This window comes from Streptomyces sp. NA02950 (assembly GCF_013364155.1).
Lineage (GTDB): Bacteria > Actinomycetota > Actinomycetes > Streptomycetales > Streptomycetaceae > Streptomyces.
This window is the reverse complement of record NZ_CP054916.1, coordinates 9,506,719-9,563,532: the sequence shown is the minus strand read 5'-3', so window position 1 is coordinate 9,563,532 and position 56,814 is coordinate 9,506,719. Positions and strand designations below refer to the sequence as shown.

The window sequence follows — 56,814 nt, the reverse complement described above, 5'->3', positions numbered from 1 at the left end:
GCCGCGAGTGACCGTCGGATCGTAGTGAGGTTGTCGTGATTCGGTAGAGCCACGGGTGGCGTGGTGATTGCGTGGAGGGCGCTAAGAGGCTTGGCGAGCTGGGCTGCAGCAACCGGATGATCAGGCTGGGGTAGGTAAGACCAGAAGGTAATGGCGTGCCGGTCAATGACGACGGGCTGGTCGGGGAGAAGCAGCGGGACGGTGGGGAATCCAGTATCCATAAGCCAGCGGACGAATTTGACCGTGCGCGCTACGTCATCGACGCGCGATCCCCTTCGCGCGATCTTGGCGACGACATGTTCCTTTTCGAGAAGGATGACCGCATTGGTGTGCCCTCGAAGGAGGCGTGCGTCGGAGCAGTCAAGGCCGATGGTCGCGCAGCCTCGTTTCAGGACCTGATGCATCTCGGACTCATCGAACCCGCCAGGGGCAGGTGCCGCTTCTGTCATGGGGTCCAGGCTGACCGATGAGAGGCGGTGCTGTCACCTCTGTCCAGGAGGGCGGCCAAGGATCTCGTGGAGCTGTCGTGCAGCTCGACCTCTCTGCGTATCGGAGGGAAGGGCCCCGATGACCTCGCGAGCTCGCTGTTCCACGATCGGAGTGCGGTGCTCCGGGGAGATTCTCAGGAACGTGACGCTAGCCAGTTGGCACGCCTCGACCGGATTGCCCTCGTGAGCCAGGCAGATGGCTGCCTCGAAACCGAGGAGTGCAGGGTCGATTCCAGTCTTGGTCGGGTAGAGCCGAAGGGCGGCCTCCTGAACGCGACGTGCCTGGCCTGTGCGACCCAGAGCTGTCAGGGTCCCACTCTCGTAAAGCCTAAACCTTCTCTCGGGAAAGGCGAATGCGTCGTTCTCTGTTGAGCCTCCGGCCTTGCTTTGCTCGAACGCCGCAGTGGCGTGCCGGAGCGCAGCATCCGCACCCTCGACATCACCCAGCTTCGCCAAGGCGCGTGCCTCAGCCGCTGACGCGAATGCCGCAGTGGCGCTGGGCCGACCGCGGCATATGATCCGAGCCTCCCGGGACAGACTGACCGCTGCCTCCAGCGGACCATAGTAGAAGGGCAGCATCGCGGCCTGTGCCCTCACCCTTGCCCGCACCTCGGTATTGCCGCTGTCATCCGCCGCGTTGCGCGCCGTGGCGTACCAGGACTGCGATCGGGGCAGTTGTCCCAGCTTCATCAGGGCATCAGCAATCAAGGTGGCGAGCATGGCAGTCAACTCCGACAGCCGGACCTGGACGGCAGCTGGCTGCCGGCTCACTGCCAGGTCCTCTACCTCCGACAAGTGGCCGAGGAGCACTGCGATCATCGGCGCAGGTGGCGTGTAGACATATTGCTCGCGTGCCCAGAGCACCTGCTCATCCAACAGATCCAGCTGGGTCGCACTGACAGTACCAACCGCCAGCGTGCGGTCCACCGACCGTCGTGCCGCGTCCACTTGCTGTTCGAAAGACCCGGCCACGAACGGCCCCGGCGAGACCGGGGGTGCAACTAGCGGATCAACAGGAACAGCAGTACTCGACGAATCCTGGACGGCTGCGGCTGCGGGCCCAAACCCCAAATCCTGGGATCCACACCCGTAGTACTCGCAGAGCAGTCCGACGGTGGCAGGGCGCGGTTGGTGCCGACCAGTCTCCCAGTGCCCAAGCTGATCACCATCCACCCTTGGAGCGTCTGCACGCCCCTTGCTCAGGGTATTCAGACCGTCAGCGACTTCCTTCAGGGTCAGCCCCCGGGCCAGGCGCTGGGCACGCAGCGAGGTTACCGAGCAGTGAACCCGGATGGCTTGCGCCACCTGGCGGGGGGACTCGCCACGCCGATAGGCCATCTCCCTTAGCTGCTTGGCGCATGACGGACGGTGCGGCTTCACGTCCACGATTTCCCCCTCAGCTGGCTCTTTACTCAGAAAGGGTAGTGACGTCCTATCGGCTATGCGTTCAAAACAGCGATCTCTTTACAGTGAAGCGCCCGAATCAGTAACTTGACGCCTTCCAAAGTCACTGATCAGTGATGCATCAAGGTTGTCCGCTCGTGGCGCCAGGGGGGAATCTTGCTGAACTCGAACGGCCAACAAGCTTCTCAATGGCTAGAGGCCTGACATCGCGTCACCGAGTCTACGAGTGCCGTGGTTCCGAAGAATGGCATCCGGCGCAGAACAGGAGGTGAATATCGTGACAGCCGCCCTGCAGCGTACAGACACGATGGAACGTCACCGTTCCCAAGCAGCGGGAGAGCTCGAGAGTCTCCCGCAGTCCGTCGTACCAGTCCTCTGCACGGGTGAGATCTCGAGCCGCCAGCGCCGGAATCTAAACGTCGAGCCTGCCCGGCTCGTCCCAGCGGCAACCGTCCATGCGTTGATCACCGCTCTGCACAAGTCGTTCGTCTCCGACGAGGGAATCGACGACGACCTGGACACGGCCATCGGCTTGCAGTCCGCCCTGCTCACCATGGAGGACGTTCAAGGACTGGCACCGCGCATCCACCGCCACCTGCACCAGTTGCTGAACATGCTGGTCCAGCGTGCCGCCAGAGTCCAAAGTCCGGATCTCACGGTGTTCGCGAACCGAGCTCGCCAGCTTGACCTTCACACCCTGCCCGCTAATTTCGCATCAGCCCGAGGATACGTGCGCCGACTGGCACTGCTCACCGAAGACGTCCTCGAGGTGCTGAGAGCCGAGGCAGCAGACACAGCTGGCTCCACCTCGGTCGAGGAATGGTGGTCAGTATGACCATGCCCCGCGGCTACTGGTGCCAGGTCATCTACACGGAACCAGGCCAGCGCGACGCCGTGGCACTGAGCACAACGACGGGCTTCCCCGGCCGCACGATCACCTGGCTCAGGACGAACGTACGGAACATCGCCGTCAATCTGGATCGCGACTCCTTCGGCATCGTCTGGGCATGGCTCGGCGACCACCAAGGCGCGGGCGCCGCCGTCCACAATCTGCACAAGGACATCCCCTACACCGCACGTCTTGGTAGTAACGAGCGCCCTGTGTGGCTCATCGTCCACCCGGTCTCGTGCCTGGACCTCGTCGATACCTGCACTGGCTCCTCCCCACGCGTCTTGTCCGCTCTCAGCCCGGTCCGCGTGCTTCACGGTCAGACGGCGAGCCCTCTGCACTGCCCTGCCCAACGGAGGTCCGCATGAACAGCCTGCCCCCGTCTAATGACCGAGCGGCTCTCGTGATGGCTGCGCACGAGCTACGCTCCGCTCTGCAACAGGCGGGGATCAACGGTCCATGTCCCGCGATCGGACTGCACGGCCCTCTCATCGGGCTCAGTACCGTCACCTCTGCTGAGGCCGTTGAGCTGGCCCGATTGATCCGCAAAGGCATGCGAGAGACCTTCAAGGTTGCCCGGCGACTGCGAAGGGGGTTCCTCGCGCACGACCTGGACGTGCCTGACCTGAAGGTGGACAGCGGTCGCATCATGCTCGGAGAGGTCTCCGTTCCCACCGCCGCGCGACTCGCCATCCTGCTCGGCGCCCCACGGGACGAAGTCGAAGCCGGAGCCGACGCGAGGGAATGCGCGGCCAGGTGGGCCCACCAGGTGCGAGTTCGTGACCTGCTCTCCGACGCGTACAAGGCCGTCACCGGTTGCCTTCTTGTCGATCTGTACGCCCACCCGGACTGCATCCGATGCAATCAAGAGCCTGCCATCCAGCTCGGCACCATCGATATCGATCCCGCCCAGCGTCTGCTGGCAACCCTTCGAGGCACCGTTCCCTGAAGCCGGTCGCCGGTGCGGACCGGAATCGACGCACCGGCGGCCTCTCTACGTGGGTCCTCTCTGTCCCGGTGCGGACGCCATACACCCGCCCCTATGGCAGCCCCGGGACACCCCCGGAAAGGACGGCGCCACTGCCCATCCACCATCGCTGGGAGCTGGTGCCCCGGCCGCCCTCGCCCGCAGTCACCGAGTGGCGGCCGGCCACGGCCATCCCCTAACCCATCCCCTGGACCACATCGAGGAGACATCTGTGTCCGCCGTGCCCACCGCGTAGGCAGGGCGAACCCGAGCCCGGCCGGGGTTCATCCGCGCCCTCAGCGGCTGGCAATGGAGCAGATGCTGTGCCATGTGTGCGAGCTGGAGGCCGAAACCAATGAGCTGGGTGTGCTGTGGATGGAGCCCCATTGACCCTGCAACCCCCATCCGCCCGTCAACGGCCCGCCCACCGGTCTGCGTGTCCTGCGCCATGGATCACGGGACCGGTGCCCGGATCAGGTGAACCGGCGTGCACACCTTCCGTGTTACGCCCCCGATGCCCGAGTACGTCATGGGCACACACCACTACCCGAGCCTCAACGGAGTCCTGGCCGCCCACGGCTCACTGGAGACGAGCTACCAAGACAGCGAAGTGACGTAGATCCTGGCGCACCTGCCCATCTCCCTCGACGACTCCTTCATTGGCAGTACAGCGTCTCCGCGGAGCCCCTCGTCAGCCGATCTCCAACCACCGCACGACGTTCCCCACCCCGCAGGAAGGACCAGCCCCATGTGCCCGCACACCCCAAGGTGCCCTGCGGCCGACGCCACCGACGCGGACGCCGCCCACCCCATCGCCATCCGTTTAGAACAGGGCTGGACACTGCTGTGCAACGGTGTCCTGCTCTTCGACGACACCGGCGAGATCAGGCCTGATCTGGAGGTCGTCCCACCCCGCCGCGTGGCGACCACCGCACATGGGGAGAAGGCGGCAGCATGAGCGGCGAGGTGCAGAGGCAAACAGCAGAATCCAGCTCCACACCCTCGGACTCCGCAGGCACCCGTCGTGCGTTGCGCGCTGACCTGCTGCGCCTGGGGCGGATCGGCGGCGCAAGGTCCGCGAGCTCATCTGCCGCCGTCATCGAAGGCCACGCCCTCATCGACCGACACACCGACCCGTGGGTGCCGCTGGCCGAGTGCCGCCGAGAAGCCGCAGCCGGTTCACCAGCGGACCAGGCCCGATGGTCCCGGCTGATCGAGGCGGTCACCCACCCTCCGAACCCGACCGATGCGTCGTACGAAAAGCTGATCGTACGCGTGGGCAATGCACGAGACCTCCTACGCACACTGGCGGACACCCTGCCTCCGTTCGTGCCGGTCGCAGATGTCGCCCAGCGGATCGAGCAACGGATCAAGGCAGGTACCTACCCTCCCGGTGCGGTCCTGGCACCTGGCCGGATCGCCGCGGACCTGGCCCTCCCTCTCCAAAGCGTCCATCTGGCCCTGGCTGACCTTGCGGACACAAGCGTGATCGAGCAGCAGGCCAACGGTCGCGCCCGAGTCCCCGGTGCACACCCTCTCAACGACCGGCCCCGCCAACTCGCCCAACACCTACGCGAACTGGCAGCGGGCGGCGCCTTCAGTACCGGCACAGCACTGCCGGACCGACGGGAACTGTGCCGCATCCTGGTCACGGGAAAGAAGCCGCTGGCCATCGCACTGCGCCTCCTGCTCGAAGAGGGCTTGCTGGAGCGCGGTACTCACCGGCGGCTGACCGTGCGTCGAGATGCAGTGAAGCAAACCAACCCAGCCCCGCGCCGCCTTCCCGAACCAGCCCCGAACCTGAAGGGCCTTCACACAGACGAGATCCGAGAGGCAGTACGCCAGGCACGCACCTGGTGGAACGCACGACTCTCACCAACGCCTGGCGCACTGGATCAGGTCATCGACCAGCTCAACGCGGCAGCTCATCAACTAGCCGACCGGGCCCAACGTGGGCCCCTCCCGCCATCCACCACGCGCCAGGAGTTGTCCACTCTTATCGCGCGCACGACCATCACAGCCACCGCCGTACACCATCCCCACTACCAGCTCCGGATATGGCACACAGCCTGCCTCGCCACGGCCGTGGGCGACCTGCTGGCGCTCCTCGACGTCATTGACCGCTTCCGCCCGGTCGGCTCCACCACGACCCCCTTACGGCGTGACGTCGAGAGCGCGCTGCTGCATGTGCGGTTACCCGCCGTCGAATCAACCTGACGAAGAGGGAAGCGGCCCGTGTACACGGTCTCGGGCATGGACGTGATCAGGTACCGCTCATTGAGTCGGACCACCACGTCATCCGGCTCACGTCGACAGTGACTGGCTTTCGGACAATCTCAACCACCTGTCCGTCGAGACCTGACGGGGGCGGCCGGTCCGGCGCGTGGAAGCGGAAGGGGCAGGCACCTTGCCTAGACGTTGCGACGCAGCAGCTGACCTGCCCCAATGCCGCTACGACTTCGGTCAGTTGAGCTAACGGAGGAGTACGCGGCAGCGACCGGAACGCGATCGCCAAGGTCGGCTGCTGAACGTCAGACCTTGTGAACTGATACCTCGAACCACCGGAAGGAGGACCGTCCCATGGCTGAGTGGCTGCCCGAACACGATGAGGCGACACGTCTGCGTAATACCGGATGGTGGGGCGTTCCCAGCCATGTCATCCGAGCCCACTCGCTGGCCGTCCCGGACGACCAGCTCCCCGGGGGCGAGGCATCTCCGAGCGGCATGTCCTAATTCTCATCTCCTGGCCTTGAACGCACCACCCATCGGGGGCCAGGTCGGCAAGAGCACATCCATTCCCTACTGGAGGAACAGAGATGGCAACGACGACGAGCAGTACATCGCCGCGCGACCTCGCTTTGACCCAGACAGCGGACGAGCCGGACGGCTTCGTCCTCGACATCACCCTGCTGGAGATCGCGGACCCCGCCGGTCTGGTCAACATGACCGACGACAACTGCGGTTCCACTTGCCAGAAGACGACCTGCATCAGCGCCGTCTGACCCTCGGTCGGCCGGGCGCTTCCTGGCGGGGTATCACCGCCAGGTGGCGTCCGGCTGTCAGCACCGAACTACGACTCCGGGAAGGCCACGTGAGGTCAACAGATATCGCCGCGAGGGGCTATCGCGCGATGGACTGGGCGTTGATCCGGTCGGTCCCCCACGGCTCGCTGTCCCTGCCAGCGTGGCCGAACCTGAGCGGCACCGCTGACGGCCAGGTCTATCAGCAGGTGGAATGGCTGCGACGGGTCTGGGCGACCGCCGCCGTCTCCGAGGCGATCAGCTACGCCAGCCCAGGACTCGCCCGGCAAGTCCAGCACCTGCGGGCCTCAGATGCCCCGGAGCCGCGGCAGACCCGCCGTGCGGCACTTTCTGTGGCCCGCTACCTGCTGCGGATGACCGGGCGTCCCACCCCGTCCGGCCTGTTCGCCGGAGTAGCACACGCTTCGTTCGGAGACCGACCCGACCTGCGGTGGGGCACAAACCATCGGGCGGTGGCCCGAGCCGACGCCGAGTGGAACCGGTCCCCCACCATGCTCTGGAACGGCGGAGTAACCTTCCCCAAGTCATGCAAACAAGCCCAACAACCCACCAACCGCCGCGACGCACCCTCATCCAACTCCAGGCACTCAGCGATCCGCCGCCGGGACCGATGCCCCAGCATCACATCCCACAACCGACCAGCCATAGCCGCCGTATCGAGCAGATGACACACCAACGGATAAGGCCACGGCAGACCCCGTGCCTTCCCCCACAACCGCGCATCAAGGAAACTCCCGGCAGCGGCGCACGCGGCTCGTCGGGCAGCCCCGGGCCCCGCGCCAGGACCGGTGGCGTAACGGCCTCACGCCCGTCGCGGCTCATGGCCGCGTGTTGTAGTGCTGGACCATCTGTAGACGGACCGCGCGGTTGCCGACCATAGCGGTGAGCGGGGAGTGGCCGGTGCCGCCTGGGCTGAAGTCCTGGCGGCATGGGACCGCTCCGCGATGAGCTGTCAGGTGGGTGTCCAGCCTCGCACTTCGAGGTGGGTGATCTGCGCACCGGGTGCGAGGCGGCCGGTCTCCACCATCCAGGCGCGTACCGCGGCGGCGACGTCGCCGCCGTGCGCGTCGACCCGGGCCTTCCACTCCCGTGCGTCGAACCCGGCTTCGCCCAGGCCGGGGCCGGCGCTGTTGCCGTACGCGCGCTCTTCGGTGCTGTCCTTGCGCTGGACGACGTTGCGGCGCACGCCCGGTGAGTCGGCCCAGCGGCCGGAGTCGATGAGGAAGTACTTCTTCTTCGCCCGGACGGTGAACGCGATCCGGCCCTGGGCCGCGGCGGTGTTCTCCACCACCGGCCGTAGCCGGGACGCGCCGGAGGCGATGTGCTGCTTGGCGGCGCGGGCCATCGTGGAGTGGCCCGGAGTGGCGACGACGTCTTTGGTGCGCACCCGGGCCGTCTTCCCAGCCTTGGTCCGGCGGCGGTGAACGTACGGCTGCGCCACCGCCTTGAGTTCCGCGACCGTGGTGGCGGTCCCGACCTGCAGTTCCTGGACTGCGTACCGCAGAGCCTCCTCGTAGGAGGCTCCTTTGCCCTTGGTGAAGAACTGGGAGACCAGGGATGGGTTGCGGCCGATGATTTCGCCGACGTCGCGCTTGGTGAAACCGGCGCTCAGCAACTCCCGGGTGAGCCGAGCCGCCTCATTCAGCTGTGGCTGACCAGCACGGCCACGGCGGCCGGTCGCTTGGCGTCTGCGTGGTGTCACGCCGCCTCCTCGAGGTCGTTGCGGCAGGCGTGATCGGAGTAGGTGACGGTGTCGTCGCGGAGCAGGCCATCGCCCGTCGCACCGCATGCATGGCGGTGCCATTCTGCGTGCCAGGTCACCTCGGTGTTGCAGCCCCAATCCTGCTGAGAGAGCACGGTGGCTTCGTCCGCCGACATCTGCTCACCGGTGGTGTCACCCGCCAGGTGTTCCCGCTGGCCGCCCCACTGCACTCTGTTGCTCATAGCCCGGCCTCTTGCTCCTCGGCGAGGTGGGCGCGGCCGAGGGTTTGCAGCGACAGCAGTTCCTCCTCCGTACGCGGGCCGGTGAACGGCCCGGGCAGGTGGCCCTTCTTGAGGTAATCGCCCGGCTGTCCGTGATACGGCCAGGCCGCGTCGTGGGTGGTGTAGATGGCGTCGGTGCGGAACGCCACGATGGAGTCGGGTGGCAGGTGCAGTGCGCCGACGTAGGCGTTGTCCTCGCGCATCTTCGTCGACAGCAGCGCAGCCCGGGCACCGGACCATACTCCGGCGGCCCACTCCGGGTGCGTGTACGGGTCGCGGGAGAACCCGGCGCTGCGCTGCCAGGTGATCGTCTCACCGTCGGAGCCGATGATCTGCGCACCGGCCGGGATCTCGTGCTCATGACCGACCGGCACCGAGCGGGTAATGATCCTGGGGCGCTGGGCAAAGCCACCAATGCCATACAGCAGGATGCTGCGTACCGCCCGCGAGGCGAGGTGGGCGGCGGTGCGCTGTCGCTCATCCCCGTGGTTGGCTGCGAGGGCCTGGAGGGATGCCCAGGCGTCTTTCAGCTTGGTCGACCAGTCGCGCAGCGGGGTGCTGGATTCCCAGAGCAGGCCGTCGAGGATCTCGATCCGCCAGGGGGTGATCGGGTTGCGCAGGGCGAGGTTGACTTCCGCGCCCCCGGCCCAGGTGGTGAAGGTCTGGCCGGGCTCGGCTGGGTAGTACCAGGCCCGGTCTCCCGCGGCTGGCGCCGGGAGGATCCCGACGTGGTCCCAGCGGTCGGGCACGGTGACCCGGATCTGCCAGTGTGAGGGGGCGAAGAGTGCGTTGGTCTGCTCTTTTTCGGTCATCGCGGCGAAGGCGGCCGCGGTGATGCGGCGGGGTGCGCCGACGCCGGAGGCCCAGGTGTGCTTGGCGTAGGCGAAGGTGCGGTCGTACTCCACCAGCTGCGGGAGTTTGTCCGGCACGCGTGGCGGGGTGATGAGCTCGGTGCGACCCTGTCCGGCGGTGGCGTGCAGCAGTCCGCGGATCTCCTCCGACATCACCGGGTAGCCCTCGGCCCACCGCGACCCAGCCTTCGCCGGGATGGTGCGCGACCACAGGTCGCGGCCGGTCTGCGAGGGCGAGCCCATCAACGTCACATCCGGCCAGTGCCGGTGCAGTGCCCTCCACAGCATCACGAAGGCGTCCCGCACAGTTGCGGGGTCAGCGCCGTCGGAGTCGAACCACTCCCCCACCGAGCGGATTTCGGTGTGTTGGTCGCCGCGCTGCCAGCGGCCCACCGGGTTACGCGGGTGGACCAGGTGTCCTGCCAGGCGGTCCTTGCCGCGTGAGGACTCCACCTGCCAGCCGGGTACTGGGGCGTTGAGCCAGGCGGCGACGGCATCACGCAGGAAGGGGTACCGGTCGGTGTCGCGGTGCCACGGGTCGCCGGCGGTGATGTAGATCCGCTCCACGCTGTCGGGAACGGTGGCGTACACAGCGGTGAGGATCTCGGACACGCTGGCGGTGCCCAAATCCAGGCGCACGGTCTGGTCGCGGTGAACGAGAACACCGGTGTTCGTGTCGAGGAATGCCATCTGGCGCGGTTGCTGAGTGAAGGTGGGCCGCTTTGAGGCGAGGTTCGGCGCCGGTGCACACCAGGCGTCACCGCGTTCCCCGGGCGGGATCGACGGCAGCTCCCGTACCTGCGGCTCAGGCGCAGAAGCGGCGACTGCCGGCCCGGGCTGGTCCAGCGCGCCTTCCACAGCCTCCGGCACGCCGTCGTCCGCTGCTCGCAGGTCCGTGTCGAGGGCGGCACCGTTGTCGGCGGCTGCAGGCCCCTGTTGACGGCGCAGGTCCGGGGCAGGAGCGCCGGCAGGGCCCGGCGCCGGGGCAGCGGGGGCGGCTGGCGTCGGCTGCGCGGAAGGCGGCTGCTGGGGGCCGAGATGCGGGACCAGGGCGACGACGTCGACGACGCTCAGTCCAGCCGCCGGGGCGATCCGTTCGGCCTTAGCCTTCTCAAACGTCCCCAAGGCCACGATCCGCTTGTCCCGGTCCGACTCCAGACGCTGCAGCTCCTTGCGCACTGCCTTGATGTCGTCGCGAACTCGACGCAGCTCGCCAAGAGCTGCGGTGAATTCTTTGCTGTCCATCACGGTCTCTTCCCGGCGTTGCGGTGAGTACGGGGCGGTCGTGGATTTATACGGGCGTGGATTGTGTGGTGACGTAGGCGATGGTGCCGCCCGAGTGGGAGGCCAGGTGTGTGCCCAGCAGAGAGTCGGCCACTTCCCGGTCAGCCGCATCGGGTGCCGTCAGTTCCTTCACCGGTCGCACCAGGTCGGTGACGTAGCCAGCCAGGACGGCGTGCGGGAATCCGTGCCGGCCACGGTTGTCCTTCTCCCAGCGTGTCAGCTGGGTCAGCACCGCGACGACGTAGCCGGAGAGTGTCACAGGGAGGACTTCTCCAGCGGCAACACTCGCCGCATCACAGCGCCACCAGCCCTGCAGCGCCTTCAGGAGGTCACTAGGAGGCAGCGTCGCAGAGAATCCGAGCCATTGGCGGTCCTCTTCCTGTACCGGCTTGGCCACGTCGGCGCGCAGCACCGCGATTTCCCGGACTTGGAGTCGTTCCAGCGGGGCAACGGCACGATCCCGGAGAGCTTGCACTACCTCCAGAGGAACCATCACACGCACCCCACGGCGTGACAAGCCAGGCAGCACTCCGGCCTGAATGAGGCGTCGGAAGGTCGTAACCGCGCAGCCCAACTCATCGGCAGCCTGCCCCGTTGTCAGCAACACTTCACTCCTCCCTAACGTCGATCCCAACTTCGATATCTAATGAGGCATCGAAACTATCGAGGCGCGCCACTGGTGTCAACGTAAGAGGGCGGACCACTCCACCCGGTGGATTCGGACGGCCGGTTCCAACCGAAGACACGGCAAGCCAGCGTCGTTCCGCACCCAGGGCCTCGTTCAGTGGGGTCGCTCACTGAAGGTGTCGAAACGAAAGCGCGAACGTCCCGCCCAGCTCTCGACGTCCAGCGGACATGCCAAGAAGCGGAGAATGGCAGGATTCATCCGCCCAACGCATTCCGGACGGGCCCCCGGGTCCTAGGCACCGGCCGTACCACCCCTCCTCCAGAGAGCGACAAGGGGCGATCGGACCCGGTCAGTCGAGCCAGTCGGTGGGAATCAAAGCGGCGGGGGCAAGCTCTTGTGCGGGCCGGGTACGTCCAGCCCAAGTGTCCGCGCGTGGCGCGCTCGACCTAGCTATTGCCTGCACGCCTCCCCCATTCAAGGCTGAGCAGAGCCCTGCAGCTGATGCGCTTGCGGGAGTACCCACCTGGGGAACGGCCGCCTAAAAAATCTTGGCCTCTTCAGACACCGTTTCCTTTGGTGTGATCGTTCGTTGAGCCGTGCATGACGGATCTGGTTGAGCGGTTGGTACCGGACGAGTTATGGATGCTGTTCCGGCGGGTGGTGCCGCCGACGGAGGTGAAGCGCCCGCAGGGCGGGGGCCGGCGACGGGCTGGTGACCGCGAGACCCTGGCAGCGATCATCTTCGTGGCCACCTCGGGCTGCACGTGGCGGCAGTTGCCGCCGGTGTTCGGCCCGGCCTGGCCCACGGTTCACCGGCGCTTCGCCCAGTGGAGCCGGGCCAGGGTGTGGGCCAGGCTCCATCGAGTCGTCCTCGATGAACTCGGCGCCCGCGGTGAGCTGGACTGGTCGCGGTGTGCCATCGACTCGGTCAGCGTGCGGGCGGCAAAAGGGGGCCACTGACGGGACCGAATCCGACCGACCGCGGCAAGAGCGGATCGAAAATCCACCTCATCACGGATCGGAACGGACTGCCCCTGTCGCTGGGTATCTCCGGCGCCAACATGCACGACAGCCTCGGTCTGAAGCCGCTCGTGCGTGGAATCCCACCCTTCCGCTCCCGGCGTGGCCCGCGTCGTCGGCGCCCGGCCAAGCTCCATGCCGACAAGGGCTACGACTACGAGCACCTACGCAGATGGCTTCGCCAGCGGCGCATCCGTCATCGCATCGCCCGCAAGGGCATCGAGTCCTCGCAGCGTCTTGGCCGACACCGCTGGGTTGTTGAAAGGACAGTGTCCTGGCTCGCTGGATGCCGTCGCCTGCACCGCCGCTACGAGCGCAAGGCCGAGCACTTCCTGGCCTTCGTCGGCATAGCCGCAGCTCTGATCGGCTACCGCCGCCTCACCAACTGAAACGGCGTCTCAGTACCCGTCATGGGCTGCTCGTGCGATGAACCTGGTGACAGGCAAGGGAGCCCGAGGAACGGGGCGGTGGAGGTAGTGCAGGAGATGCTGGTGCCCGAGGGGGTGATCGCCCTCCTGGCCACGCTGGTGGCTGTCGGGGCGCGCGAGTGGCGGCGCGTGCAGCTGGCACGTGAAAAGCGCCGCATGCGCGAGCAGGAACTGCTGGCCAAGATGGTGGCCGAGGTCGCCGACGGCGGCCGGGAGGTCCAGGTGCATCACGGTGGTGTGGTGGGCACGTGGTCGCTCACGGGCACTGTGTCCGCGTCCGCTGGGCGTGGGCCGACGGATAGGGGGCGTACGGGCGCTGTGAGGCGGCGCCGGTGACCGTGCAGGACGACTCAGGGGCGGGGATCGGTCGCGACGCGGCCGAGCGCGGCGGGCAGCTCGCCGGTGCGCCGGTTGTCGACGAGGCAATGTTCGCCGCCTTCTACGAAGCCCAGGTCGAGGGGGTCTTCAGCTTTCTGGCCCGCAAGGCCGGGCGGGATGACGGCGGGGAGATCCTCAGTCAGGTGTTCGAGGAGTTCTTCACGTGGTGGCCGAAGAATCCCGAGCATTCCAAGCCGGTGGGGACGCTCTATCAGATCGCGCGCTGTCGTCTGAACGATCATTTTCGTCGCAGCGGGCGGGTCCTGACCGTTGAGGCTGATGACCTTGCCAAGGCTGCGGCCCGCGAGACCCACCGCGACGAGCTCGCGGCCGTCGTCCAGCGTGTCGATCTCGGCACGGCCTTGGCCGAGCTGACCGAACGTGAGGTGCAGGCCCTGTCGCTGCGGTACCTGGCCGATCTGCCGGTGAAGGACTGTGCTGACGTCCTGGGGGTCGGTATCGACAACATGAAGAAGATCCTCAAGACGGCGTTGCGGAAGCTGCGGCAGTCATCCCGTATGGACGGCTACGAGACCGCCGGGACAGCGAAGGAGGCGCACCGGTGAACCCCGAACTGCACCAGGACATCACACTGAGCCCGGACGAGAAGTCGGCCGGTTTCGCCGCGGTCATGCAGCGGCTGAAGAGCCGCAGCTCGGATGAGAGGGCCCGGCTGCGGGCGCACGCCGATGCCGCGGTGCTGGGACATGAGGCTTACGCGTTGGGACACGAGTACCTCAGGCGTGGCGACTACGTCGCTGCGAAGCGGTGGCTGCGCGTGGCCGCAGACCACAGCGTCCCCGGCACGGAGCAGGCCCTTGAAGAGATCGAGATGAGGCAGCCGCGCGAGGGCCTGGCCGACATGGCCGCCGTCGGCATCTGTGCAGATGACGCGTCATGCACGACAAACCCGTCGCGTCCTGTCGCTTTTGTGGATGCCGAGGCCATCAAGGGTGTGCAGACGTGGATGTCAGTCAAGGATCATCCGGCCGCTCGTCAAGTGACAGTGGCTGCACAGGCAGAGGCCAAGCAGATCACCGAGCAGGCTCACGGCGCAGCCGATGCTCTCCTGAGCGAGGCGCAGCAGCAGGCCCAGGCGGTCATCGACGAGGCACGCCAGCAAGCTCAGACGCTGATCGAGGAGGCTCAGGCGCGGGCCGCCCAGATCGGTGCTGAGGTACGTCAGCAGGGCGGCGCCTCGGAGTGGAAGCCGGTGCGTGTGTTGGAAGCTGGCCTGGACGAGGCGTGCGCGGGGAGCTGGCAGGCACTGATGTATGCCGCCCAAGAGGCCTGCAGCAGGGCTTCGGACGACTTGTGGGAGTGTTCTGCCGCCGAGAGCACCGAGTGCGCGGGCGCTGATCCAGAGCCGGGTCGGCGTCTGGTGTGGGCGCCCAGCACGCGAAGGGAAATCGCAGCCGCCTTGTGGGTTGCCTCCATCGGCGAGGCCGGAACAGTGAGGCGCCGGGATGACCGGCGTTCGTGGCAGGGTGACATTCCCGAAGCGCTCTACGTGGCCGTTCGACTGGGGCGTGATCTGCATACTTTGGAAAGGAACGAGTGGTGGGCGAGACTCAAGAGGATCACAAGGTGGTGTTATGAGAGCCGTGGGAATGAGGCTTCCTCGGCAATTGCTGCCTCTGAGATGAACTGGGGCGACCGTGTCCTGACGGTCCTTTGGGTGGACGCTGACTGTGACGGGGATGAAGAGGAAAACAGCGCATCAGGCACGCTGGACGCTGAGGGGGCGGCGCATGCGACAGGCCGGTGAATGCTTACGTCCGTTGCCACGGGGTGGGCAAGGTCTTCGAAGTGGTAGGCCCGGGTGGGCGACAGGACCTGAGGCGAAGCGCCCTGTTTCATGTGAGGGAAGCATCACGGTGTAGCACGCCGGGGGTAGAGGCCGTGGTCAGGGCAGGACCGCAAGGCGCGGGGCCCTGGTAGACCATCGTGATCGACAGCAGCCCTCGCCGTGCCCAATCCATGGGAGGGGTGGGGACTTTCGCTGAGATCAACCGGGATGGTTTCTTGGGGTCTCTCACACCTAAGGAGAAGCGGGGAAGCGCCAGCAGGCATCTTTGTCACTACATCGTGTTACCGACATCCGCCAGAATCGGGCATGAGAAGGGCCCGCTCGCTGAGGACTTGGTAGGTGCACGGCGAGCGGGCCGTGGGGTCTGGATGACCGGGAGGTTCCTTTGACCCTTCGCTTATATTGTCGTGCTCGCACTGGGGGCCGGCGCAAGCTACTTCGCGTTCAAAAACGAAAAGGGCGGTACGGCGCTGCTCGTCGGGGTCGCCGTTGTTGTTCTGCTGATACAGGTGCTGGAGCTGGATGCCGAGTCCGAGCAGAAACAGGGCGATCCCTCGCCCTCGTCTACCAGTTCATCTACAGCAGGAAGCCCACCCGCCCGTGGCTCGCACGGTGACGTCCCTCCGTCGTATGGCGAGTCAGAGAGCGATCACGAGGCGGACGGCGGTCTTGTCGATGACCTGCCCTGGGGGGAGTTTGGCATCGGGGGTGCCCGTGGGATGGGCGGTGATGGCGGGCTGGGGGGTGCGGTCGTGTTCCCAGGCGCGGATCTGTTCGCACAGCCGGTCGGCAAGCTGTTGCCCGGTGGGGCCGTGGCCGGTGGCGCCGAGTTCTGAGCGGCGCTCGGTGCCCTCGGCGGCTTCGAGGCGGCGCACGGTGAAGTAGGCCAGCGAGTCGCCTTCGACCAGGGCGGGGCTGCGGGTGGGGATGGCGGGCGTGCACAGGCCGGTTTGTACGGCGGTGGGGTCGGCGGCGATGCGGCATGTGCCGGGTTCGGTGGCGGTCATGCGGAGCCAGACGCCGTGGAAGGAGTCGTACGGACCGACCGTCGCCCCGGACCAGACTTCCGTCTTGGGCTGGTCGAGGACGCCTGTGAGAGCGGCCGGGGTGATGGCCTGGTCGGCGTCCCAGTGCATGGTGACGTGGCCGCCGGGGTCGATGGTGCCCTGGTGTTCGCCGTCCTGGCCGACCATGGGCACGAAGCCGCACAGCTCGACATCCTGGGAGCGCAGGTGGTCGGCTTCGCGGACGAAGGCGACGGAGCGGGTCTGGCCGCGCCAGCGCAGCGGGACCACGAGCCGTCCGCCGACCGACAGCTGATCCCACCAGGCTGGGGGGAGGTCCCAGGCGCCGACGGTGAGGATCAGCCGGTCGTAGGGGGCGTCGTCCGGGTCTCCGAGGGCTCCGTCGCGGGTGGCGACGTGGACGTGGCCGTAGCCGGTGGTCTGAAGGGCCTTGGCGGCCTGGTCGGTGACTTCCGGGTCGATGTCGACGGTGGTGACCCGGCCGTCGTCGCCGGTCAGGTGTGCCAGGAGGGCGGCGTTGTAGCCGGTGCCCGCGCCGATCTCCAGGATGCGCTGGCCGGGTCGGATGTCGAGCTGCTGGAGCATCATGGCGACGACGGAGGGCACCGACGCACACGACAGGGCGGCGCCGTCCTGGGCGCGCTTGGTGATGACGGCCAGGTCCGGGTCGTAGGCCTCCTCGAGGCTGGCGTTGGGCACGAACGCGTGGCGGGGCACCTCGCGCATCGCCTGCTCGACGCGTCCGGGGGCGAGGGTGCCCTCGGCGGCGAGCTGGTCGACCATGGCTGAGCGTAGGGCCTCGGGTGAGGTGGGGGTGGTGGTGTTCATCGGCGTGGGGAGGTGTCCTTCCGTGAGGTGCCCGCCGGACCAAGCGGAGAGCAGATGCTAGTGAGTGGAGCGGGGTCGTGCGGTGCGGCTGGCCGTCATCCGGCCAGCAGCAGACAGGTGTCCCAGGCGACCGCGGTGGTGGCGCGGGTCAGCTGGATGCCGGCTGTGCCCTCCAGCAGCCCGTGGTCGTCGGGTATCCGGTCCTCCAGGTGGTGGTCGAGGTACTGCCGCAGGTCCGGCAGACGGTCTGCAATCGAGCTGATGTGCGCGTCGGCTGCTGCCCGGCGTGCGGTCTGGAGGAGCCCGGCCCAGCCGTGGCACAGGGAGGCGTCGGTGAGCTGGCCGAGCTGGTGGGGGTCGGCGAGGCATGCGGCCAGGGCGTGCTCGGCGTGTCGCTGCCGGGCGGTGTCGCCGAGGGCGACGGCGGCCAGTTGCTGCGCTCTCGTCAGGCCGGGGTTGCCGTAGCACCATGAGGGCCGCCCCGGCCCTCTCTGGCGGGTGGCTCCGGCTCGGTGTTCGGTGCGGGAGACCGTCTCCGGCCACCACGGGATGCCCTCGGTGCCCCGGCGCCAGGAGTCCAGCCAGGTGCACATCAGTTTGATCGCGTGCATCTGGCCGGGGATGGTGATGCCGTGCCGCATCGCGGTGGCTGCCAGGGCGAGCGGACCGCTCACACCATGTGCCATCCCGAGGTTGCCGTGCCCTCCATCAGCAGAGGGGCGGCCGTCGGTGCCGTCGGAGGTCCACCAGCCCGGCAGCATCTCGCCGTTGCTGGTGAGCGGCTCGGCCAGCCGCACCAGGTAGGCCAGCACCTGTTTGAGCAGGTCGCTGTCGCTGTGCCGGTGCATCAGGTAGGCGCCGATGCCGGTCAGTCCGCTGATCAGGTCGTACTCGCTCATCCGGGGTAGCTCGCCGCGGTCGATGCGCTCGTGTGCGGCCGCGAGGCGGGTATGGGTGAGGCGGATGACATGGCGGTCAAGGGTGTCCAACGCGCCTTGGTAGGCGGGCTGGTTGGCGGTGTGGAGGGTGAAGGCGACGGCGGGGGCGCCGTGGAAGAGGCCGCAGGTGTCAGGGTGGGCCAGGACAGGTTCGCGGGTCATGGCCGCGGCCCAGGAGTGGGCGGTCGCCGGGTCGCCGGTGCTGGTGCGGGCGGCGATCATGTGGGCGAGGGCGATTCCGGCGGCCCCGGTGGATAAGGACTGTGCCCATCCCGGGGGCGGATCGTTCGGCGGTGTCAGCGGGATCACCGGGCACCGCCGTCCTTGCGGTGCTTCCAGGCGAGGGCGGCTTGCCGGGCCAAGCGGCGGCAGACGGCCTCGCCGTCGCGGTCGATCCCGCGAGCGCGGTTGTGGTGCATGTGCAGCAGCGACTCCAGGACCGCGTCGGTGTCCATGTCCTCGGGCAGCACCGCCGCGTACGCCGTCAAGGAGGCGGTGCGGGCGCGCCACGCTGCTGCGACCGGGCTGGGCAGAGCTTCGGGGGTGGTGTGCTGGGCGAGGCGGATCGCCTCGTCGGCCGTCGCACGGTCGGCCGGCTTCCCTTTCGGCGCGTGTCGGTTCGCCAGCCACTGCATCGCCTTGTCCGGGCCGAGGAAGCCTCGGACGGTGTCGGTCATGCCCCAGGTGGTGAAGGCGATGGGGTCCATGGTGGTGGCGGGCAGGTGGCGTAGCTGGGCGGCCACGGCGGCCGAGTCGGCTGCGAAGACCGCCTCAGCGGCCTCCAGCGCAGCTCCGGTGCCATAGCGGCCGGTCTCAGGCCGATATGGCTCCAACGTCAGCGGCCCTGCCCAGTGGTCGGCTCGTAGCTGGTCAGACCACTGTGCGAGTGCCTGTGCGTACGCCGCGGTGTCGCTGCCGTCTCGGGTGCGGATACGCAGGCGCAGGTGGTCGGGTTCGTGGGCGGAGCGGTAGCGCACGAACCAGTACGCGGTCTCCTCCCCCAGTACATCGAGGAGGTCCGGGAGGCGGTGGGCGATGATCTCGCCCATTTGTTCGGGGTGGGTGGGGATCTTTGCGTTCAGCCAGCGCGAGCCCGCCGACATCGGAGTCTTCCCCTGTCGTTGGTTGGTCACCAGCGGCAGCGGGCCGGTGAGCGGGTCCGGTGCGGGCGGTCGGGCCGCGACCAGGGGCAGGGCGATCTCGTGGGTGTGTCCGTCGATCCATCCCAACGTGTCGGCGTTGTCGGCGGATTCGGTCAGGATGGCGGTGCCGTGCCTCTTCAGGTGGGTGTGTATGAGGGCGGTGTGCAGTGGAACGTCGAGGTCGAGGCGGAGATGACGGTCGTCGTCGCGCAGCTCCACGTGTGCCGGGCAGTGCCATTGCGCTCGCCAGGCGGTCAGGGTCTGGTGCCAGTCTTCTGGCCCGCTGGTGGCGAGGTCGTCGGTGGTGAGCCGCCACTGGGCCGGGGAGAGGATGCTGCGGTGGTAGTGCACGCGTGGCAGGAACGGTAACCGGGCGTGGGGGCCCCAGTCGAACTCCGTCCAAGAGGCCAGGCCGGCGCGCGGGACCTGGGTGAGGAAGCGGGCCAGCGGGACCAGCTGCTTTTCGATCGCCAGTGCGTGGAAGGTCTGCGGCTCGATCACACGGCGGCGGGAGACGCTGACCAGGTGGAGCCGTTCCCGGGTGGCGGTCAGCGCCAGGTCTTCCAGTTCGATCACTTCGGCGTCGTCGGTGGGGTCCCGGTGTTCGCCGAGCGGGATGACGTGCGGGAGGAAGGCGGGAGTGCGGCAGATGTTCTGCGCGTGCGGGTAGACGGGCGGGGTGGACAGCTGCGCGGGCAGAGCCCCGTCGGTGATGGTCGGCACCGTGGCATAGACCTGGGCGAGCTCGGAAGAGGCGTCGGCGAAGCGGGCGGTGAACGTCCCGGCCGACCGGCCGGGGGCGACGGTGAGGGTGAAATCGCCCCGGTCGACGGCGTTGGCAGTGGTGGCGTGGATGCGGGCGGAGATCTCGACGTGCGGCGGGATGTACTGCTCATCGAGCAGGCCCCCGGCCAGGGTGTCGACTTCCTCGTCGGTGAGTGTGATCTGGCGGCTGCCGTCGGCCATCGCACGCCAGGCCAGTGCGGCCAGCCGCTCGTCCCGCGCGGTGAACACGGGCCGGGGCCGGGGGTGGGTGCTGCCGGGGTACCCAGCCGGGAAGCCCAGGCCTGCGTCCGGGTGGACGGCTTCGGTGACCGGGACCTGGGTGCCGGTGCCGTACCGTTCGCAAAAGGCGGTGTACCAGTCGCCCCAGGCGGCCGTGCCGGTCGGCTCGCGGGTCAGTCGCAGCAACGCCGATGCGGCTCGCTCCGCCTCATGGGCGACGCGGCGGGGAATGTGCACCTCGCACCCGAGGCGGAGGCCGACCCCCACCGGGGTGCGTCCGGCCTTTGAGACCCGGCGCATCCGGCCGGTCAGGTCCGCGCGGATGCGGTGCTGTTCTCCGGCTGGTGCGTGGTCGTGGCGGTGGACCGCGGCGCGGACGGCCTCCAGCTCGTCGAGCAGCCCGACGGCCTCCGGCAGAGCGTCGGCCCCTGCCTCGTACAGGCGGCCGATCAGGTGGGCCAGCGGGTCGGCGACGGTGAGAGGGGCTCGCAGGCTGGTGATCAAAAAACCCTGGCGGACCAGTTCGGTGAGCATCGTGTGCACCGTGCCGGGCGAGACGGTGGAGAAGAGGCTGCCGAGTTTGTCTGCCAGTGTGCGCAGCGGGAGCGGGGATGCTGCCGCTTCCTGCACTGCGGCGACGGCGCTGGTGTGGCGGATCGCTACTCGGTTGGGCCCGTGCGGCGCCTGCAGATGGTGGCCGCGGCGGATGGCCAGATTGGTGAAAACGACCGGGAGGCGATCGAGGAGTGCGGGGATCGTCTCCAGCTGTGTGGTGATGTCGGCCAGCCACTGGGCGTCTACGTGGGCCGTGCTGCAGTGTCGGTCGGTGAAGGCTACCTGTGTCGTGTCGGCCACGGTCACCGGGGCGATCCCGGCGAACAGGCCGAACGGGGTCGGGCGACCGGTGGCCCGGAGTAGGTAGCGGGCGGTGGACTGTGCCAGGCGGCGCAGCTGTTTCGCCGTCAGTTCGCCACTCGTTCTCATCGTGGCGTCGAGGCGGTCGGCGAGGGCGGGGCTGGCCACGCGGATGGCCTCGGCGGTATCCGGATCTGTCCAGGTCCGCACCAACCAAGCCCGCACAGCGCGACTGTCGGATGGGTCGGGCCAGATGGCAGGGGCTTGTGTGAGCGGGGCGGATGCGGCTCGGAGCAGAGCGGTGGGGGTGTGCTGGTAAAGCGGCGTGCGGGTGGACCTGCGCACGGGGTCATCCTTTCCGACAGTCTGTGGGGCGTTAAGGGGCCGGAGGAGGCCATCGCTCCTTGGGCCCGTTGAGCCGCTGTTGTCTGTCAGGTGCTGGTGCAGGCTGACGCGCAGGTCTTCTTGCAGCCGTCGTTGGTGTCGCACGCCGTGGGCATTAAGTCGGGGCGGACGTCGGAGATGACGTGGATGTCGAGGACGAAGGCATCGTCGACGCTCTCGCCTCCGTGCTCCGTGACGGCGGTGTGCTCGGTGGCGGGCTTCCTTACGGGTGTTGCGGTGGTCATCAGACCTCCTTGAGAGCTTTCTCGTGTACCCCGGCCGGTTGGACGGGGTGGTCCGGCGTGGCACCAGTGGGAGGGCCGGGGGCGGCGTGGAGGCGCAGCGAGGGTGGCGGAGTCAGCTGCCCTGTATGCGGAGGGTTCTTTCAGGGGATGGCGTCGAGTGGCAGGCGTATCTCGACGGACTTGCCGCCGCCGTCTGCGTCGACGGATATATCGGTCGACCCGCCCGCCTCGGCGGTCAGGGTCTCAACCAGCCACAGGCCGCGCCCGCTGACCTGGTAGGCGTCCACGGTCGCGGACGGCTTCGGCAGGGCGGGGTGCCGGTCGTGGACGGTCAGTGTCAGCTCGTCATCTTCGAGAGTCAGCGTGACATCCGCCGTGGTGGTCGAACTGGTCGTGTGTTGGGCGACGTTGGTGACCAGCTCGCTTGCCGCGAGGACGGCAGTTGCAACAATCTCCGCCTCGTGCGGCAGGCCCCACATCTGAAGGTGGGCTGCGGCCTCCCCTGCGGGCTACGGGCACGGCTTCTTTTTCTGCTTGCACGATGAAGGACAGGCGTCGTCCGGTCACCAGTGCTGCTATCGGATGGGCTGCGCCGGCGTTCGCGTTGTGCTCCTGCACCGGGCTGGGCACTGCGTGCATCACCGGGGGCTCCCTTCGGGCGGGCGATACCTGCTCGCACCACGACGCAAACGATCAGCGACAGCAGCGCTACGGATCGTGAAGTCCCCTCAGAATGGCGTCACGAACTTCTCTCACGCAAGTGCGTCAGGGAAATGGCATATGCAGTGGTGACGTTCAATGCTGGAGGGACGGTGCGTGGAAGGGTGATGCGGCACAATTGCGTGCAGCAACACGCGGGCAGTGCTGTCAGGAGGGGTGTCATGCCACCAGCCAGCGGACCGACGGTGCGCAAGCGCCAGCTCGGTGCCGAGCTGCGCCGTCTGCGCGAGGCGGCAGGCAAGAAGATCGAGGACGCGGCGGCCTACTTGGAGTGCTCGATGTCCAAGGTCTCCCGGGTGGAAACCGGACAGGCTCCGATCAAGGCCCGGGACGTTCGCGACCTTCTGGACTGGTACGAGGTCACCGACTCCGCACAGGTGGAGACCGTGATGCAGATCCACAAGGACGCGCAGAAGCAGGGTTGGTGGGCCCACTATGAGGAGATCCTGCCGTCGGGCATGGCCACCTACGCAGGTCTGGAATCCGACGCCCGGACGGTCCGCGCCTACGAGCCGATCTTCGTGCACGGGCTGCTGCAGAGCGAGGACTACGCCCGTGCGGTCATCGCTGCGGTTCGCCCCAATGAGCCCGACGAGGTCGAACGGCTGGTCCGCTTCCGCATGGAGCGTCAAAAGCTGCTGACTCGCAGCTCCCACCCGTTGGAGCTGTGGGCAGTCATCGAGGAGTCCGCGCTGCGGCGCCCGGTAGGCGGCAAGGAAGTGATGGCCGCACAGATCAACCAGCTCATCCGAGCATCCGCCCTGCCGAACGTCACCGTGCAGGTCATGCCGAACGCCAAGGGCGCCCACATGGCCATGGCCGGAACGTTCGCCCTGCTGGACTTCGAACCGACCACCCCAAGCGTCGTCTACGTCGACTCCATCGCCGGGAATGTGTACCTGGAGAAGGAGCGCGACGTACGCAAGTTCACCCAGACCTTCGACATGGTCCGCGCAGCCGGCCCCGACCCCCAAGAGACCCCGAGCATCCTGGAAAACCTCGCGAAGGAGATGCAGCAGCCATGACCAACCAGCACAGGCGACCGGCCCCAGAGGTCGATCTGACCGGCGCTGCCTGGCGTAAGAGCAGCTACAGCTCCGGCACCGGGGCCTGCGTCGAGATCGCCGTCACCGGCGGCATCGTGGCCCTGCGCGACTCCAACGACATCAGCAGGCCCGCGATGCTCTTCTCCGCCGACGCATGGGCCGCCTTCGTCCGTGGTGCCGTCGAGGGCGAGTTCATCCAGTCCTGAAGCGAGCACACAAAGAGCCGGCCGGGACGCGAGTCAGACACCCGGGGCGGCCTCAGCACAGAGCCGTTCCCCACGTCCCCGCCGAGCAGTCCCTGTCAGGGTGCGGCGGGGCGTCTCCTGTCACGGCACCTCACCATCATGTCACGCGCGACCGCGGCGGCCACGACGGCGGAACTGATGCAAACTCGTCCAGCGAGATCCCACCTGGGTCTGTGCCGCGCCGCATCCGTGCCGCTGCGGTACTCCTGGAGCGCCTTTGGGTCGTAGCGGCCGTCGGCAGCTTGAAGCGCTGACGTGAGCTCAGGTTCGGAGTGCCGTGGTCCGACATGCCATGCATGTTTGAGTTCGCCGGGCTCGCTTGAGCGGTGCCTGGCATGCTGGTGGAGCGACGCGCGCGGCACTTCCCCTGCTTACGCCGGTTTGGGATGAATTTTCGGCCCCCTTCAGTGCGAGAGCCTGACCCGAAGGCTTCGGAATTTTTGCACCTGCACGTGCAGTACGTAACCCACACGGGTGAATTGGCATCTCTACGCCATCGCATACCTGATCGGCGGTAGCGTCACCAACAGAAGGCCTATTCCTGTGTGAAACTTTACCCTTTGCGGATCACCTTGATCGCAAGTGATCGCCGCTATGGAGCACCTTGCCATTCTTTGACAGCAGGCGATCAGGTTCCCTCTGCAGTAGTTAAAGGCCTGAAGCATATCGCCGATTGCACGGATTCCAAGGGGTTGTGCGACCGGCTGTACGTTGATGCCTTGAGCGGGGAGTACCCCCCGCATGAAGTCGCCCCAGGGTGGATTGCGCCCACCCCGGGGCTTGTCCGATCGAACATAGGATTCAGCTGGTGCTCGACCGAATCACGCGAGGGGCGTTCACGCCAACCTCGGCGAAAAGCGAACTTAGCAGGCCGTCGATTCTGCCCCGTCAAAACCGCATGCTGATTGCCAGCGATGTCACGGTGCGGCTGCGCAGCGTCATCTGGGTGGTCATCGTGATCTGGGTTGCCCTGGCGGGATCCAGCCACCTTCCTCCGTGGGTCATCCCGTTGGGGGTGCTGACGGCCGCTGCTGGCCGTTCAAGTGTCCGCCACCTGCGGATTCGCTTCCTCTAGAGATGCCGAGCGCCTGTTCCGGAGGGTGTGTCCCTCCGGAACAGGCGTCCGGTGCCACCGACGGCTCAGTGCCGGGTTCGTCGGGGATTTTCTGCTCCGGGGCGAACGAAGAGTGTCCCGGAGGGAGGGGAGAAACGGCATATGAGTGCGCCTTCCTATACGCAGTGCGCGCACTGCGGAGGCCCGTTCCGGCAACGGTCAGGACCGGGCCGCAAGCGGGACTACTGCAACAAGTCCTGCCGACGGCAGGCTCAGCGTTTGCGTGACAGCGAGCCGGCAGCGCGCGGGGAGACAACTCCGTCTGACTGGGGGCGACAGGTCGCGGACGACACGCTCGTCCTGGCGGCCCGGTTGGCCGAGGCGGAGAGAAAGAAGGAAGCCCTGCCTGACCTCCTGTCACATGCCGACCGGCTGGCGAGAAATGTGGGCTGCTACATGGCGGCGGCAGTGCAGGACGCACGGTCCCGCGGGACAGGCTGGGGCGTGGTGGCGCAGGCCGCGGGGGTGAGCGTGGAGACAGCGCGGGCCAGGTGGAGCGACCTCAAGGTCAAGCGGCTGCTGGCCCGGCGTGATCAGCAGTGGTCCGCACCGCCGGAGCCAGCAGCAGGGAAGTGGGCATCTGCCATGGGCGACGATGAGACTCCGCCGGGACGTGACGGCGGAGGAGCTGAACAGGCGCGTCAGAAACTGGCAGCCGCTCTCTCCCACCTGCAGCGCCAGAGCTCGATGACCCTTCAGGATGCCGCTCAGGAGGCGGTGTTGTCTCCCTCCTCGGTGTCGCGCGTGCTGGCCGGAGCCCGTTTGCCTGCCTGGCCGACCGTGCACATGCTGGCGACAATCTTTGGAGGGCAGGCCGGGGAACTGCGGTTCCTCTGGGAGCGGGCTCAAGGGATGTCTTTCCCGGTGCGGCGGTCAGTGACCGGTGCCGCATCGCAGCTACAGGCCGCACTGCGGGGGCTGTATCTGGCGGCGGGCAGCCCCGAGTTGCGGCGCCTGTGCAAAGGCGGCGGACCTGCCCTGACTCCCGAGGTGGTCCAGGAGGTGTTCGGCGGTGGTCTCATCCCGGACTGGCCTACGGTCGAGGACCTGGTGGTGCGCCTGGGCGGAGAGGCGTCGGCCATCCGTCCCTTGTGGGAGGACATGCATTACGCATTTCTCGCCTCTCGTGATGTCTTCCCTGCGGGCGGGCTGCCACGCTCCGGGCTGCCCGGCACAGAGGGCAGCGCTGGCCCCGGGACCGCAGGCCCGTGAATCGCCCGGTGGGTCAGGAGTGTCAGAAGTCGATGTCTCAGGAGGGAGGCTGTCGTGGCCTGTGGTGGACCGTCCGCGACTGCGCTACTGGGCTACCGCGCCTTCAGGCAGATGCACCGTGACAGCTACCTCCGCTACGCCCGGGTCCGGGTCGGGGACAGAGGAACTGCTGTGGTGGGAGCAGCGTTTGACTCCCTGGGGTGCCGGTGGCCCGAAGCGTTGAGCAGCGCGTGCCCGGCAGCGTTTTCGTGGCGGCTGCTGGGCCGGTGCGTATCGGAAGCCGACCGGGCGGAGGGTGCGGCGGACGAGAGCCTGGGGGGTCTGTACGGTGTGCTGCCGGCAGAGCAGGCTGATGCGGTGTTGCTGCACTACCGGCTGGGGATGACGCTGACCGCGGGTGCGGATCTCATGGGGATCAGCTCGTCGGTCATGGCGGCCCATCTGCTCATGGCGGAGCGGAGTCTGCCGCGGTGGCTTTCCACTGCCCTGCGTCCGCCCGAGGCAGGGACGCTGTGGGGGCGGAGATGAGGAATGCTGCGCGCGTGATTTCTCCACCGGTCGTCTAGTTCGCGTCAGCCGTCCGGGGGTCCTTCCCAGGATGCCTGGGCATTGCCCCGTTGCCCTCTCTAGCATGGGCCTCCCTGCTGCTGAGGAGCCTCCCGGGTGAGGGAGGCAAGGGGGGTCGGATGGATCGCGGGGAGAATCCCATTGCTCATGCTATCGACGTTAATACACCGAGTGTCGCCCGCATGTACGACTGGTACCTGGGGGGCACGGACAACTTCGCCTCGGATCGCAAGGCCTGTCAGGAGCTGTTAGAGATTGCGCCGAGCACTGCTGCTCTGGCGCGGAACAACAGGCTTTTCCTCCAGCGCGTGGTACGCGTCCTGGCCCGGGACTACGGGGTACGCCAGTTTCTGGATCATGGTTCCGGGCTCCCCACACAGAACAACGTTCATCAGGTTGCCCAGGCTGTCGACCGGAGTTCGCGCGTCGTCTACATCGACAACGATCCGATCGTGCTGGCCCACGGGCGCACGCTGCTCGACGAGAACGACGAGACCGCCTTCATCCAGGCGGAGATGACAGACACCGAGGGCATCTTCAATCATCCGGATGTCGACGGCTTCATCGACTTCGCCCAGCCGGTGGCTGCGCTGTTCGTCTCGGTCCTGCACTGCCTCCCCGACTCAGAGCAGCCCGGGCGAGTGGTGCGCGAGGTGGCCGACCGCCTGGCTCCCGGCAGCTTCATGGTGATCTGCCAGCTTGTCAGTGATGATGCGGCCACGCGGCAAGCGGCAACCGACTTCATGCTGCGAGTGACTGGCAACAAGTGGGGCAGAGTCAGGGAGAAGAGCGAGGTGCGGGACTACTTCGAAGGCATGGAGCTTCTCCAGCCGTACCTTGTCGAGGTCTCCACGTGGCGTCCGGATTCAGAGGTCGCTCCCCGGCAGCGCACGTTCGAGTGGGAAGAGTACGGCGGGGTGGCCCGACTCTCCTGACCTGCGCACAGGTCGTGTCAGCAGTGCCGGAAGGGGTGAGCTGAGTAGCCTTTTCGGGCTTCACGGAGAAGCCGCATGGTGACCTTCCGGGACTCAGCCACCCCCCACAGCTCGGACAGGAGGTGGCGATACCGCTCGACGTCACTGTGGTTGGTGACGTACGTCGCGCCGATGGCGTTCTCCAGGTAGATCAGTTCCGTGGGGCCGCCGTGGGCAAATTTCAGATACGTTATCGGAGTCGTAGGGGCGATTTGCGCGCTTTTGGTGAACCGCACGATGCGGATGGCGATGCGGCTACGCTCTGCCGCGTGCAGCAGGTACTGGAGCTGTTCGGCCATCACCTCAGGACCGCCGACCGGCCGGCGGAGGATGCCCTCGTCCAGCAGGGCCACCAGCTGGGGACTGCCGGCGGCGTGGAGCAGCTTCTGCCGGGCAATTCGGAGTGCAACACGCCGCTTGATCTCGGTTTCACTGTCGTGCGGCCGTCCGCTCTTGACGACGGCCCTTGCGTAGCCCGGGGTCTGCAACAGCCCTGGCACGACATTGACTTCGTAGGCGCGGATCTCGGTGGCCGAGTCCTCAAGTCCGATCAGACGCTTGAGCCAGCCTGGAGTCACATCGCTGTACTCGTCGTACCACGCCGCGGCAGTCGCATGCCGGAGCAGATCACGGATGGCCTGGACCTGCTGGTCGTCCTTGACGCCGTAGTGGTTGAGGAGGTCGAGCACATCCCGCTCCCGAGGGGGATTCTCACCGCGCTCCATGCGGCTGATCTTGGAAACGGATGCCCGGATGACCGGCGCAGCGTCCTTGATGGCCATGCCCCGCTCTTTGCGGAGCCTTCGCAGATAGGCGCCCAGGACCTTGCCGGCAGCGACCGGCTTCTCGCCGCGGCGGGGCAGGGGGACCGCCGTGGCGGTCAACGCCCCTCTGTCGGGGTGGTCGGCGGACATGCAGGCTCCTGATGGGCTGGCGGCGTCCACCACTATCCCAGGATGGAGCCTGCCTGTCCGCCTCAACCGCTTTTGCCCGGGCCCGGATTCAGGCCGTCATATGATCGAAGTCTCCGCTCTTTGCGCCAGCCACGAACGCAGCGAGTTCAGCGCGTGTATAGACAAGGGCGGGCCCGTCGGGATGACGGGAGTTCCGCATCGCTACTCCCCCGCCCGGAAGTTCCGCCACTTCCACGCAGGCCCCTTCCGCGTTGCTCTTCCGGCTCTTGATCCACTTCACGCAAGTGATCGAGCTGGCAGGGACGCCGTTGACGAAGTGTTCCACCGTGACCTCTTTCGCCATGCCGTTCGAATATCACCCTCCGGGGCCGGTGCCAGAGCTGACGAAATGCCGTCATCCGCAAGCGCTCCCCGCATGCGTGAGATTTCACCTGCAATTGCACGGAGGGTGGGGTAGTCGGAATACTAGCCTCACCAGCCCGCTTCTGAAGTCCCCCGAAAGAGTGTTCACGTCACCGCCAGGGAAGCTGGCCGAGCATCGCTTGAGAGGACACGGTGGCCCCCCGCAGCGACTCCCCTCGCTCTCCGCAGACTCGACCCGCTCCCTTCGACTGGGGACTGGCCATGGGACTCGGAGTCCCTCACTTCTCCGCCTGCCGCTTCACCGGAGATCCCCAGTGCCTGTACCGGGTCCGCCGCTTCACCCACCGCACACTCAAACTCTGGGGGCGTCGCTCGTGCGCTGAGGACACCACCACCGTCGCCAGCGAGCTCGTCACCAACGCACTGCGCCACGCCCTCAAAAACCGGCCCGACGGCAACGGATGGCTCGGCCTGATGAACCACCCCGACGCCATCATCTGCGCCGTACACGACCCCAGCCTCGACCGGCCCGTCTCACACCCAGCAACACTCCACGACACCAAAGGCCGCGGACTGATCATCATCGACATCCTCAGCCACGACTGGGGATACGCACTCCACGGCGACTCCGGCAAAACAGTCTGGGCACTCCTCCCGACCTGAACCACCACCAGGAGGACAGCCCGGCAGAGGAGCCAATCACCGCCCGACCGACAGGTACCGTCAGCTGCCAGGCACGCTGACGGGGAAGAGCCTCGGCGCCGCTGAGCTTCCTGCGGCGAATAGTGCCGCATCAGGCAATGTTCACCCTCCGCCTTGCAAGCCAATGCAATTGGGGGCTTGACGTACGGCGACATGCCCCACGACGAGACGGCGGCCTGCCATGCGCTCTTGACAGTCGCTTCACAGTCGGGCGGGATGGTAAGTGGGCACGTGGCGCGGCTGTCGAGTCGGGGGGCACGTGGTGGAAGATGGCGGTGCTCCGGACCACGTTGACATACTGGAGCGTTGGGCCCGGGGCTTAGAAGCTGTTTCAGAACCGGAGATCTGTCACGTTCCGTGACTGGCGCCTGATATAGGACCTGGTCTGGCGCCTGCGGCTCACCGAAGAGGACAAGGCCCCCCGCCTGATCACGCGACGGGGAGCACCGACGTCAAGTGTTTGTGAGCAGCGCCGAAACGGCCATCAGCGTGACTACACCCGCTTCGACCCCGAACTCTGCGGCAGCGAGCCCTCCGCCCTGTCGTGGGGAGAGCCGGTACTGTCCATTTGTCTCCAGGCCGGGAAGATCACCGGGCACAGCGTGGCGAGCAGGTACACACCCCCGATCGTCAGCAGCGTGGAGGGCAGGCCGACCGAGTCCACGAGGAAGCCCGCAGCCAGTCCGCCCAGCGGAGTGACCAGCTGGACCGAGGCTGTCGTCGCACTCAGCACCCGGCTGCGCAGTGCCTCCGGCACCGTCTCATACGTCACGGTGGCCATGATGGGGTTGAGCACACCGCAAGCGAGGCCCTCAACCGCCATGATCACGGCCAGTGGCCCGAAGGTGTCGGTGAAGGCGGCCACCACGAAGCGCGGCAGGCCTACGATGAGAAACGCAACCGTGAACACCGGCCACCGCCGAAACCGGCTGCCCACCGCACCGTAGACCAGCGCCCCCGTGAGTGCGCAGATACCAAACGCCGCGTTCAGCAGACCGAGATCGATGGAACCATCAAGCTTCTCACGGGCATGCACCGGGAGGAGCACGGCGCTCCATCCCTGATCGAGCCCCCGGGTGACCAGCGTCATCAGGCACAGGCCCAACAGCAACGGCGTGGCCGCCACGAAGCGATACCCTTCCGCGAGTTCACGACGGTAGGCACGCAACGACGCGGGCTCGACCCGCCGTCGGGCCTGCGCCTCAGGCAGACCGCGCACCCCGAACGCGAACAGCGGCGCGGCCACAGCGAAGGTCGCGGCATCCACCAACAGGACATTCTCGGCACCGAGTACGGCGATCAGCACACCTCCGAGAGCGGATCCAGTCAGCGCCGCACAGCGTGCCGCACCGTCGTACAACCCGGCGGCCCTGGTCAGCGGCATTGCGGCGCGTTCGGCGAGCGTGGGCAACAGCACTCCGCGGGCAGTCTCACCCGGCGAACGGAACAGCCCGGTCATCGCCATCAGCACGCACAGCATCCAGAAATGCAGGATGCCGGCGAACTGCAGCAGCGGGATCGCCGCAACGGCAACCCCGCAGGCGAGATCCGAGGCGACACTCACCCGCCGTCGCCCGATCCGGTCGATGACCGGACCACCGACGAGCGCAGCAAGCACTACGGGCAGCAGTGTGCAGAACGCGACGATCCCCACCTTGGCGGCACTGTCCGTGCTCTGCAGCACAAACCACGGCACGCCCATGTACGTGAGGCAATTCCCAGTGATCGAAACGAAGTTGGCGCCAAGAACCGTTGTCAGAGGACGGCGATCACCCGTCAAGAAGTCTTCGGGCACTACGGTGGTCTCCCATAAGAGGAAGCGCCCACCGCGAACGAAGCAGGTCAGCCGGTGGGCGAAGCGAAGTGGTCAGCGTCTGGCGCGCACAGCGAGGCGCACCGCGATGCGGTGTTCACAAGCAGCGCCTCCAACACTTCGCCGGGATGACCACCCGGCACCTCCACGCATTGTCCCCTCGGGTACCGGTCCTCCGCAACGGCGACCCGTTGGCAGTGGGTTTGCGCGCACACGGAATTGCCCCGAGTGGCACCGATGAAGACAGATCTGCTAGCCACCCGGATCTCGGAGTGACACCGGCCGCAAGATGTGTCAGCTCAGAGCAGCTGGGGCGAGGCGGATGGTGTTCGACGGCTTCCGCAGGCGTATGGGCTTGGGCTTGTCGGCGCTCGTCTCGACCGGTTCGACGGGGTGTGGTGACGTGCGGGGTGGCCGGGGAGGGTGGGTGAGGCGGCGGACCATGAGGGTGATGAAGGTCCAGGTGATGTGGGCCTCGCTGTGGGAGATGAGCCGCTCGTAGTCGCGGACGTTTCTCCTGGCTCTCATGATCCACGAGATGGCCCGCTCGACGCGCCACCTCTTCGCGAGGACGGCGAAGCCGTCCTGGTCTTTGCGGCGGGGCACCGTCTTGAGGGTGATGCCGAGGAAGGAGTGAGACCAGTCGATGAGGGTTCCGCCGTAGGCGGAGTCCGCCCAGGCGACGGCGAGTTCGGGATGGGTCAGGCGCAGGCGGAAGAGCTGGTCGCGGGCGGGGATACTGTCGTGCGGGGCGGCAGGGGTGACCATGACGGCGAGCGCCATGCCGCGCATGTCTACGGCCAGGTGCCGCTTCCTGCCATTGATGAGCTTTCCGCCGTCGAAGCCGCGGGTGTCCTGGCTCACCGTCTCGGCGCCCTTGACGGACTGGGAGTCCAGGATCACCGCGACGGTGTGGGGATTGAGGCCGTCGTGAACGCGGACTTTCTGGTGCAGTTCGGCGTGGATGCGGGCCAGGTCTCCGCTCGCCCGCCATCGCTGGAAAAACCCGTAGACCGTGCGCCAGGGGATCCCGAAGTCGACGGGAACGGCCCTCCACTTGCACCCATTGTCGTTCACATACCGTATGGCATCGACCACGTTGCGGCGCGAATGCTTCTCCGGGCGCCCGCCCGCGGGAAGCCGGCAGGCCGGGACGGGCAGCAGCGGTTCGAGGACGGCCCATTCGGCGTCCGTAGTGTCGCTGGGGTAGCGCCGCTCGCGCACGGCTGGCGGTCGGGTCTCGTTCGGGCAGGTCATCTCAGCGTTCCATGCGGGTGAGGACTTCCAGGGTGGCCTTGACCCCGCCGAGCTGTTCCAGGACCAGGCGGGCCCACTCGTCCTCGGGGGTGCGCTTGGCGTGCGGGGCGACGATCCCGGTGATGAAATTCGTGATGCGATGCAGCTCGGCCCCGAAGATCGCGCGTTCGTAAGCGATCCACACCTCGGGCTCCTCGGACAGCTGGAACCCGTCCCGGCGGTTGAAGGTCACCGGCGGCAGTCCTTCCTTGACCGCGATCTTCCGCAGGAACCGGATGCCCGTCCAGACCTGGGCGGGGGTGCACTTGGTAGCTTTGACCAGCTGTTTCAGGTGCAGCCCGGCAGGACGTGCCTCTTGCAGGGCTTTGCGTACGGCTTCGCCGTGAACATGAGCGGGCAGTCCCGCCCGCCGTTTCATGGCTACCTGTCCCTCAGCAGCTCGGCCAGGGCCTCATCCAGGTCCACCTTCCCGGTGGACACCGCCGTCTCGATCCAGTCCGCCGTCGCCCGGATCTTCTCTAAATGCCGTGCGACCAGCGCGAGTTGGGATTCGGAGAACTCCCGTCCCCGCAGTCGGGGAACCAGCCGGCTCGCCCCGGCGACGAAGCCCTGACAGACACCGATCAAGTCGGTGAACTCCATAGCCCGGTGGAAACCCCGCACGATCGCGACGGGATCAACAACGCCGTCCTCCTCCCCAGCGTCGTTCTCGTCCCACCATGCCTCCTCCTCGTCTCCTTCCTCGACGAGTTCGGCCTGATCGAACTGGGCCTGATTGACCAGCTCACGGGCCTGCCGGTCCCGCATCGCCTTGAAGGCCACCTCAGGCCGGTGCAGCAGGTCACATGCCGCCTGGGCAGCCACCGCCTCGTCCTGCGCAAGGTCCCGGATGGCCTCGACCTTCTCCGCCGCCGTCACCGGTGTCGCGGTCGCCCATCCCGCCGCTCGCTTCGCCGCGTCCCCGCTCCACTCGGAGTGGCCCGTCCGTTCATTGACTGGAGGATGCTGGATCAACTCGTACGCGTCCGGCGCCGACGCCAAGATCCGGTGCACCTCGAAGGAGACGCCCTCCTGGCGCTGATTCTTCGGCCACCGCGCGGCCACCCACCGATACGTCCGCACCGTGTGGAAGGACAGTCCTATCTCCTCGGCGAAGAGGCGTAAGGAGTCCTCCACCCCCTGCTCCTCGCCCTCCCCCAGCGCCATGTTCCCGCCGTGCGTACGCAGCGGCGCGATCTCCAGCGCGAAGTCTCCGAGTGCGAATTGGCAGCCCGTCATCACTCGGACCAGCTTCACTGACTGGTCCACCAGATCATCGAAACGCTCGCACGGCACACTGCCGACGGTCTGGACCATGGCACACGCTCCCAGGGGCCCGAAAAGGCCGGCACTTCACCGGCCACCACCGCTCCGGCCCGCGTAGACCTTCCACGCTCCGCCGCCCGCCCCCAGGTCACCACAAACGACAGAAAATACCCCGCTTCGTGTGCGGGCTTGCCCGCTTATGCGCGAACACGCCCCCATACCCGACACACAGCGGAACGACTCTGCCATCCGTTACAGAACGTCACGGATCTCCGGTTCTGAAACAGCTTCTGAGCGAGGGGCCCGCTGCTGCGAGGGCGGGCCCTTCGCGCTTGCACCAGCCGTTTACTGCTTGTGCCAGTTGCACAGGTGATCGGGGACCAGGACCGGGTTCAGGGCGTAGTCCCACGACACATCCGGCGCCCACCCCTCCAGATCCCACGTCTGGAACCGCCCGTGGCCGCTGGACTGGCAGCAGCACTACCGCGTGCTCGCCGACCTCGCCGATACCGAAGCCGACGGTGTGCTGCCCGACATCCAGCCGGGCGTGCGGTTCGACGGCGACGACCTCGGACGGTGGCTCAAGCAGCAGAAGAAGCCGGGCACCTGGGCACAGCTGTCGACCGAACAGCAGGAGCGTCCAGGCTGGGCGTACAGCCTGCTGAGGCGCCGTCTCCCGCCCTGACGGCCGCGCGAGCGAAGGAGGGGCCCGAGCAAGGCGCAGCAGGCGTTCCAACAAGACCTGACAGCCCTCACGCAGTGGGTCGACCGAGAAGTCGTCCACCGGCCCGTACCACGAGGGCACGCTGAGAAGATCGCTGTCAACGGCGAGAACCGGTGCTCGTGAAGCTGGATGTGTGGGTCTCCAACACCAAATCGAGGCGCAACAAGCTCACCCGAGAGCAGTTGGACGCCCTGCGGGAGCTGGGCATCGAATGGGCGGCATGACGTCATCATGCGGGTGCGGCCACTGAGCGCCACAGTTGGCCATTTTGTACATCGCAGTTCGCCACTAAACACACAGCCTAGGAACGCCACCGCCTCGCCCTGACAACGGCCGTCCCGATCCCCGCCATCGCCAGCCCGACCCCACCGAAGACCAGCGGCAGCAGCCACAGCGAGGCGAACCCGTTGATCCGCGCGTCCTCGGGGGAATCGGCGCGGTACAGCACCTCGACCCGGTCACCCTCCTCGTACGAGGGGGGATTGGAACCCGTCGAACTCCGGAACGTCCTCCGCGCGCCGTCCGCCGACGTGAACTCGACCACCGGGTATGCCGCGGGCTTGTCGTTCTCCCGCTCCTTGCCGGATGCGCCGTGGTCGTCGTTGCGCCAATCCAGCGCTACCACCGTGCCCCGGGCACGCTCCGCATCCGCCAGGAACGAGACCGACACCCCCGCCAGGATCAACCCGACGACCAAGAACACCGTCCCGAACGCGATCGCCCCGAACCCGATCCACCGGCGGACGACACGCCCACGTCCCTGAACCTGCACCACTTCCCCCTCACTCGCCCGGAGTGAAAGGAACGCTATCCCAGGTGCCCGGCCGCCATGCTCCCGCCTCGGGCGGTTGGGCGACTACGAAGCTCAGTATCGACCACTCCTGGAGTCATACCCAGCGACCCGCTGTCCCAGCCTCGGCCTCGTGACCGCGGCGCGAGGTCCCGCGGCAGTTCGCAGGCGACACCGACGATGCTGGCCATCGCGTGCACCGGTCCTTGTCGTATCCGTGCTCGTGCTCGGGGAGGCTGCCGACATCACCGGTGAGCCCCGGGGGTGAAAGCGAGCTGCTTCACCGACACCCCCGGCTGTAGACGGAGATCGTGCAGAACATCGGACGGGCACTGCGGCTCAACCACGACGGGCAGCACGAAGGTGGCCGCGATCACGCCCGTGGTCCCTGGAGCCGACGAGGATCCGACCAACATGGACGCAAGCGCGAGCTTCAAGCCCCTCGTAGCCGCACACGTCAGAGCCCCCTCTTCACACGTCGTGTTGACGGCAGTCGGCCCCCAGGCAGTTGTGGTCGACTGCGCGCAGTGGCCCCTCCACACGGCCACATCACACACCCTCAGCACGCTCACCAGCTCCAGCAGCCCGTGGCCTCTCTCAGGTCGAGCAACCGGCGATGCAGGAAGCCGTCATCCTCGCGCAGCGCGGCATGGAGTAGGAGCCAGAACGGGCGCGGACGGCCTAGCCTCGCGCTTTCACGAGGCGGGCTGTCCGACTGGTGATCAAGAAAGCAGAAAGTGCCTCTGACCAGCGAGAATGAGGATTGCTGAGGTCCTTGTTCCCGCCACCGCCGGAGGCACTTTCCAGGTGAAGAAGCGTATCGGGTCCTACCCGCGTGTCCGCGTCGAGGGCGGCGGTCGTGGGGTCGTCTCGCAGGCCGGGGCCGTGCTGCTGGTCGAGACGATCCGCAAGTCCGGTCTCGACACGGCGATATCGGCGGCGCTTGAGCCGTGGCGGAAGGCCCGGGCGGTGCACGATCCGGGCAAGATCCTGCTGGATGTCGCGCTCGCGGTGGCACTCGGCGGGGACTGCCTGGCCGACGTGGGCTTGCTGCGGGCTGAGCCGGCCGTGTTCGGGCCGGTAGCCTCCGACCCCACGGTCTCCCGGCTGATCAACACGCTGGCGTCGGGCGGACAGCGGGTCCTGGCAGCACTGCGCACCGCCCGTGCTGAAGTACGCGAACGCGTATGGCGGTTGGCCGGTGAAGCAGCGCCGGACACGGGCGGGCAGGTGATCGTGGACATCGACGGCGTCCTCGTCCTGGCCCACTCCGAGAAGCAGGACGCAGCCGCGACCTGGAAGAAGACGTTCGGCCACCACCCGCTGATGGGATTCGTCGACCACGGCCGCAGCGGGTCCGGCGAGCCGGTCGTGGGCCTGCTGCGGCCCGGCAACGCGGGCTCCAACACCGCCGCCGACCACATCGAGGCCACCAGACTGGCCCTGGCCCAGTTGCCGAAACGGCTCCGGCGCGGCCGGCAGACGCTGATCCGTACCGACTCCGGCGGAGGCACCCACGAGTTCGTCGCCTGGCTCGCCCGGCGCGGAAGGTGGCTGTCGTACTCGGTCGGCATGACCATCACCGACGCCATCCACCAGGCCGTCCTGAAGGTCCCGGCCTCGGCCTGGACACCGGCCGTCGAACCCGACGGCGACATCCGCGACGGCGCCTGGGTTGCCGAACTCGGCGGCGACTGCCTGACCGGCTGGCCCAACGGGCTGCGGCTGATCGTGCGGAAGGAACGGCCGCACCCCGGTGCCCAGTTGCGCTTCACCGACGCCGACGGCATGCGGTTGACCTGCTTTGCCACCAACACAGCGGGCGAGGCGATCGCCGCCCTTGAACTGCGCCACCGCCAGCGTGCCCGTGCTGAGGACCGCATCCGCGCCGCCCGCGCCACCGGCCTGCGCAACCTTCCCCACCACGGCGCCGCACAGAACCAGATCTGGCTGGAGATCGTCCAGATCGCCCTGGACCTGCTGGCCTGGATGCCCCTGCTCGCTCTCACCGGCAAGGCCCGCCTGTGGGAGCCCCGCCGCCTTCGGCTTCGGCTGTTCTCCGCCGCCGCGCAGCTCATCACCACCGGCCGCCGCCGCTACCTCCGCCTGGCCAGGCACTGGCCCTGGGCCGACGTGATCAGCGATGCCCTGGACCGGCTCCGCGTCCTCCCGAACCCCGGCTGACCGGCACGTTCCCGTCCCTGCGAGCAGCACCACCCCCGACCGGAGCCGTGGAACCCGGCGCCCACCCGACGCGACAACCGGGCCGTCAGCCTGCCCAGACGCCGAAACCCCCACCCCAAAGAGTCCGCCAGCAAACTGACGACCCCTCATGAACGATCGAGGCTAAACGGGTCAGAACCTCGGCTCTTCCTGGAACGCCGACGCCGCCGACGCCGTGCGAGAGGACGTCGGCTCATCCCCGCTCACCGCCCGGGTGGAACTTGATCGGATAGGACACGGTCGAGCGCGGCTTCGGCGGCTTCGGGTCCTCGCCGCCGCGGTGGAACTTGATCGGATAGCGCGCCGCTTCCCGCGACTCTCGCGGTTTGGGATCCTTGCCACGGTCAGCACCGGAGTCGGAACCGGTGCCACCATTCGCTCCGAGCACGACCAGGACGACGACACCGAATAATGCCGTCTGAGTTTTCGCCCCCGCTGGAGAGCGCCAGTGAGCCGAAACCTTCGTGCCGTCCTTCTTGAAGTACTTGCCGATCCTGGGCATCGGTTCCCCCCTCAGCCTGCAAGACATCCCCGCAACGCTCATGCTCGCATCCACCACCGACAACAGGTCACCTAAAGATCACTCCCGGTGAACAATGGCGGCGGATGGCTGGTGGCCGACCAGCGTCGCCTCTGCGCGCCACGCCCTCGGCGCTCGGCGTTGAGCGCGACCTGCTCACAGCTCAGACACCGGCCGTGTGGCAGAAGCCACCGCCCCTCCCCACCACAGTCGACGCAGCCGGGCCCCGCGTCCGGCCGGGTCTCCGTCGCGGAGGTGGCCTCGTCAGCAGACTCGGCGGCGGCGCGCAGCTGGTCGACGTAGCGCGTCAGCAGGTACTCGGCAGCCCTGTGCTGTGCATCGAGCCCTGCCTGAGTCGAACCCCGCCTGAAGCGCCAGAGCCCGCGCCTTCTCCGGCGGGTGGTGGTGGTTGCTGCGCAGAGCCGCGTCCCGCGCCTGCCGGGCTGCGGAACGGATGCTGTACTACGTGAGCTCTTTCGGGCCGTAGAGGGCTGCCGCGGATCCCGTAGCCAGGGCCCAGTACCGGTCCCCGAACGACCAGTGCCACCACTCCGTGGGGTAGTTCACCAGACCGGCAGAAGCCAAGGCGGTTCCCAGAAGCTGGCGGTGACCACGAGCCTCATCGCTGATGTTGTCGGCGTGGGTGTAGCAGCCGCCTGCGCTCTCTTCCGGACTCGCGTTCAACCGAGTGCCCAGGTCAAGCTCACGGCCTTCAGTATCAGCAAGCGTCAGATCGACAGCTGCCCCGGCGCTGTGAGGCGCAATCTCAGGCGGCGACACGTATCGGCTTGCTGCCGATCGGACCTGCTCGGCCGACCAGTCGGGATGGGCGGCGCTCAGTTCGGCGGCGTATCCGTCGAAGTAGTGCCGTTGCAGAGCTGGCGGACGGTATCCCTCGACGAAGAGCAGCCGCAGGCCCTCGGGCAGCGTCTCCTGGGCTTGCAGGAGACGCTCGAGTACGCCCTCCCGCAAATAGGCGAACGCCCCGGACGCGTCCTGCTTCCGCTCGTCGATGAGTATCTGACTGCAGTGGCGCATGCCCATGAGCCGCTCGCCGCACTCGCGCACGGGTACAGCGGCAACCTCTGGATCAGACATCAAGATGATCTCCTTCATAAGGCGATCATCTCGAAGACATTCACTCTCTGGGCGGCAGCTTCGTGCCCATCATGTCGTCGCACACGAGGCCAGCCACTACAAAGCGCTTTCCCTTGAAGTCATCGTCATCCAGAGTGTCGCGATACACCTTGTTCTTGCTCACCCAGAACGTCGTCCAACAACCGTGCTGCACGTTCGGGCGGCCAATGCCACTGCACGGAGTGATCCGAACCAGTATGGCTATTCGGAAGAGGGGGTCTTTGATCCCTGCCGCATGTGGAAGTCAGGTCCCCTGGCCTCGATCCGGTGGATCAGTGCCGCCGACGACTGGATTCAAAGCCGTTCGACATGGCGCGCACCGACTCAGAGGGCTGTTCAGGCGGGGCTGGTTCGGCGGCACGGCCGTAGACGCGCTGGTCCCGGGCGAGCCGTGCCGCTTCTGATTTGGCTGCTTCGCCACGCACGATGCGTTCTTTCACCCACCAATGACGGGGGCGCTTCCGCTTCTTCGCCATGAGTAGATAGTCCTCTCGCAGGCGACTTCGGGGTAGTCCTACACCCCGCCGAACGACGCTGGGTATCCACCGGGGCAAGAGCCTCGGAAGCCCAAGAAGCGTGTCCAGGCCGCGATCGACGCCCAGGTCGGAAAGAGCTGGGCGGCACCACGTCGTTCAAGCCCAGCAGCACTTCGCCAACCCCGATCGCCACGGCGAAACTCGGCGGGACTCTGACCAGCACCAAGGCGGTACAGCGCCGCATCGGCCCGACCGGCTCATCTCAGTTGCTCAGCAGAACGAGCGGGCCCGGCTATGACAGCTCCGACACACAAGGGGGTGAGTCACGGATGTGACGGCGAAAAGTGCCAGAGGTGTATCGCCGACGCGGGATGCTGTGGGCCGTGAGCGATGGACTGATCAATGCGTTGATGGGTGGCGGCTTCGCTGGGCGACTTGCCCCAGCCCGCTGGAAGCGCCATACGGTGGCTCGACGACGAAACCGCCGTGCGGACCCGCTGGCGCGCCCTGGTCACCGCCCGCCAAGACCACTTGCGCGACGCCCAGTAACGGTGAGTCCTGGTGCTGCGGGGTGTCAGTCGTCGGTGGGGTGCTCGTGCAGGCGCCGGGTGAGGTCGTCGCACCAGCCTCGGGCCCAGGCGCGCAGGGTGGCCGTGTCCGCATCACTGAGGCCGTAGGCGGTGAACTCCTCGTCCTCGTACCACTCGGCGCCAGCCAGGCGGGCTTGGAGGTCCTCGAGGCAGAACTCGTCTCGGGCGTGGCGGCGGCCGAGGGTTTCCAGGTCAGCTGTGGTGTGGTGGCGGGAGGCGGCGTGGACGTCGATGAGGTCGCGGACGGCGCCGCGGTCGGCCAGGGCTCGCACCTTGGTGCCGATGACGTCGTCAAGAGCGAGGACGGGGCCGTACTCGGTAGCTGTGGGTGGCCGCCAGAAGGCCTCTTTGAGGATGTCGACCTCGCAGTCCTGACCACTGGCGGGGTCCGTGACGACGAGGCGGCCGGAGAGCGGGTCGACGCCGATCTCCCGCACCCGCCAGCCGCGCTCGGTCGGCCCGGTGGTGAGGGTGCGGGTGATCTCCGTCATGGGTGCGGGGTTCTCCGTGGCGACGTCGAGATCTTGGCTGAGGCGGTCGACCAGGCCGTGGGCTTGCACGGCGTAGCCGCCGGTGATGACCAGCGGGTAGGGGGTGCCGATGGCCAGGACGTCGGAGAGGAGCCGGCGGTGCAGGTCGCTGAGGTTCACGCTGCGGCTGCCGGGCGGGCGGCGGCCAGCTCGGGGAACGCGGCTTCCCATACGTCTCGGACAGCGCGGCTGATCAGCGTGCGCAGCACGGGCCACTGGGCGACCAGGAGGTCCCGGTTCAGCAGTGTGATGAGGTCGTCGTGCTGTCCTTCGGCCAGCACGGTGCGGTACATGCTCATCCGCGACCGTGGCCGGTCAAGGTCGAACCGTGTCAGTCCCGACCAGGCCACGTGCAGCGGCAGCTGCACGGTGCCGTGCGCCGGCCCGGCCAGCTCACTGAGCGAGGCGGGCAGCCTGCGGGCGTACCGCTCCCGCAGCACCTCGGCAGCGGACGGCGACGGCTCGGCGGCAGGCATGGCGGACATGCAGACAAGTATGGCAAAGCAGTCGGGCAAGCGTGCCGCCACCCGTGGCTCAATGACGACCGGGTTTGGCTTGGTCAGGGAGCGGTGTCGGGGGCGATGCGCTGTGCACAGGCGAGGGCGAACAGGACTCATTCGACCGTGTCAAGACGATCAGTGATTGACCGGTCCCCCGGCGCGCCGACGGCGCTGGCGAGGGCGTCCAGGTCCCGGGGCCGCTCATCATGCGTCGCCGTCTCATTCGCCATACCCGCCATCCTGACAAGGCTCCCCGCCCCGCATCAGTCAGCAGCTCGGGCGTCCGACAGACGGAATACAGGGGCGACAGCCGGACGGACAACATGCGCGACCCCGGCCGCCGCGGCTTTCCCACCCAACGTCTTGATCTCAGAACAGCGTGAGGCTCACAGCCCGACTCTGCGCCGGGCGAGTTCCTTGAGCTCCATGCGTGTGGCGGGTGTGCCTGATGATCCGCGCCAGTACGGGTGACCGGCGATCTGTGCTGACAGCTCCTGCAAGCGTCGGCGGTCCGTGGTCGTGCTGGTCCCCGGACCGGATTCCGCGAGCTGCCAGTACGTGCGGTACCAGGCGGTCTGCGCCTCCGTGAGTGTCCTGTCTCACCGAAGGTTGAGCGATGGGTGTTCCCTCCCCAGCGGAGCGCGGGGCACGAGGCGATCGGGAATACCGGGTGTACTCACCGGGTCAACGCGAGTAGTTCATCGATCACCGGTTTCTCACTACCGTCACTGAAATGGGCCATGGCCGCAAACGGCGCGATCACCCGGCTCCAGGCGTGGAGCCGGTCGCCATCGAGCCCGCACGCCGCCGCCACGCGCGCGCAGCGGGTCTCGACGCCCTCCAGCCCGGCGCCGGCTACGACGTAGTCCACAGCGTCGAAGCACGGATCACCCACACAGGCTTTCGGATCGATGGCCATCAGACCGCGCTCCGCGCCGCCGTCGAGCGCGTTGCCCAGGTGCAGGTCACCGTGGAGCAACACGGTGGTCGTTTCCGTGTCCAGCAGCCGCTCGCACCGCTGGGTGGCCCTGTCCCACGCGGTGACGTCCATCCGTGCACTGATCGCAGGCTCGGACAGCCGCCTACCGACCCGGGTGAAGGCCTCCTCGCACCGGCCGCGCAGCAGACGCGTCGGCCGCGGAGGTGGAGCGACCCCGTGCAAGGCGGCGAGCAGATCCGACCACTGCCCCGGAAGCGACGCAGCAGGCATGTCCTCCGCCGGCGTCCCGGGCACGATCTCCTCCAACACCATGGCGCCCGCCTCCTCGTCGACGGCCAGCACAGAGGGCACCCGGCCCGAGGCAGCGAACCTGCTCGGCCAGAAGGGCCCGCTCCGGACTGAGCTTCAGCACCGCGGGCGTGCCGTCGGGCCAACGGCACCGCAACGCGACCGACGAAGCACCGTCCGGGAGAAACTCACCGAGCGAAAGTCCCCACTGGGACGTCAGCCGAGCGATGAGATCCGGCGTGTCAGCGCACCATTCGGCAACCTGGGGACCGAATCGACGTACCAACCGCGTAGTGACGCTCTCCACATCCACCAGCAGTCGTTTCACACGGGTCAGTCTGCCGCTCGCGCGATCTTTGTCCACCGCTTTTCCCACCGCTCGCTGTGAACGCGAGCCGACGAGCAAATCGGACCAGAGCAGTCACCCAACGTTCGGTGAGAATCGCTGGGTGTGTCAATTTAACGGCTGATCTTGGTTGTTGAGTGGTCAGTTGTTGGTCGGGGTCAGGCGGCCTTCGAAGGCGATCTGGAACGCGTTCAGGGGTGCCTTCCAGCGCATGGTCCACCTCTTGCGGCCCTTCCCTGTCGGGTCCAGGCTCATCAGCGCCATGTAGACGCACTTAAGGGCGGCGGCCTCGTTGGGGAAGTGTCCGCGAGCGCGGACGGCCTTGCGGATGCGGGCGTTGACGCTCTCGATGGCGTTCGTGCTGCAGATGACCTTGCGTATCTCGACGTCGAAGGAAAGGAAGGGCACGAACTCGACCCAGGCATCCGACCACAGCTTCACGATCGCTGGGTACTTCTGGCCCCAGGACTCCTGGAACTCCAGGAACCGCTCCGTGGCCGCGTCCTCGCTGGGTGCGGTGTAAACGGGCTTGAGGGCCTTGGCGACTTTGTCCCAGTCCTGACGGGCGGCGTAACGGAACGAGTTGCGCAGGAGGTGAACCACGCACGTCTGGACAATTGTGTGAGGCCAGACGGCCTCCACGGCCTCGGGGAGGCCCTTGAGTCCGTCGCAGACCAGCATCAGCACGTCGCCCAGGCCGCGGTTCTTCAGCTCGGTGACCACGTGCAGCCAGTACTTCGCGCCCTCGCCGCCGTCGCCGGCCCAGATGCCGAGGATGTCCCGGGTGCCATCGACGGTCACGGCCATCACGACGTAGACCGGGCGGTTGGCGACCTGGCCGCCCCGGATCTTGACGTTGATGGCGTCCACGAACAGGACCGGGTAGACGCGGTCGAGGGGGCGGTTCTGCCATTCGGCCATGCCGTCCATGACCTTGTCGGTGATGGTGGAGATGGTCTGCTTGGACACCTCCGCGCCGTAGACCTCGGCCAGGTGAGCGGAGATCTCCCCGTGCGTGAGCCCCTTCGCAGACAGGGAGAGCACCATCTCGTCCACGCCGGTCAGGCGGCGCTGCCGCTTCTTGACGATCTGCGGCTCGAAGGTGCCGGCGGTGTCGCGAGGCACCCTCACCTCTACCGGGCCGACGTCCGTCAGTACGCTCTTGGCCCGGGTGCCGTTGCGGCTGTTGCCGCTGTTCCGGCCGTCGGCTCGTGCTTCTCGTAGCCGACATGGTCGGTGATCTCGCCCTCCAGGGCGGACTCCAGCACCCGCTTGGTCAGCTGCTGCAACAGCCCGCCCTCGCCGGTCAGCTGCAGTCCCTCGTTCCGGGCTCGGTCAACCAGCATCGCAACGAGCTGCTCGTCCGACACCGCACTCGACGATGCCTGAACCACCTGCTCGGCCTGCTCGTTCTCCACGGCGGTCTCCGTCATCAGACGCATCTCCTTGATCATCAGATCCGCCGTTGATTAGACACTCCCGGTGGCGTCTGCGCCAGATGGACCAGTGCACCAGCCCGGCTGCTGACGGGGCCGGTGAGCCGAAGATGACGGCGAGTAGACGGCGGATCTCCGGCACGGTCAGTGCTCCGTGTCGATTGCTCAGAGCATGGCTCGCCCGTGCGAAACTGCTGTCATGTTCAGGGGAGGGGACATCTTGTGTTCGCAAGGGCGCGACGGCAGGCCAAGGCTGGCCGACTTTGTGCGGCAGGAAGTCACAGGGCAGATGTCGGAAGGCGAGAAGCTCGCCGCGTTGGGCTCCGCGCGTCTGTACTTCCAACGGCCGGACGAACCAGGCTTTCTGGTCTCGGAGACAGAGTGCGGCCCGGTGGTGCCGGTCTTCACTTCTGTGGAGCGGCTGGCTCTCTTCGCAGGTGTGTGCTCCTGGGCGTCGACGACGGTCGAGGACCTGGTGGAGCTACTGCCTAAGACACCGTTTCCTTTGGTGTGATCGTTCGTTGAGCCGTGCATGACGGATCTGGTTGAGCGGTTGGTACCGGACGAGTTATGGATGCTGTTCCGGCGGGTGGTGCCGCCGACGGAGGTGAAGCGCCCGCAGGGCGGGGGCCGGCGACGGGCTGGTGACCGCGAGACCCTGGCAGCGATCATCTTCGTGGCCACCTCGGGCTGCACGTGGCGGCAGTTGCCGCCGGTGTTCGGCCCGGCCTGGCCCACGGTTCACCGGCGCTTCGCCCAGTGGAGCCGGGCCAGGGTGTGGGCCAGGCTCCATCGAGTCGTCCTCGATGAACTCGGCGCCCGCGGTGATCTGGACTGGTCGCCGTGTGCCATCGACTCGGTCAGCGTGCGGGCGGCAAAAGGGGGCCACTGACGGGACCGAATCCGACCGACCGCGGCAAGAGCGGATCGAAAATCCACCTCATCACGGATCGGAACGGACTGCCCCTGTCGCTGGGTATCTCCGGCGCCAACATGCACGACAGCCTCGGTCTGAAGCCGCTCGTGCGTGGAATCCCACCCTTCCGCTCCCGGCGTGGCCCGCGTCGTCGGCGCCCGGCCAAGCTCCATGCCGACAAGGGCTACGACTACGAGCACCTACGCAGATGGCTTCGCCAGCGGCGCATCCGTCATCGCATCGCCCGCAAGGGCATCGAGTCCTCGCAGCGTCTTGGCCGACACCGCTGGGTTGTTGAAAGGACAGTGTCCTGGCTCGCTGGATGCCGTCGCCTGCACCGCCGCTACGAGCGCAAGGCCGAGCACTTCCTGGCCTTCGTCGGCATAGCCGCAGCTCTGATCGGCTACCGCCGCCTCACCAACTGAAACGGCGTCTAAGGGGACGCGGGCGGTGGTGGATCCGCTGGGGCCGCGGACGTTCGTCCTGGATGTGGAGTTCTTGCGGGTGAACGGGGAGCGGGGGGAGCAATCCGATGTCGGGGCATGACAAGGGTGGTTCGGGGGCGGATGGTCCGAAGCCGGGTGAAGGCTATCGGGTTGAGATCGCTTCGGTGCGTAAGGTGCTGGCGCCGCTGGAGGAGTCGGTCGTCGCCGCGCGGAAGATCAAGAAGGATTGGATGGCACTGGCCGATGGCATCGGGAACTCGGCCGACTTCGACATCTGTGACTCCTCGGAGAAGATGCTCCATTCCTGGGGCTTCGGTATGGGCCGGGTGGCCGAACACGCGGACACTGTGGTGCAGACCCTCCGGCAGGTGATCGCCGCCTACATGCTGGCCGACCTGCTGCGTATCAAGGACTTCGCGCCGACCGAGGACAACATGGCCAAACTCCCCTTCGGTGAAAGGGGCATGAAGGCATGGAAGGACGGCTACCGGCCCAAGTTCGACCCGCCACCGGAGATCTACAAGGAGCCGTGGCTCGACGACGATGACGACGGCACCTACACCGGAGACGTGCCCACCAACCCGCGGCTGCGCTACGACGGCGGCTGGGAAGTCGACGGCGGATCCAAGGGAGTGACCGCGTGACCCAGAAGGACGCGACCGAGGGCGGCACGACCGAGCGCATACCCCTCAACGCCAAACCCTCCGACGTCATCCCCGGCAGCCCTCGCAAAGTCGAGGACTTGGCGGTCAAACTCCGCGCCTATGCGGGCGCGTTCCAGGACGGGGTGGATCAGCTCGATGTCCTGTCCCTGATGAACTGGACCGGCGCGGCGTCGGAGAACTTCCAGGGTGCGACGGAGAAGCTGCCCAAAGAACTGGGCTCGGCCAAGAAGTACTTCACCTCCGCCGCGAGTGCGCTGGACTCCTACGCGGCGAAGCTGCGGTCGGTGCAGAAGCGCGTCAAGCCGATCATCGACGACGCTGATGATGCGCGGGCGGCGTCGAAGCGCCACTGGCAGAGTTGGAAGGATTACAGCGAGGCGTCAGACCGTAAGGACGATCCCCTGCCGGAGAAGCCACCGGAGGACGATCCGGGGATGGCTGCGCTGGAGGGCTGCTACAAGCGCCTGGACAAGCTGGAGGCGGAGCTCAAGCTCGTCGTCGACGCGGCCAAGCGCAAACTCGACACCGCCAAGGAGAAGGCCCCGGACAAGCCCCCGGCCCCCGAGGGCCTGGACTGGTTCAAGCAAAAGCTCGGGGATTTCGGCGACGGAGCCGGCGACTTCCTCTACGACCGGTACGAAGGCCTCGACGACCTCCTGCACGATGGCGTCGGAGGCGCGGGGCTGCAGCTGGCCAACACTGTTGATGGGGCCGCCTACGCCGCCGCCCATCCCAAGGAGTTCGCCAAGGCCGCCCTCGACTGGGAGGAATGGCAGCGCAACCCCGCCCGCGCCTCCGGACAGCTCACGGCCGGGCTGCTGCTGGCGCTGGCCACCGGCGGCGCCACCGGCACCTTCCGGTACGGCAGCAAAGTGGCAAAGACCGCCGCACAACGCCTCCTCAACCGTGAACGCGCCCTCGGCCGCGACGGCAGCGCCCGCAAGCGGAAGAACAGCGACCCGGACGACAAGAACAACCCCAACGGCGAGCGGCCCAAGAAGGGTGAGCCGATCGATGTGGCCACCGGCGAGATGGTCATGTCCGCCACTGACGTCACCCTGCCCGGTGTGCTGCCTCTGGTGCTGGAGCGGCACTACGTTTCCGGGCACCCGTGTGGCGGCTGGTTCGGCCGCACCTGGGCGGGCACCCTCGACCAGCGCCTGGAGATCGACGACGAGGGCGTCGTCTACATCACCGACGACGGCATGATCCTGGCCTACCCGGTCCCCGAGCCCGACGTCCCCACCCTTCCCGTCGCCGGTCCTCGCTGGCCGCTGTGCTGGGACGGGAAACCGGACGGCACGTTCACCATCACCGCCCCCGAGCACAACCGCAGTCTCCACTTCGCACCACTCCCGGCAGCCGGCCGCGAGCTCGCCCTCACGGCGATCACCGACCGCACCGGCGACGGCGACCGCATCACCATCACCTACGACGAGCAGGGCGCGCCGACGGAGATCAACCACTCCGGCGGCTACCGCATCGCCATCGACACCGACCCGCAGCTGCTGCGCATCACCGCCCTACGGTTGCTCCATGGTGCAGAGCATCAGCGCAGCACCACGCTGATCTCATACGGCTACAGCGAGGCCGGAGACCTGAGCGAGGTCATCAACTCCACCGGACTTCCGCTGCGTTTCCAGTACGACGACGCGCGTCGCATCACCTCGTGGACGGACCGCAACGGCACGACCTATGCGTATGTCTACGACCATCGCGGCCGTGTCCTGCGGGGCATCGGCCCGGACGGCATCCTCTCCGGCCGTATGCACTACGACCCCCATAGCCGCACCAACCGCTACACCGACTCCCTCGGTAATACGACCACCTATGTCTGCAACGAGGCATACCGGGTCATCGCGGAGACCGACCCGCTGGGCAACACCACCCACACCGAGTGGGACGCCAACAACCGCCATCGCGTCGCGGTCACCGACCCGTTGGGGCACACCACCCGCTACCGTTACGACGACCTCGACCGCCTGATCGCCGTCGAACGCCCCGACGGCACCGTGACGGAGGCCGCCTACGGCGGCCAGGACCTCCCCGCGGAGATCCGCGAGCCCGGCGGTGCGACCTGGCGCTACACCTACAACGACCGTGGGGGCTGCACTTCCGTTACCGATCCCACCGGCGCCACCACCCACTACAGCGACAACGAGTCCGGGCACCTGTCAGAGATCACCGACGCTCTCGGCCACACCACCCAGGTCACCACCAACGCCGCTGGCCTCCCCATGGCCGTTACCGACCCCTTGGGCAACACCACCCGCGTCCGCAGAGGCCCACACGGGCTGGTCACCGCCGTCACCGACCCCCTGGGCAACACCACCCGGCACGGCTGGACCGTCGAGGGCGAGCCCGCCTGGCACGAGGGGCCGGACGGCAGCCGCGAGGTGTGGAAGTGGGACACCGAAGGCAACCTCGCCCGCCACACCGACCAGGCAGGACACACCACCACCTACACCCACACCCACTTCGACCGGCCCGCCACCCATACCGGCCCCGACGGCGCGCAGTACGCCTTTGGCTACGACACCGAACTGCGGCTGACCACCGTCACCAACCCTCAGGGCCTGACCTGGACCTACACCTACGACGGGGCCGGACGGCTCACCTCCGAAACCGACTTCAACGGTTGCACCCGCACCTACGAACACGACGCCGCGGGCCACCTCACAGCCCAATCCAACCCACTCGGCCAAACCATCCGCTACACCCTCGACTCAGCGGGACAGCCCATCACCCAGCGGGACGAGACCACCGGTGAAGAAACGACCTACGCCTACGACGCCCACGGCGCCCTCATCCGCGCCACAAACGCGGATGCCGAACTGGTAGTGGAACGCGACCAGTTGGGCCGCCTGATCGCGGAGACCGTGAACGGCCGCACCACGACCTACGGCTACGACGCGGCGGGCCACCAGACCCACCGTTCCATGCCCTCCGGCCTGATCTCCACTTGGACCTACGACCCCACAGGCCGCCCCGCAACCCTCACCACCGCCGACAACACCCTCACCTTCACCCACGACGCGGCGGGCCGCGAAACTCAGCGGGCCATGGGAGCTGCCACCCTCACCCAGGCGTGGGATTCAACGGAACGCCTGGCGGCCCAGTCAATCTCCTCCCCGGATCACCTTCTCCAACACCGCACCTACACCTACCGTCCCGACGGCTACGTCACCAAGATTCGCGAGCTGACCACCGGCACCCGGCACTTCGCCCTCGGACCGACAGGTCGCGTCACCGGCGTGCAAGCTCACGGATGGTCCGAGACCTACACCTACGACACAGCCGGCAACCAAACCCACGCCACAGCCCCAGCACATCACTCAGAGGGCGACCGGGCATACAGCGGCACCCTCATCCGCCGTGCGGGCCGCACCACCTACGAACACGACGCCGCCGGTCGCCTCATCCGCAAAGCCCGCAAACTCCCCAGCGGTCAAACTCGCTCCTGGACCTACACCTGGAACGCACAGGACCAGCTCACCAAGACCACCACTCCGCTCGGCGAGGAGTGGACGTACACCTACGACCCCCTGGGGCGCCGCCTCACGAAAACCAGCCCGGACGGAACACCCCTGACCTTCACCTGGGACGGCACCCGCCTCGCCGAGCAGGCCACCCGCGATGGTGCCACCACCACCTGGAACTACAGCCCCGACAGCCACAGCCCTCTGACCCAAACTCACCGCGACCTGGGCACCACCCGCCACTACGCCGTCGTCACCGACACAGTCGGCACACCCACCGAACTCCTCACCCCCGACGGCCGTTTGGCCTGGCAACACCGCACCACCCTCTGGGGCACCCCCCTCCCCGCCCCACCCGTCGGTGAGGGGAGCGTCGACTGCCCCCTACGCTTCCCCGGCCAATACGCCGACCCCGAAACCGGCCTAAACTACAACCACTTCCGCTACTACGATCCCGAAACCGCCCGCTACCTCACCTCAGTAGCTGTTGTCGTATCGATCTTGAGACTTGTCGATCGAACGGGAGTCCCGATTTCTGGGCGAGAGTGATCACCTTCTCGTTGTCGGGCCTCGCGCCCGCGCCGAGACGTCCCTCCGAGACCTCCGGCCGACTCTCGGCAGCCTCACGCGAACGCTGACGATGAGTGAGCAGTTCCACCGAGAGCATCAGTGCGACCGGCGGCCAGCCCGCCACCACGATCGGTTGCCAGTCCAGCGACGGGGGCAGCGGCGAAATTGGCCGCCAGCGAGACCGCGATCCCCAGCAGGAAGCCCAGCCACACCGCGACCCGCGTCCGGCGGCTAGGAGCTGTCCGGGCGATCATGTGCGGAGCCAGCCGGATGACGGTGGGTGGCTGCGGCGGTGATGGTGCCGAGACAGACATAGCCGCGCTTGTCGTATCGGCTGGCCACGGCTCGGGACTGTTTCAGTTTGTGGATCGCCCGCTCGACGGTGTTGTGCTTCTTGTACCGCTCCTTGTCGAAGCCGGGTGGCCGTCCGCCGCGTGAGCCTTTGCGTAGGCGGCCTGGCTGTCAGTCTTCTCGGGGATGACGTGGCGGATGCCGCGCCGACGCAGGTACTGGCGGCACGGACCGTTGCTGTACGCCTTGTCCGCGGCCAGGCTGTCGGGCTTCTTGCGCGTCTGCCCGGCCCCACCGGCCGCGTCGGCAGCGGCCTGGACCTGCTGCAGCAGGCGTTCCCAGATGCCGTCAGCCGACGACAGCCGGTGGCGTTCGTAGACCGTCTTCCGCGGACCGAACCGTTCAGGCAGGTCCCGCCACCGTACTCCGGTCCGCACCCGGTGCAAGATCCCGTCGATCACCTGCCGGTGATGCCGCCACCGGCCACAACGCCCGTCACTGACCGGCAGGAACGGCCGCAGATACGACCAGCTCACGGGGGGCACGTCTTCCTGTAGGCGCCGTCAGAGCCGCGCCGGGGGCACCAGTCTGTGACGGCGCATGTGCAAGTCAGCGGCGTGCGCGGTAGTCCGCGACGCCAGCCCGGCCCGGCGCGGCCACCCGATGCAGGCGACAATCACCTAGGGGAACGGGAGTCGCGTAGTCCTTCTTTGGAGGCCGAGCGGGAGATGGACGCAGAAGAGGCATCAGCCCGGCCGGGCGTCAGCCGGCGCCCACGGGAGAATCAAGCGGTGCTGCTGGGCCGGCAGGCCGAGCGTCAGGCGATCGAAGGGCTGCTCGCACAGGCACGGGCGGGGCGCAGCGGCGTTCTGGTGGTTGTTGGTGAGGCCGGCATCGGTAAGACCGCGCTGTTGGAGGCTGCCCGCGGCGCCGCGTGGGGGTTCCGGGTGGAGCGGGCGGTCGGTGTGGAGTCCGAGATGGAGTTCGCGTTCGCGGGCTTGCACCAGTTATGCGCGCCGCTGGTGGACCACATGGGTGCGCTCCCTGATCCGCAGCAGGCCGCTTTGGGTGTGGCGTTCGGGCTGCGTGCTGGGGATCCGCCGGATCGGTTCCTCGTCGGGTTAGCCGTGTTGAGTCTGCTGGCCGAGGTCGCCGAGGAACGGCCGCTGTTGTGTCTGGTGGACGATGCGCAGTGGCTGGACGAAGCATCTGCGCAGACTCTTGCCTTCGTGGCGCTTCGGGTGGACGCGGAGCGGGTGGCGCTGGTGTTCGCGCTGCGCGACCCGGGCTCCGGCCCGAGCGACGCTCATCCGTTCGCTGGGCTGCCGGGGCTGGGCTTGGAAGGGCTCGGTGAGGTGGACGCGCAGGTGTTGCTCGCCAGAGGGGTCGGGACGCCGCTGGATGAGCGGGTACGCGACCGGATCCTCGCCGAAGCGCGCGGCAACCCGCTGGCGCTGCTGGAGCTGCCCCGAAGCGCAGAGCAGGCGAAGCTGGCGGGTGGATTTGGGCTGCCGGACGCACTGAGCGTGCCGCGCAGGATCGAGGAGAGCTTCCAGCGCCGGTCGGCCAGCCTGCCGCCCGAGACGCAGTTGCTGCTGCTGGTCGCAGCGGCAGAGCCGCTCGGCGATGTGACGCTGCTGTGGGGTGCGGCCGAGCATCTGGGCATCGGCGCCGAGGCGGCCGTACCGGCGGAGGCGGGGGGGTTGCTGGAGATCGGCGTCAGGGTGCGGTTCTTGCATCCGCTGGTGCGCTCGGCGGTCTACCGGGCCGCCGCCCTGCCCGACCGGCGCCGGGTGCACGGCGCGCTGGCCGCTGCGACCGACCCGCAGGCCGGCCCCGACCACCGCGCCTGGCACCGCGCGCAGGCCGTGCTCGGGGCCGAGGAGACGGTCGCGGTGGAGCTGGAGCGCTCCGCCAGTCGGGCACGGGCCCGCGGCGGGCTGGCCGCCGCGGCCGCGTTCTTGGAACGGGCGGTGGTGCTGACGCCCGAGCCTGCCGACCGGGCGCGCCGGGCGCTGGCCGCGGCGCACGCCAAGCACCAGGCCGGCGTGCCCGACGCTGCCTTTGAGCTGCTGACCCTCGCGGCGGCCGGACCGCTGGACGCGCTGCAACGCGCCCGGGCGGAGCTGCTGCGCGCCCAGATCGCGTTCCACGCCACAAGAGGCAACGACGTGCCCGCAATGCTGCTGGAGGCGGCCAAGGCGCTCGCCCCGCTGGATGCCCCGCTGGCCCGCCAGACCTACCTGCAAGCCCTTGAGGCGGCCATCGTCGCTGTTCCCCTCGGCCGTGGTCGCCGAGTGCTCAAGGTGGCCGAAGCCGCCCAGGCCGCGCCCGAACCGCCACACCCGCCAGGGGTGGCGGACCTGCTGCTCGCCGGGCTGGTGACCAGGTCCATACATGGGTACGAGGTGAGCCTGCCCACTCTGCGGCGGGCCTTGGATGCGCTCCGTGGCCATGAGCCCCGCGCTGACGACGACAGCAGCCGTTGGCTGTGGCTGGGCAGCCGTGTCGCGGTGGCGCTGTTCGACGACGAGTCGGTGTACGAGCTGGCCAGCCGCCGTGTCCGCCTCGCCCGCGAAGTCGGCGCACTGGCCGAGCTGCCCGTCGCGCTTGACTACCTCGCGGCCGTGCTTGTGCACACCGGCGAGCTCGCCCACGCTGCCGAGCTGACCGCCGAGGCCACCGCGATCAGGCAGGCACCGGTGACCAGGATCCTGCTCGCCGCCTGGCGTGGCCGGCAGGCCGAAACCTCTGAGCTGTACGCGACGATGGTCCAGGACGCGACCGAGCGGGGCGAGGGCGCGGTGGTCACCCTGACCCAGTACGCGATGGCCGTGCTGTTCAACGGCATGGGCAGTTACGACGCCGCGCTCGCCGCCGCAGCGGGCCCGTGCGATTCCGACGAGTTGGAGCACGGCAACCTGGCCCTGCCCGAGCTCATCGAGGCGGCCGTCCGCGCCGGCCAGCCGGCCCGCGCGGCTCCCGCGCTGGAGCGGCTCAGTTCGCGAGCCCGCGCCAGCGGCACCTCGTGGGCGCTCGGGCTGGCGGCGCGTTCGCGGGCGCTGGCCAGTACCGGGCCGGCGGCCGAGGCGCTCTATCGCGAGGCGATCGATCGGCTCGGCCGCTGCCGAATGGCGGTCCATCTCGCCCGCACCCACCTGGTCTACGGGGAGTGGCTGCGCCGCGAACGTCGGCGGCAGGCCGCGCGCGAGCAGCTTCGCACCGCCCACGAAATGCTGTCCGGCATAGGCGCGGAGGCATTCGCCGCCCGCGCCGCCCGCGAGCTGCGCGCCACCGGCGAGCGGCCACGCAAGCGGACGGCCGAGCCGACCGATGCGCTCACCGCCCACGAGTTGCACGTCGCACGGCTGGTGGCCACCGGGGCCACCTCCAAGGAGGTCGGCGCGCAGCTCTACTTGAGCCCGCGCACCATCGACGCACATCTGCGCAACATCTTCCGCAAGCTCGGCATCACCTCCCGCCGCCAGCTTCGGACACTGCCGCTCCCCTGACCCCTCAACCATTGAGCGCCCGGGATGCCGGGAGGTATAGGCGATTTTCGCCGATGCGACCGCGGTGCGGCAGCGGGGAGCATGGACACGCGTCCGGGACACCCGCTCCGGACGCAGCGCGGACGGGGGTACCGGCGGAGACGCCCTGTACTTCGGGGCTGCGTCTCTGCCTCCGACGGTGACTGACGCGCACTCATGAGCGATGTAAACGGCCGGAGCAGAAACGGCCGGACCGAACTGCCCAACCACCGAGCAAAGGGGTCACACGTGAACCAGAAATTCAAGCGGACATCTTTCGTCGCGCTAGCGGCGGTCGCCGCCTCAGTCGTCAATGCGGCACTACTCGCGCCGAGCGCGAGTGCCGCCGAAAACACCTGGATCAGGACGACGGAGGAGATTTCGGGCGATCATGTGTGTGTCTCCGCCATCAACTTAGAGCTCTCCCCTGGCAGGTGGGCGGCGGATGCACGCTACTGCAGTGATGGTGCGCGGAGTCAGCTGTGGGACCGGCGAGGGGACAACATCAAGTTGATTGACACGAATCAGTGCCTCGACAGCAACGAGGATGGCGAGGTGTACTACACGGAGTGCAATGGTGGCAGCTACCAGAAATGGGACTACCATTCGAGCGGGCAGGTGACGAACAGGGCCACCGGCCGGTATCTGGAGGCCCGGGCGTGGCTCGAGCCGGACTGGTTCGACTACACCCTGGGAACCACTTCCACCCCGGGTAGCTGGGGGGATGCTGTCAGCAGTAACAAGTGGGAATTTTCCGGCGGCCAGTAGTCGTCCCGTAGGGCTTGCAGTCCGATCAGGCTCGGCGCGTCATCCTCACGTCCAGGTGATTTTCTCCGGAGCCCGGACCGCCGCGCCACCGGAAGCGGTCTTCTTCCTCTTCCTCCGTGTCGCCATCGGCGACACGGAGGAAGAGGAACCGCGGATGCGCGGTGCCGCGCTGCTGCGTGCGGAGGTGGCCATCAGCTGCGTCTTAAGCCCCCAGCCGCCTCACAGGAGTGCTGGGAGACTGGGGGATTGCCCTCGGTGATCAGTTCCGGAGCGGCGGCCAGACGCGCGGACCCGTGCACTGCCCGCATGCTGCGCAACCGGCGCACTCCATACAGAACTGCTGCGGGGTGAGCGGGCAGCGGCAGATCGGGTTGTAGTCGGGGTCGTCGGGGTGGGCCGTCCCGCCGAACGGCGGCTCGGTCCAGGAGATGACCCGGCCGGTGGCGAGCAGGTCCTCGTAGTGGTGCCCGATGTCACTGTGCTCGCTCCAGGTGGCCATCACCGTGTCGTCGGCCGCGCTCACCGCGCGCCGTCCTCGCCCGCTTTCGCTTCCGCTTCCGCCGGTGGCTCGGTGGGAACGAGGACGCGGTCCAGCCAGATGGCGAGCGCGGTGGTGGCGGCCGGGTCGGCCTGGGCGAGGCGGGCGGCGAGGACGTAGGCGAGGCGGGTGACGTCGTAGCCGGTGTCCATGACGACGAGGATGTCCGCGTCGCCCGGCCGCCACTGCCCGGCGTGCACCAGTCGGGTGACCACCTCGCGCATCTGGGTGGCGGTCACCGCGGTGGCGTCGTCGGACGGCCCGAGCCGGATCGCGTCCAGCACGGCTGTCCACGTGCGTCCCGTCTCCAGCGCGGCGACGAAGGAGTAGGGCCAGCCGGGGATGAACTGATCGGCGCTGCCGCCCCGCCCGTAGACGTGGCAGAACAGCAAGCCAGGACTGGTGGGGCGTCGGGGCGCAGCCAGTTGCTCACATCCACCGCGAGCACGATCCGCCCGTCGGCGGCACGTGGCAGCGGCGTGGCGGCCAGCAGCCTGCGCAGGCGGCGCGGCTCCAGCCAGCCGTGATTGACTGCGTCGTACATTGCCCCGTGCCCACGCCGGTGCTCGGGCGTGAGCGTCAACTCGGCCAGCGACGTCACCGGCCCATCGGAGCACAGCACCGGTCGGTGAGCTCGAAGAGCGCATCCGCCCGGGTGTAGAGGCAGTCGTAGAACTCGACACGAAAGTGGGACAGGACACCCAACGCGGCGTCAGCGGACTGTTCAGCGGCGAGACTCTTCATCAGCGGCCGTTCCTTCACGCGACGTTGCTCGACACCTCGAAGTGTGAAGAACGGCCGCCCTGCTGTCCCAGGAAAGAACCAAGATCAGCAAGTCAGGTGAACGGTCGAGGTTAAACGCCAAGCTTAGTGGCTGTTGTCGTTCCGATCTTGAGGGGTGCGTCGAACGGGAGTCTCGATCGGGTGATCGCCGCTGGCCACGGGGCAGGGCCTCTTGGTAGCTCGGGGTTGCGAAGCCAACCGAGATCCAGGAGACCCTGTTGCCGCAGTTGTACGTGCTCGCGCCGGTGAAGTTCAACTCGGTTGCACCGACGTGTGATTGTGTCGCTCACCGGTTCGGGAATGCCGCCGATCATCCAGAACGTGTTCGGCGGTATCCGTCGGACATGACGGACGCGGAGTGGGCCCGGGTCCGGCCGCTGCTGCCGGTGCCGGCCTGGCTGCGCGGCCGGGGCGGGCAGCCGGAGGCGTACTGCCACCGCGCGATGCTGGACGCGATCCGGTATCTCGTGGACAACGGGATCAAGTGGCGGGCGATGCCAGTG

51 protein-coding genes and 9 pseudogenes (2 of these 60 cut by a window edge) are annotated in these 56,814 nt (G+C 67.6%); 30 read left to right on the top strand and 30 right to left on the bottom strand.

Annotation, left to right across the window (positions count from 1 at the left end; translation table 11 throughout):
• Together HUT19_RS40950 and HUT19_RS40945 are read right to left on the bottom strand one after the other, a co-directional pair.
• Window positions 1-449: the start of a phosphotransferase gene (locus tag HUT19_RS40950; RefSeq protein ID WP_176178514.1), read on the bottom strand. Its footprint begins 457 nt before the window's first position; 449 of the gene's 906 nt are visible here — the first part of the coding sequence; the start codon lies at window positions 447-449; its stop codon lies beyond the left edge, outside the window.
• 33 nt (window positions 450-482) lie between these two features.
• On the bottom strand, window positions 483-1,874 hold the full coding sequence (locus tag HUT19_RS40945) for a helix-turn-helix transcriptional regulator (protein ID WP_176178515.1): 1,392 nt from the start codon (window positions 1,872-1,874) through the stop codon (window positions 483-485).
• A gap of 478 nt (window positions 1,875-2,352) precedes the next feature.
• Here HUT19_RS40945 and HUT19_RS40940 point away from each other — a divergent pair, with 478 nt between their 5' ends.
• The 9 genes and pseudogenes from HUT19_RS40940 to HUT19_RS44505 all read left to right on the top strand — a co-directional run.
• Window positions 2,353-2,727 carry a DUF6415 family natural product biosynthesis protein gene (locus HUT19_RS40940; RefSeq protein ID WP_176178516.1) on the top strand — a complete coding sequence of 125 codons (375 nt, stop codon included), beginning with the start codon at window positions 2,353-2,355 and terminating at the stop codon, window positions 2,725-2,727.
• Window positions 2,724-3,149: a hypothetical protein gene (locus HUT19_RS40935; protein ID WP_176178517.1), complete on the top strand. Its 426-nt coding sequence runs from the start codon at window positions 2,724-2,726 to the stop codon at window positions 3,147-3,149. Before HUT19_RS40940 ends, HUT19_RS40935 begins: the two co-directional genes overlap by 4 nt.
• A complete protein-coding gene (locus HUT19_RS40930) occupies window positions 3,146-3,730 on the top strand; it encodes a hypothetical protein (protein ID WP_176178518.1) in 585 nt (194 codons plus the stop codon). The genes HUT19_RS40935 and HUT19_RS40930 overlap by 4 nt, the downstream gene beginning before the upstream one ends.
• A gap of 505 nt (window positions 3,731-4,235) precedes the next feature.
• Window positions 4,236-4,367: a hypothetical protein gene (locus HUT19_RS44125; RefSeq protein WP_303331496.1), complete on the top strand. Its 132-nt coding sequence runs from the start codon at window positions 4,236-4,238 to the stop codon at window positions 4,365-4,367.
• 129 nt (window positions 4,368-4,496) lie between these two features.
• Window positions 4,497-4,706 (top strand): DUF5999 family protein, encoded by a 210-nt coding sequence (locus HUT19_RS40925; RefSeq protein WP_176178519.1) that lies wholly within the window; start codon window positions 4,497-4,499, stop codon window positions 4,704-4,706.
• On the top strand, window positions 4,703-5,965 hold the full coding sequence (locus HUT19_RS40920) for a GntR family transcriptional regulator (RefSeq protein ID WP_176178520.1): 1,263 nt from the start codon (window positions 4,703-4,705) through the stop codon (window positions 5,963-5,965). Before HUT19_RS40925 ends, HUT19_RS40920 begins: the two co-directional genes overlap by 4 nt.
• 363 nt (window positions 5,966-6,328) lie before the next feature.
• The gene (locus HUT19_RS40915) at window positions 6,329-6,481 is read left to right on the top strand and encodes a hypothetical protein (RefSeq protein ID WP_176178521.1); all 153 of its coding nucleotides are present in this window, start codon (window positions 6,329-6,331) and stop codon (window positions 6,479-6,481) included.
• 83 nt (window positions 6,482-6,564) lie between these two features.
• Window positions 6,565-6,750 carry an FxLD family lanthipeptide gene (locus tag HUT19_RS40910; protein ID WP_176178522.1) on the top strand — a complete coding sequence of 62 codons (186 nt, stop codon included), beginning with the start codon at window positions 6,565-6,567 and terminating at the stop codon, window positions 6,748-6,750.
• 128 nt (window positions 6,751-6,878) lie between these two features.
• Window positions 6,879-7,253: pseudogene (locus HUT19_RS44505) on the top strand (lantibiotic dehydratase); the annotation flags it as partial.
• Here the strand turns inward: HUT19_RS44505 and HUT19_RS40905 are convergent.
• The 5 genes and pseudogenes from HUT19_RS40905 to HUT19_RS40885 form a co-directional block, all read right to left on the bottom strand.
• Window positions 7,226-7,504 (bottom strand): annotated as a pseudogene (locus HUT19_RS40905) (CRISPR-associated endonuclease Cas3''); the annotation flags it as partial. The pseudogenes HUT19_RS44505 and HUT19_RS40905 overlap by 28 nt on opposite strands.
• Before the next feature lie 237 nt (window positions 7,505-7,741).
• Entirely contained in the window at window positions 7,742-8,491 is a 750-nt protein-coding gene (locus HUT19_RS40900; protein WP_176178524.1) for a hypothetical protein, read from the bottom strand.
• Entirely contained in the window at window positions 8,488-8,733 is a 246-nt protein-coding gene (locus tag HUT19_RS40895) for a hypothetical protein (protein ID WP_176178525.1), read from the bottom strand. The genes HUT19_RS40900 and HUT19_RS40895 overlap by 4 nt, the downstream gene beginning before the upstream one ends.
• Complete coding sequence (locus HUT19_RS40890; RefSeq protein WP_176178526.1) at window positions 8,730-10,868, bottom strand: hypothetical protein; 2,139 nt, start codon at window positions 10,866-10,868, stop codon at window positions 8,730-8,732. Before HUT19_RS40890 ends, HUT19_RS40895 begins: the two co-directional genes overlap by 4 nt.
• Before the next feature lie 46 nt (window positions 10,869-10,914).
• Window positions 10,915-11,514 (bottom strand): helix-turn-helix domain-containing protein, encoded by a 600-nt coding sequence (locus HUT19_RS40885; RefSeq protein ID WP_176178527.1) that lies wholly within the window; start codon window positions 11,512-11,514, stop codon window positions 10,915-10,917.
• A 621-nt stretch (window positions 11,515-12,135) separates the two neighbouring features.
• Here HUT19_RS40885 and HUT19_RS40880 point away from each other — a divergent pair.
• The 4 genes from HUT19_RS40880 (at window position 12,136) to HUT19_RS40865 (ending at window position 15,129) form a co-directional block, all read left to right on the top strand.
• Window positions 12,136-12,944 (top strand): IS5 family transposase gene (locus HUT19_RS40880; protein ID WP_176178528.1). Its coding sequence is split into 2 segments (ribosomal slippage): window positions 12,136-12,483 and window positions 12,486-12,944, totalling 807 coding nucleotides; the frame shifts between segments, so codons are not numbered across the junction.
• A gap of 78 nt (window positions 12,945-13,022) precedes the next feature.
• Window positions 13,023-13,319 (top strand): hypothetical protein, encoded by a 297-nt coding sequence (locus HUT19_RS40875; protein ID WP_176178529.1) that lies wholly within the window; start codon window positions 13,023-13,025, stop codon window positions 13,317-13,319.
• The gene (locus tag HUT19_RS40870) at window positions 13,316-13,927 is read left to right on the top strand and encodes an RNA polymerase sigma factor (protein WP_176178530.1); all 612 of its coding nucleotides are present in this window, start codon (window positions 13,316-13,318) and stop codon (window positions 13,925-13,927) included. The genes HUT19_RS40875 and HUT19_RS40870 overlap by 4 nt, the downstream gene beginning before the upstream one ends.
• Window positions 13,924-15,129, top strand: a complete 1,206-nt coding sequence (locus HUT19_RS40865; protein WP_176178531.1) for a hypothetical protein — start codon at window positions 13,924-13,926, stop codon at window positions 15,127-15,129. Before HUT19_RS40870 ends, HUT19_RS40865 begins: the two co-directional genes overlap by 4 nt.
• A 680-nt stretch (window positions 15,130-15,809) precedes the next feature.
• Here HUT19_RS40865 and fxlM read toward each other — a convergent pair.
• The 5 genes and pseudogenes from fxlM to HUT19_RS40840 all read right to left on the bottom strand — a co-directional run.
• The gene (gene fxlM / locus HUT19_RS40860) at window positions 15,810-17,024 is read right to left on the bottom strand and encodes a methyltransferase, FxLD system (protein WP_176178532.1); all 1,215 of its coding nucleotides are present in this window, start codon (window positions 17,022-17,024) and stop codon (window positions 15,810-15,812) included.
• Window positions 17,025-17,119: 95 nt separating this feature from the next.
• Window positions 17,120-18,271, bottom strand: coding sequence for a lanthionine synthetase C family protein (locus tag HUT19_RS40855; protein WP_217712213.1), 1,152 nt, complete (start codon window positions 18,269-18,271; stop codon window positions 17,120-17,122).
• Complete coding sequence (locus tag HUT19_RS40850) at window positions 18,268-21,309, bottom strand: lantibiotic dehydratase (RefSeq protein WP_176178533.1); 3,042 nt, start codon at window positions 21,307-21,309, stop codon at window positions 18,268-18,270. The genes HUT19_RS40855 and HUT19_RS40850 overlap by 4 nt, the downstream gene beginning before the upstream one ends.
• An 86-nt stretch (window positions 21,310-21,395) precedes the next feature.
• A complete protein-coding gene (locus tag HUT19_RS40845; protein ID WP_176178534.1) occupies window positions 21,396-21,593 on the bottom strand; it encodes an FxLD family lanthipeptide in 198 nt (65 codons plus the stop codon).
• Between the two features lie 140 nt (window positions 21,594-21,733).
• A pseudogene (locus HUT19_RS40840) lies at window positions 21,734-22,078 on the bottom strand (ATP-binding protein); the annotation flags it as partial.
• Window positions 22,079-22,474: 396 nt separating this feature from the next.
• Here HUT19_RS40840 and HUT19_RS40835 point away from each other — a divergent pair.
• From HUT19_RS40835 to HUT19_RS40810, 6 genes are all read left to right on the top strand, one after another.
• Complete coding sequence (locus HUT19_RS40835) at window positions 22,475-23,338, top strand: helix-turn-helix transcriptional regulator (protein ID WP_176178536.1); 864 nt, start codon at window positions 22,475-22,477, stop codon at window positions 23,336-23,338.
• Window positions 23,335-23,565: a DUF397 domain-containing protein gene (locus HUT19_RS40830; RefSeq protein ID WP_176178537.1), complete on the top strand. Its 231-nt coding sequence runs from the start codon at window positions 23,335-23,337 to the stop codon at window positions 23,563-23,565. The genes HUT19_RS40835 and HUT19_RS40830 overlap by 4 nt, the downstream gene beginning before the upstream one ends.
• 847 nt (window positions 23,566-24,412) lie before the next feature.
• Window positions 24,413-24,679: a hypothetical protein gene (locus tag HUT19_RS40825; protein WP_176178538.1), complete on the top strand. Its 267-nt coding sequence runs from the start codon at window positions 24,413-24,415 to the stop codon at window positions 24,677-24,679.
• Window positions 24,680-24,937: 258 nt separating this feature from the next.
• Window positions 24,938-25,930 carry a helix-turn-helix domain-containing protein gene (locus HUT19_RS40820; protein WP_176178539.1) on the top strand — a complete coding sequence of 331 codons (993 nt, stop codon included), beginning with the start codon at window positions 24,938-24,940 and terminating at the stop codon, window positions 25,928-25,930.
• A gap of 174 nt (window positions 25,931-26,104) precedes the next feature.
• Window positions 26,105-26,458, top strand: coding sequence for a sigma-70 region 4 domain-containing protein (locus tag HUT19_RS40815; protein ID WP_176178540.1), 354 nt, complete (start codon window positions 26,105-26,107; stop codon window positions 26,456-26,458).
• A gap of 158 nt (window positions 26,459-26,616) precedes the next feature.
• The gene (locus HUT19_RS40810) at window positions 26,617-27,432 is read left to right on the top strand and encodes an SAM-dependent methyltransferase (RefSeq protein ID WP_176178541.1); all 816 of its coding nucleotides are present in this window, start codon (window positions 26,617-26,619) and stop codon (window positions 27,430-27,432) included.
• A gap of 17 nt (window positions 27,433-27,449) precedes the next feature.
• Here HUT19_RS40810 and HUT19_RS40805 read toward each other — a convergent pair whose 3' ends face one another.
• Complete coding sequence (locus HUT19_RS40805; RefSeq protein WP_176178542.1) at window positions 27,450-28,385, bottom strand: helix-turn-helix transcriptional regulator; 936 nt, start codon at window positions 28,383-28,385, stop codon at window positions 27,450-27,452.
• Window positions 28,386-28,473: 88 nt separating this feature from the next.
• Window positions 28,474-28,728 carry a DUF397 domain-containing protein gene (locus tag HUT19_RS40800; RefSeq protein WP_217712214.1) on the bottom strand — a complete coding sequence of 85 codons (255 nt, stop codon included), beginning with the start codon at window positions 28,726-28,728 and terminating at the stop codon, window positions 28,474-28,476.
• A 281-nt stretch (window positions 28,729-29,009) separates the two neighbouring features.
• Here HUT19_RS40800 and HUT19_RS40795 point away from each other — a divergent pair, with 281 nt between their 5' ends.
• A complete protein-coding gene (locus HUT19_RS40795; protein ID WP_176178543.1) occupies window positions 29,010-29,411 on the top strand; it encodes an ATP-binding protein in 402 nt (133 codons plus the stop codon).
• A 532-nt stretch (window positions 29,412-29,943) separates the two neighbouring features.
• Here the strand turns inward: HUT19_RS40795 and HUT19_RS40790 are convergent.
• The 4 genes from HUT19_RS40790 to HUT19_RS40775 all read right to left on the bottom strand — a co-directional run bounded on the left by HUT19_RS40790 (window position 29,944) and on the right by HUT19_RS40775 (window position 33,876).
• Window positions 29,944-31,245 (bottom strand): MFS transporter, encoded by a 1,302-nt coding sequence (locus tag HUT19_RS40790; RefSeq protein WP_254885334.1) that lies wholly within the window; start codon window positions 31,243-31,245, stop codon window positions 29,944-29,946.
• Window positions 31,246-31,557: 312 nt separating this feature from the next.
• Entirely contained in the window at window positions 31,558-32,487 is a 930-nt protein-coding gene (locus tag HUT19_RS40785) for an IS5 family transposase (protein ID WP_368661738.1), read from the bottom strand.
• Window positions 32,488-32,521: 34 nt separating this feature from the next.
• Window positions 32,522-32,938, bottom strand: a complete 417-nt coding sequence (locus HUT19_RS40780; protein WP_176178545.1) for a hypothetical protein — start codon at window positions 32,936-32,938, stop codon at window positions 32,522-32,524.
• Between the two features lie 2 nt (window positions 32,939-32,940).
• On the bottom strand, window positions 32,941-33,876 hold the full coding sequence (locus HUT19_RS40775; RefSeq protein WP_176178546.1) for a DUF6192 family protein: 936 nt from the start codon (window positions 33,874-33,876) through the stop codon (window positions 32,941-32,943).
• Window positions 33,877-34,270: 394 nt separating this feature from the next.
• On the opposite strand from HUT19_RS40775, the pseudogene HUT19_RS43855 reads away from it, so the two are divergent.
• A pseudogene (locus HUT19_RS43855) lies at window positions 34,271-34,773 on the top strand (helicase associated domain-containing protein); the annotation flags it as partial.
• 77 nt (window positions 34,774-34,850) lie between these two features.
• Here the strand turns inward: HUT19_RS43855 and HUT19_RS40760 are convergent.
• Entirely contained in the window at window positions 34,851-35,324 is a 474-nt protein-coding gene (locus HUT19_RS40760) for a DUF3592 domain-containing protein (protein ID WP_254885336.1), read from the bottom strand.
• Window positions 35,325-35,479: 155 nt separating this feature from the next.
• Here HUT19_RS40760 and HUT19_RS43850 point away from each other — a divergent pair.
• A pseudogene (locus HUT19_RS43850) lies at window positions 35,480-35,789 on the top strand (helicase); the annotation flags it as partial.
• Window positions 35,790-36,146: 357 nt separating this feature from the next.
• Window positions 36,147-37,523: an IS1380 family transposase gene (locus HUT19_RS40755; protein WP_176178549.1), complete on the top strand. Its 1,377-nt coding sequence runs from the start codon at window positions 36,147-36,149 to the stop codon at window positions 37,521-37,523.
• A gap of 232 nt (window positions 37,524-37,755) precedes the next feature.
• On the opposite strand, the gene HUT19_RS40750 is transcribed toward HUT19_RS40755, so the two are convergent.
• The 8 genes and pseudogenes from HUT19_RS40750 to HUT19_RS40720 form a co-directional block, all read right to left on the bottom strand.
• A complete protein-coding gene (locus HUT19_RS40750; protein ID WP_176186290.1) occupies window positions 37,756-38,064 on the bottom strand; it encodes a hypothetical protein in 309 nt (102 codons plus the stop codon).
• A 480-nt stretch (window positions 38,065-38,544) separates the two neighbouring features.
• Window positions 38,545-39,198, bottom strand: coding sequence for a M15 family metallopeptidase (locus HUT19_RS40745; RefSeq protein WP_176186288.1), 654 nt, complete (start codon window positions 39,196-39,198; stop codon window positions 38,545-38,547).
• A 22-nt stretch (window positions 39,199-39,220) separates the two neighbouring features.
• A complete protein-coding gene (locus HUT19_RS44120) occupies window positions 39,221-39,343 on the bottom strand; it encodes a hypothetical protein (protein WP_303332563.1) in 123 nt (40 codons plus the stop codon).
• A 148-nt stretch (window positions 39,344-39,491) separates the two neighbouring features.
• Entirely contained in the window at window positions 39,492-39,695 is a 204-nt protein-coding gene (locus HUT19_RS40740; RefSeq protein ID WP_176186286.1) for a hypothetical protein, read from the bottom strand.
• 574 nt (window positions 39,696-40,269) lie between these two features.
• Window positions 40,270-40,935, bottom strand: a complete 666-nt coding sequence (locus HUT19_RS40735; RefSeq protein ID WP_176186284.1) for a nucleotidyl transferase AbiEii/AbiGii toxin family protein — start codon at window positions 40,933-40,935, stop codon at window positions 40,270-40,272.
• The gene (locus HUT19_RS40730; RefSeq protein WP_254886097.1) at window positions 40,932-41,300 is read right to left on the bottom strand and encodes a hypothetical protein; all 369 of its coding nucleotides are present in this window, start codon (window positions 41,298-41,300) and stop codon (window positions 40,932-40,934) included. Before HUT19_RS40730 ends, HUT19_RS40735 begins: the two co-directional genes overlap by 4 nt.
• A gap of 691 nt (window positions 41,301-41,991) precedes the next feature.
• Window positions 41,992-42,850, bottom strand: a pseudogene (locus tag HUT19_RS40725) (aminoglycoside phosphotransferase family protein).
• Window positions 42,851-43,030: 180 nt separating this feature from the next.
• A pseudogene (locus HUT19_RS40720) lies at window positions 43,031-44,235 on the bottom strand (IS256 family transposase).
• 379 nt (window positions 44,236-44,614) lie between these two features.
• Here HUT19_RS40720 and HUT19_RS40715 point away from each other — a divergent pair.
• The 4 genes from HUT19_RS40715 (at window position 44,615) to HUT19_RS40700 (ending at window position 50,380) form a co-directional block, all read left to right on the top strand.
• The gene (locus tag HUT19_RS40715; RefSeq protein ID WP_254886095.1) at window positions 44,615-44,839 is read left to right on the top strand and encodes a hypothetical protein; all 225 of its coding nucleotides are present in this window, start codon (window positions 44,615-44,617) and stop codon (window positions 44,837-44,839) included.
• Between the two features lie 18 nt (window positions 44,840-44,857).
• Window positions 44,858-45,666, top strand: a protein-coding gene (locus tag HUT19_RS40710) for an IS5 family transposase (RefSeq protein ID WP_176186282.1) whose coding sequence is annotated in 2 segments (ribosomal slippage) — window positions 44,858-45,205 and window positions 45,208-45,666 — 807 coding nt in all. Because the reading frame shifts where the segments join, the coding sequence is not laid out codon by codon here.
• A gap of 107 nt (window positions 45,667-45,773) precedes the next feature.
• The gene (locus tag HUT19_RS40705) at window positions 45,774-46,331 is read left to right on the top strand and encodes a hypothetical protein (protein WP_176186280.1); all 558 of its coding nucleotides are present in this window, start codon (window positions 45,774-45,776) and stop codon (window positions 46,329-46,331) included.
• Window positions 46,328-50,380 carry a DUF6531 domain-containing protein gene (locus HUT19_RS40700; protein WP_176186278.1) on the top strand — a complete coding sequence of 1,351 codons (4,053 nt, stop codon included), beginning with the start codon at window positions 46,328-46,330 and terminating at the stop codon, window positions 50,378-50,380. The genes HUT19_RS40705 and HUT19_RS40700 overlap by 4 nt, the downstream gene beginning before the upstream one ends.
• 252 nt (window positions 50,381-50,632) lie before the next feature.
• Here the strand turns inward: HUT19_RS40700 and HUT19_RS40695 are convergent.
• A pseudogene (locus HUT19_RS40695) lies at window positions 50,633-51,237 on the bottom strand (transposase).
• 246 nt (window positions 51,238-51,483) lie between these two features.
• Between HUT19_RS40695 and HUT19_RS40690 the strand changes: the two are divergent.
• Both HUT19_RS40690 and HUT19_RS40685 read left to right on the top strand, forming a co-directional pair.
• On the top strand, window positions 51,484-54,204 hold the full coding sequence (locus HUT19_RS40690; protein ID WP_254886094.1) for an AAA family ATPase: 2,721 nt from the start codon (window positions 51,484-51,486) through the stop codon (window positions 54,202-54,204).
• A 267-nt stretch (window positions 54,205-54,471) separates the two neighbouring features.
• The gene (locus tag HUT19_RS40685) at window positions 54,472-54,990 is read left to right on the top strand and encodes a ricin-type beta-trefoil lectin domain protein (RefSeq protein WP_176186274.1); all 519 of its coding nucleotides are present in this window, start codon (window positions 54,472-54,474) and stop codon (window positions 54,988-54,990) included.
• Between the two features lie 259 nt (window positions 54,991-55,249).
• Here HUT19_RS40685 and HUT19_RS40680 read toward each other — a convergent pair whose 3' ends face one another.
• Together HUT19_RS40680 and HUT19_RS40675 are read right to left on the bottom strand one after the other, a co-directional pair.
• A complete protein-coding gene (locus HUT19_RS40680) occupies window positions 55,250-55,513 on the bottom strand; it encodes a hypothetical protein (RefSeq protein ID WP_176186272.1) in 264 nt (87 codons plus the stop codon).
• Between the two features lie 125 nt (window positions 55,514-55,638).
• Window positions 55,639-56,272: pseudogene (locus tag HUT19_RS40675) on the bottom strand (transposase); the annotation flags it as partial.
• Window positions 56,273-56,655: 383 nt separating this feature from the next.
• Between HUT19_RS40675 and HUT19_RS40670 the strand changes: the two are divergent.
• Window positions 56,656-56,814, top strand: the 5' portion of a protein-coding gene (locus tag HUT19_RS40670; protein ID WP_254886093.1) for an IS5 family transposase. 633 nt of this gene lie beyond the right edge of the window; 159 of the gene's 792 nt are visible here — the first part of the coding sequence; it begins with the start codon at window positions 56,656-56,658; its stop codon lies off the right edge, out of view.

What these genes read in the sequence shown, in the direction of transcription:
- HUT19_RS40935 (WP_176178517.1), top strand. Translation starts at nt 2,724, where the DNA reads ATGACCATGCCCCGCGGCTACTGGTGCCAGGTCATCTACACGGAACCA.
- HUT19_RS40930 (WP_176178518.1), top strand. Translation starts at nt 3,146, where the DNA reads ATGAACAGCCTGCCCCCGTCTAATGACCGAGCGGCTCTCGTGATGGCT.
- HUT19_RS40925 (WP_176178519.1), top strand. Translation starts at nt 4,497, where the DNA reads ATGTGCCCGCACACCCCAAGGTGCCCTGCGGCCGACGCCACCGACGCG.
- HUT19_RS40920 (WP_176178520.1), top strand. Translation starts at nt 4,703, where the DNA reads ATGAGCGGCGAGGTGCAGAGGCAAACAGCAGAATCCAGCTCCACACCC.
- HUT19_RS40915 (WP_176178521.1), top strand. Translation starts at nt 6,329, where the DNA reads ATGGCTGAGTGGCTGCCCGAACACGATGAGGCGACACGTCTGCGTAAT.
- HUT19_RS40910 (WP_176178522.1), top strand. Translation starts at nt 6,565, where the DNA reads ATGGCAACGACGACGAGCAGTACATCGCCGCGCGACCTCGCTTTGACC.
- HUT19_RS40895 (WP_176178525.1), bottom strand. Translation starts at nt 8,733, where the DNA reads ATGAGCAACAGAGTGCAGTGGGGCGGCCAGCGGGAACACCTGGCGGGT.
- HUT19_RS40890 (WP_176178526.1), bottom strand. Translation starts at nt 10,868, where the DNA reads ATGGACAGCAAAGAATTCACCGCAGCTCTTGGCGAGCTGCGTCGAGTT.
- fxlM (WP_176178532.1), bottom strand. Translation starts at nt 17,024, where the DNA reads ATGAACACCACCACCCCCACCTCACCCGAGGCCCTACGCTCAGCCATG.
- HUT19_RS40845 (WP_176178534.1), bottom strand. Translation starts at nt 21,593, where the DNA reads ATGACCACCGCAACACCCGTAAGGAAGCCCGCCACCGAGCACACCGCC.
- HUT19_RS40835 (WP_176178536.1), top strand. Translation starts at nt 22,475, where the DNA reads ATGCCACCAGCCAGCGGACCGACGGTGCGCAAGCGCCAGCTCGGTGCC.
- HUT19_RS40830 (WP_176178537.1), top strand. Translation starts at nt 23,335, where the DNA reads ATGACCAACCAGCACAGGCGACCGGCCCCAGAGGTCGATCTGACCGGC.
- HUT19_RS40810 (WP_176178541.1), top strand. Translation starts at nt 26,617, where the DNA reads ATGGATCGCGGGGAGAATCCCATTGCTCATGCTATCGACGTTAATACA.
- HUT19_RS40805 (WP_176178542.1), bottom strand. Translation starts at nt 28,385, where the DNA reads ATGTCCGCCGACCACCCCGACAGAGGGGCGTTGACCGCCACGGCGGTC.
- HUT19_RS40800 (WP_217712214.1), bottom strand. Translation starts at nt 28,728, where the DNA reads ATGGCGAAAGAGGTCACGGTGGAACACTTCGTCAACGGCGTCCCTGCC.
- HUT19_RS40795 (WP_176178543.1), top strand. Translation starts at nt 29,010, where the DNA reads ATGGGACTCGGAGTCCCTCACTTCTCCGCCTGCCGCTTCACCGGAGAT.
- HUT19_RS40780 (WP_176178545.1), bottom strand. Translation starts at nt 32,938, where the DNA reads ATGAAACGGCGGGCGGGACTGCCCGCTCATGTTCACGGCGAAGCCGTA.
- HUT19_RS40775 (WP_176178546.1), bottom strand. Translation starts at nt 33,876, where the DNA reads ATGGTCCAGACCGTCGGCAGTGTGCCGTGCGAGCGTTTCGATGATCTG.
- HUT19_RS40750 (WP_176186290.1), bottom strand. Translation starts at nt 38,064, where the DNA reads ATGCCCAGGATCGGCAAGTACTTCAAGAAGGACGGCACGAAGGTTTCG.
- HUT19_RS40745 (WP_176186288.1), bottom strand. Translation starts at nt 39,198, where the DNA reads ATGAAGGAGATCATCTTGATGTCTGATCCAGAGGTTGCCGCTGTACCC.
- HUT19_RS40740 (WP_176186286.1), bottom strand. Translation starts at nt 39,695, where the DNA reads ATGGCGAAGAAGCGGAAGCGCCCCCGTCATTGGTGGGTGAAAGAACGC.
- HUT19_RS40730 (WP_254886097.1), bottom strand. Translation starts at nt 41,300, where the DNA reads ATGTCCGCCATGCCTGCCGCCGAGCCGTCGCCGTCCGCTGCCGAGGTG.
- HUT19_RS40715 (WP_254886095.1), top strand. Translation starts at nt 44,615, where the DNA reads ATGTCGGAAGGCGAGAAGCTCGCCGCGTTGGGCTCCGCGCGTCTGTAC.
- HUT19_RS40705 (WP_176186280.1), top strand. Translation starts at nt 45,774, where the DNA reads ATGTCGGGGCATGACAAGGGTGGTTCGGGGGCGGATGGTCCGAAGCCG.